The sequence below is a fragment of the Psychrobacillus sp. FJAT-21963 genome, assembly GCF_001420585.1.
In the GTDB taxonomy this organism is placed as follows: domain Bacteria; phylum Bacillota; class Bacilli; order Bacillales_A; family Planococcaceae; genus Psychrobacillus.
In genome coordinates this window covers 230,686-288,356 of sequence record NZ_LJIY01000006.1, presented here as the reverse complement: position 1 = coordinate 288,356, position 57,671 = coordinate 230,686, and the positions used below count along the sequence as shown (strand labels likewise).

General features: G+C 35.4%; 53 protein-coding genes, 1 pseudogene, 1 riboswitch and 1 other annotated feature (1 of these 56 running past the window's edge). Of the genes and pseudogenes, 10 read left to right on the top strand and 44 right to left on the bottom strand.

Going from position 1 to position 57,671, the window contains the following annotated elements; genetic code table 11:
- Positions 1–18: 18 nt before the first annotated feature.
- Together AN959_RS15000 and AN959_RS14995 are read right to left on the bottom strand one after the other, a co-directional pair.
- Positions 19–1,317, bottom strand: coding sequence for a serine hydrolase (locus AN959_RS15000; RefSeq protein WP_156350805.1), 1,299 nt, complete (start codon positions 1,315–1,317; stop codon positions 19–21).
- Between the two features lie 72 nt (positions 1,318–1,389).
- Positions 1,390–1,824: a hypothetical protein gene (locus AN959_RS14995; protein ID WP_053588964.1), complete on the bottom strand. Its 435-nt coding sequence runs from the start codon at positions 1,822–1,824 to the stop codon at positions 1,390–1,392.
- Positions 1,825–2,102: 278 nt separating this feature from the next.
- Between AN959_RS14995 and AN959_RS14990 the strand changes: the two genes are divergently transcribed.
- Positions 2,103–2,276, top strand: coding sequence for an aspartyl-phosphate phosphatase Spo0E family protein (locus tag AN959_RS14990; protein WP_156316846.1), 174 nt, complete (start codon positions 2,103–2,105; stop codon positions 2,274–2,276).
- Between the two features lie 56 nt (positions 2,277–2,332).
- Here AN959_RS14990 and AN959_RS14985 read toward each other — a convergent pair whose 3' ends face one another.
- From AN959_RS14985 to AN959_RS14975, 3 genes are read right to left on the bottom strand one after another with little or no spacing between them, the layout of a single operon-like run.
- Complete coding sequence (locus tag AN959_RS14985) at positions 2,333–3,115, bottom strand: GNAT family N-acetyltransferase (protein ID WP_056831809.1); 783 nt, start codon at positions 3,113–3,115, stop codon at positions 2,333–2,335.
- Between the two features lie 32 nt (positions 3,116–3,147).
- Positions 3,148–3,900 (bottom strand): SDR family oxidoreductase, encoded by a 753-nt coding sequence (locus AN959_RS14980; protein ID WP_056831807.1) that lies wholly within the window; start codon positions 3,898–3,900, stop codon positions 3,148–3,150.
- Positions 3,887–4,834, bottom strand: coding sequence for an MBL fold metallo-hydrolase (locus AN959_RS14975; protein WP_056831805.1), 948 nt, complete (start codon positions 4,832–4,834; stop codon positions 3,887–3,889). Before AN959_RS14975 ends, AN959_RS14980 begins: the two co-directional genes overlap by 14 nt.
- Positions 4,835–4,955: 121 nt before the next feature.
- Positions 4,956–5,164, top strand: a binding site (T-box leader).
- A 47-nt stretch (positions 5,165–5,211) separates the two neighbouring features.
- Here AN959_RS14975 and proC point away from each other — a divergent pair.
- Positions 5,212–6,024, top strand: coding sequence for a pyrroline-5-carboxylate reductase (proC, locus tag AN959_RS14970; protein WP_056831802.1), 813 nt, complete (start codon positions 5,212–5,214; stop codon positions 6,022–6,024).
- A gap of 31 nt (positions 6,025–6,055) precedes the next feature.
- Here the strand turns inward: proC and rnz are convergent, their stop codons facing one another.
- On the bottom strand, positions 6,056–7,006 hold the full coding sequence (rnz, locus tag AN959_RS14965) for a ribonuclease Z (RefSeq protein WP_056831801.1): 951 nt from the start codon (positions 7,004–7,006) through the stop codon (positions 6,056–6,058).
- A 281-nt stretch (positions 7,007–7,287) separates the two neighbouring features.
- Here rnz and AN959_RS14960 point away from each other — a divergent pair, with 281 nt between their 5' ends.
- Positions 7,288–8,733, top strand: a complete 1,446-nt coding sequence (locus AN959_RS14960) for a UDP-N-acetylmuramoyl-L-alanyl-D-glutamate--2,6-diaminopimelate ligase (protein WP_056831799.1) — start codon at positions 7,288–7,290, stop codon at positions 8,731–8,733.
- Between the two features lie 9 nt (positions 8,734–8,742).
- Here the strand turns inward: AN959_RS14960 and AN959_RS14955 are convergent, their stop codons facing one another.
- The 5 genes from AN959_RS14955 to mce form a co-directional block, all read right to left on the bottom strand.
- Positions 8,743–9,984, bottom strand: coding sequence for a DNA polymerase IV (locus AN959_RS14955; RefSeq protein ID WP_156350804.1), 1,242 nt, complete (start codon positions 9,982–9,984; stop codon positions 8,743–8,745).
- Between the two features lie 764 nt (positions 9,985–10,748).
- Positions 10,749–11,237 (bottom strand): chemotaxis protein CheW, encoded by a 489-nt coding sequence (locus AN959_RS14950; RefSeq protein ID WP_056831797.1) that lies wholly within the window; start codon positions 11,235–11,237, stop codon positions 10,749–10,751.
- A 22-nt stretch (positions 11,238–11,259) separates the two neighbouring features.
- Positions 11,260–12,372: a M20/M25/M40 family metallo-hydrolase gene (locus AN959_RS14945; RefSeq protein WP_056831795.1), complete on the bottom strand. Its 1,113-nt coding sequence runs from the start codon at positions 12,370–12,372 to the stop codon at positions 11,260–11,262.
- Between the two features lie 17 nt (positions 12,373–12,389).
- A complete protein-coding gene (locus tag AN959_RS14940; RefSeq protein WP_053592086.1) occupies positions 12,390–13,937 on the bottom strand; it encodes an acyl-CoA carboxylase subunit beta in 1,548 nt (515 codons plus the stop codon).
- Between the two features lie 4 nt (positions 13,938–13,941).
- On the bottom strand, positions 13,942–14,352 hold the full coding sequence (gene mce / locus AN959_RS14935) for a methylmalonyl-CoA epimerase (protein ID WP_053588954.1): 411 nt from the start codon (positions 14,350–14,352) through the stop codon (positions 13,942–13,944).
- 314 nt (positions 14,353–14,666) lie between these two features.
- Between mce and prli42 the strand changes: the two genes are divergently transcribed.
- Positions 14,667–14,762, top strand: a complete 96-nt coding sequence (gene prli42, locus AN959_RS21085) for a stressosome-associated protein Prli42 (protein WP_156316738.1) — start codon at positions 14,667–14,669, stop codon at positions 14,760–14,762.
- 55 nt (positions 14,763–14,817) lie between these two features.
- On the opposite strand, the gene AN959_RS14930 is transcribed toward prli42, so the two are convergent.
- From AN959_RS14930 to AN959_RS14900, 7 genes are all read right to left on the bottom strand, one after another.
- Positions 14,818–15,261, bottom strand: a complete 444-nt coding sequence (locus tag AN959_RS14930) for a BrxA/BrxB family bacilliredoxin (RefSeq protein ID WP_053588953.1) — start codon at positions 15,259–15,261, stop codon at positions 14,818–14,820.
- 39 nt (positions 15,262–15,300) lie between these two features.
- Positions 15,301–16,395, bottom strand: coding sequence for a methylmalonyl Co-A mutase-associated GTPase MeaB (meaB, locus tag AN959_RS14925; RefSeq protein WP_056831793.1), 1,095 nt, complete (start codon positions 16,393–16,395; stop codon positions 15,301–15,303).
- The gene (scpA, locus tag AN959_RS14920) at positions 16,395–18,554 is read right to left on the bottom strand and encodes a methylmalonyl-CoA mutase (RefSeq protein ID WP_056831790.1); all 2,160 of its coding nucleotides are present in this window, start codon (positions 18,552–18,554) and stop codon (positions 16,395–16,397) included. The genes meaB and scpA overlap by 1 nt, the downstream gene beginning before the upstream one ends.
- Complete coding sequence (locus tag AN959_RS14915) at positions 18,541–20,196, bottom strand: methylmalonyl-CoA mutase family protein (protein WP_056831788.1); 1,656 nt, start codon at positions 20,194–20,196, stop codon at positions 18,541–18,543. Before AN959_RS14915 ends, scpA begins: the two co-directional genes overlap by 14 nt.
- A gap of 133 nt (positions 20,197–20,329) precedes the next feature.
- Complete coding sequence (locus tag AN959_RS14910; RefSeq protein WP_056831786.1) at positions 20,330–21,433, bottom strand: Ger(x)C family spore germination protein; 1,104 nt, start codon at positions 21,431–21,433, stop codon at positions 20,330–20,332.
- On the bottom strand, positions 21,433–22,527 hold the full coding sequence (locus AN959_RS14905; protein WP_056831785.1) for a GerAB/ArcD/ProY family transporter: 1,095 nt from the start codon (positions 22,525–22,527) through the stop codon (positions 21,433–21,435). The genes AN959_RS14910 and AN959_RS14905 overlap by 1 nt, the downstream gene beginning before the upstream one ends.
- The gene (locus AN959_RS14900; RefSeq protein WP_253278919.1) at positions 22,524–23,888 is read right to left on the bottom strand and encodes a spore germination protein; all 1,365 of its coding nucleotides are present in this window, start codon (positions 23,886–23,888) and stop codon (positions 22,524–22,526) included. Before AN959_RS14900 ends, AN959_RS14905 begins: the two co-directional genes overlap by 4 nt.
- Before the next feature lie 350 nt (positions 23,889–24,238).
- Here AN959_RS14900 and AN959_RS14895 point away from each other — a divergent pair.
- Positions 24,239–24,500: pseudogene (locus tag AN959_RS14895) on the top strand (transposase); the annotation flags it as partial.
- A 166-nt stretch (positions 24,501–24,666) separates the two neighbouring features.
- On the opposite strand, the gene AN959_RS14890 reads toward AN959_RS14895, so the two are convergent.
- Positions 24,667–25,884, bottom strand: a complete 1,218-nt coding sequence (locus AN959_RS14890) for an MFS transporter (RefSeq protein ID WP_056831781.1) — start codon at positions 25,882–25,884, stop codon at positions 24,667–24,669.
- A 97-nt stretch (positions 25,885–25,981) separates the two neighbouring features.
- Here AN959_RS14890 and AN959_RS14885 point away from each other — a divergent pair, with 97 nt between their 5' ends.
- On the top strand, positions 25,982–27,625 hold the full coding sequence (locus tag AN959_RS14885; RefSeq protein ID WP_056831779.1) for an ABC transporter substrate-binding protein: 1,644 nt from the start codon (positions 25,982–25,984) through the stop codon (positions 27,623–27,625).
- A gap of 73 nt (positions 27,626–27,698) precedes the next feature.
- Here the strand turns inward: AN959_RS14885 and AN959_RS14880 are convergent, their stop codons facing one another.
- From AN959_RS14880 to AN959_RS14865, 4 genes are all read right to left on the bottom strand, one after another.
- Positions 27,699–28,349, bottom strand: coding sequence for an HAD hydrolase-like protein (locus AN959_RS14880; RefSeq protein ID WP_056831777.1), 651 nt, complete (start codon positions 28,347–28,349; stop codon positions 27,699–27,701).
- A 117-nt stretch (positions 28,350–28,466) separates the two neighbouring features.
- Positions 28,467–28,922, bottom strand: a complete 456-nt coding sequence (locus tag AN959_RS14875; RefSeq protein ID WP_056831775.1) for a GNAT family N-acetyltransferase — start codon at positions 28,920–28,922, stop codon at positions 28,467–28,469.
- Positions 28,923–29,132: 210 nt separating this feature from the next.
- Positions 29,133–30,599 carry an amidase family protein gene (locus tag AN959_RS14870; protein WP_056831773.1) on the bottom strand — a complete coding sequence of 489 codons (1,467 nt, stop codon included), beginning with the start codon at positions 30,597–30,599 and terminating at the stop codon, positions 29,133–29,135.
- Positions 30,600–30,716: 117 nt separating this feature from the next.
- Positions 30,717–31,199, bottom strand: coding sequence for a GyrI-like domain-containing protein (locus AN959_RS14865; RefSeq protein ID WP_056831771.1), 483 nt, complete (start codon positions 31,197–31,199; stop codon positions 30,717–30,719).
- 219 nt (positions 31,200–31,418) lie between these two features.
- Positions 31,419–31,563, top strand: a riboswitch (cyclic di-AMP (ydaO/yuaA leader).
- A 131-nt stretch (positions 31,564–31,694) separates the two neighbouring features.
- On the opposite strand from AN959_RS14865, the gene AN959_RS14860 reads away from it, so the two are divergent.
- The 3 genes from AN959_RS14860 to AN959_RS14850 all read left to right on the top strand — a co-directional run bounded on the left by AN959_RS14860 (position 31,695) and on the right by AN959_RS14850 (position 34,326).
- Entirely contained in the window at positions 31,695–33,038 is a 1,344-nt protein-coding gene (locus tag AN959_RS14860; protein WP_172794378.1) for a TrkH family potassium uptake protein, read from the top strand.
- Between the two features lie 106 nt (positions 33,039–33,144).
- Positions 33,145–33,810 (top strand): TrkA family potassium uptake protein, encoded by a 666-nt coding sequence (locus AN959_RS14855; RefSeq protein ID WP_056831767.1) that lies wholly within the window; start codon positions 33,145–33,147, stop codon positions 33,808–33,810.
- Positions 33,811–34,128: 318 nt separating this feature from the next.
- Positions 34,129–34,326, top strand: coding sequence for a hypothetical protein (locus tag AN959_RS14850; protein WP_056831765.1), 198 nt, complete (start codon positions 34,129–34,131; stop codon positions 34,324–34,326).
- Positions 34,327–34,559: 233 nt separating this feature from the next.
- Here the strand turns inward: AN959_RS14850 and AN959_RS14845 are convergent, their stop codons facing one another.
- The 6 genes from AN959_RS14845 to AN959_RS14820 all read right to left on the bottom strand — a co-directional run bounded on the left by AN959_RS14845 (position 34,560) and on the right by AN959_RS14820 (position 42,676).
- Positions 34,560–35,858: a dihydrolipoamide acetyltransferase family protein gene (locus AN959_RS14845; protein WP_056831764.1), complete on the bottom strand. Its 1,299-nt coding sequence runs from the start codon at positions 35,856–35,858 to the stop codon at positions 34,560–34,562.
- 18 nt (positions 35,859–35,876) lie between these two features.
- A complete protein-coding gene (locus tag AN959_RS14840) occupies positions 35,877–36,860 on the bottom strand; it encodes an alpha-ketoacid dehydrogenase subunit beta (protein WP_053588931.1) in 984 nt (327 codons plus the stop codon).
- Complete coding sequence (locus AN959_RS14835) at positions 36,860–37,870, bottom strand: thiamine pyrophosphate-dependent dehydrogenase E1 component subunit alpha (RefSeq protein ID WP_053588930.1); 1,011 nt, start codon at positions 37,868–37,870, stop codon at positions 36,860–36,862. The genes AN959_RS14840 and AN959_RS14835 overlap by 1 nt, the downstream gene beginning before the upstream one ends.
- A 14-nt stretch (positions 37,871–37,884) precedes the next feature.
- Positions 37,885–39,315, bottom strand: coding sequence for a dihydrolipoyl dehydrogenase (lpdA, locus tag AN959_RS14830; protein ID WP_056831762.1), 1,431 nt, complete (start codon positions 39,313–39,315; stop codon positions 37,885–37,887).
- 91 nt (positions 39,316–39,406) lie between these two features.
- On the bottom strand, positions 39,407–40,501 hold the full coding sequence (locus AN959_RS14825; RefSeq protein WP_053588928.1) for a Glu/Leu/Phe/Val dehydrogenase: 1,095 nt from the start codon (positions 40,499–40,501) through the stop codon (positions 39,407–39,409).
- Positions 40,502–40,654: 153 nt separating this feature from the next.
- Positions 40,655–42,676, bottom strand: coding sequence for a sigma-54-dependent Fis family transcriptional regulator (locus AN959_RS14820; protein WP_053588927.1), 2,022 nt, complete (start codon positions 42,674–42,676; stop codon positions 40,655–40,657).
- A 194-nt stretch (positions 42,677–42,870) separates the two neighbouring features.
- Between AN959_RS14820 and AN959_RS14815 the strand changes: the two genes are divergently transcribed.
- Positions 42,871–43,113, top strand: coding sequence for a DUF2627 domain-containing protein (locus tag AN959_RS14815; RefSeq protein WP_053588926.1), 243 nt, complete (start codon positions 42,871–42,873; stop codon positions 43,111–43,113).
- A 29-nt stretch (positions 43,114–43,142) separates the two neighbouring features.
- On the opposite strand, the gene AN959_RS14810 is transcribed toward AN959_RS14815, so the two are convergent.
- The 15 genes from AN959_RS14810 to accC all read right to left on the bottom strand — a co-directional run.
- Positions 43,143–43,862, bottom strand: coding sequence for a glycerophosphodiester phosphodiesterase family protein (locus AN959_RS14810; RefSeq protein ID WP_056831760.1), 720 nt, complete (start codon positions 43,860–43,862; stop codon positions 43,143–43,145).
- Positions 43,855–45,426 carry a DUF342 domain-containing protein gene (locus tag AN959_RS14805; protein ID WP_056831758.1) on the bottom strand — a complete coding sequence of 524 codons (1,572 nt, stop codon included), beginning with the start codon at positions 45,424–45,426 and terminating at the stop codon, positions 43,855–43,857. The genes AN959_RS14810 and AN959_RS14805 overlap by 8 nt, the downstream gene beginning before the upstream one ends.
- A 136-nt stretch (positions 45,427–45,562) precedes the next feature.
- On the bottom strand, positions 45,563–46,354 hold the full coding sequence (gene spo0A / locus AN959_RS14800; RefSeq protein ID WP_053588923.1) for a sporulation transcription factor Spo0A: 792 nt from the start codon (positions 46,352–46,354) through the stop codon (positions 45,563–45,565).
- 224 nt (positions 46,355–46,578) lie between these two features.
- Positions 46,579–47,541, bottom strand: a complete 963-nt coding sequence (locus tag AN959_RS14795; RefSeq protein ID WP_056831756.1) for a SpoIVB peptidase S55 domain-containing protein — start codon at positions 47,539–47,541, stop codon at positions 46,579–46,581.
- Between the two features lie 94 nt (positions 47,542–47,635).
- The gene (gene recN, locus AN959_RS14790; protein ID WP_056831754.1) at positions 47,636–49,339 is read right to left on the bottom strand and encodes a DNA repair protein RecN; all 1,704 of its coding nucleotides are present in this window, start codon (positions 49,337–49,339) and stop codon (positions 47,636–47,638) included.
- Between the two features lie 79 nt (positions 49,340–49,418).
- Positions 49,419–49,868 carry a transcriptional regulator AhrC/ArgR gene (gene ahrC / locus AN959_RS14785; RefSeq protein WP_053588920.1) on the bottom strand — a complete coding sequence of 150 codons (450 nt, stop codon included), beginning with the start codon at positions 49,866–49,868 and terminating at the stop codon, positions 49,419–49,421.
- Positions 49,869–49,971: 103 nt separating this feature from the next.
- The gene (locus AN959_RS14780; protein WP_056831752.1) at positions 49,972–50,787 is read right to left on the bottom strand and encodes a TlyA family RNA methyltransferase; all 816 of its coding nucleotides are present in this window, start codon (positions 50,785–50,787) and stop codon (positions 49,972–49,974) included.
- On the bottom strand, positions 50,784–52,679 hold the full coding sequence (gene dxs / locus AN959_RS14775) for a 1-deoxy-D-xylulose-5-phosphate synthase (RefSeq protein ID WP_056832104.1): 1,896 nt from the start codon (positions 52,677–52,679) through the stop codon (positions 50,784–50,786). Before dxs ends, AN959_RS14780 begins: the two co-directional genes overlap by 4 nt.
- Positions 52,680–52,768: 89 nt before the next feature.
- Complete coding sequence (locus tag AN959_RS14770) at positions 52,769–53,653, bottom strand: polyprenyl synthetase family protein (protein WP_056831750.1); 885 nt, start codon at positions 53,651–53,653, stop codon at positions 52,769–52,771.
- Positions 53,646–53,867, bottom strand: coding sequence for an exodeoxyribonuclease VII small subunit (gene xseB / locus AN959_RS14765; RefSeq protein WP_056831747.1), 222 nt, complete (start codon positions 53,865–53,867; stop codon positions 53,646–53,648). Before xseB ends, AN959_RS14770 begins: the two co-directional genes overlap by 8 nt.
- Before the next feature lie 5 nt (positions 53,868–53,872).
- Positions 53,873–55,231 carry an exodeoxyribonuclease VII large subunit gene (gene xseA, locus AN959_RS14760; RefSeq protein ID WP_056831745.1) on the bottom strand — a complete coding sequence of 453 codons (1,359 nt, stop codon included), beginning with the start codon at positions 55,229–55,231 and terminating at the stop codon, positions 53,873–53,875.
- Between the two features lie 162 nt (positions 55,232–55,393).
- A complete protein-coding gene (folD, locus tag AN959_RS14755) occupies positions 55,394–56,248 on the bottom strand; it encodes a bifunctional methylenetetrahydrofolate dehydrogenase/methenyltetrahydrofolate cyclohydrolase FolD (RefSeq protein WP_156316737.1) in 855 nt (284 codons plus the stop codon).
- Between the two features lie 26 nt (positions 56,249–56,274).
- The gene (gene nusB / locus AN959_RS14750; RefSeq protein ID WP_056831743.1) at positions 56,275–56,652 is read right to left on the bottom strand and encodes a transcription antitermination factor NusB; all 378 of its coding nucleotides are present in this window, start codon (positions 56,650–56,652) and stop codon (positions 56,275–56,277) included.
- A gap of 148 nt (positions 56,653–56,800) precedes the next feature.
- Positions 56,801–57,193, bottom strand: coding sequence for an Asp23/Gls24 family envelope stress response protein (locus AN959_RS14745; RefSeq protein WP_053588913.1), 393 nt, complete (start codon positions 57,191–57,193; stop codon positions 56,801–56,803).
- Positions 57,194–57,207: 14 nt separating this feature from the next.
- Positions 57,208–57,671, bottom strand: partial view of an acetyl-CoA carboxylase biotin carboxylase subunit gene (accC, locus tag AN959_RS14740; protein WP_056831741.1) — the 3' portion only. It continues 886 nt past the right edge of the window; the window shows 464 of its 1,350 coding nt (coding positions 887–1,350); its start codon lies beyond the right edge, outside the window — the gene reads right to left on this strand; the stop codon is at positions 57,208–57,210.

The window sequence follows — 57,671 nt, the reverse complement described above, 5'->3', positions numbered from 1 at the left end:
CTTCCTTTCATAACCTATTTACCCTTTTTTTAGAATGCTTTGTTTGCCATAGCAATCTGTATAACAAATGGAAAGCACATTCTTGGTAGAGTAACTCAATACTAATGTTTCATCTATTATTGTCGTTTTCATCGTTAATTTGTTATTTTCCTGCCTAATAGGAATAAGCCCAAACTTATAAACCACACCGTAATCTTTTGGAACTGAGAGTAATAAGCCTTTTTCTTGTGTGATGTGCAATGACAAATGGCCGTTATCACTTTGATAGGTACCGCATATGAAATCCATATTAAATATGTTTATTTGGTTTAATGGTTGAGGAAGTTCAATTGGTTGTTCAAAAATTTTCTTAGCAATATCTCTTGTCAGCTTTTTAACAGGAACAATATTCATATTGGATAAAAAAATAATCGTGAGGTCTTCTTCAAAACAGAGTATTTCATTTACATAACCACTTATATCACCAAAATGAAAGTAGCAATCTCTTTCTGCTACTTGTTTTCTAAACCAACCACAAGCATAGGAGTCCTGATAAGCAGTTAGCATGATTTTAGTGGCTTCCTCACTTATTAATGTGGAAGATCTAATAGCTCTATCCCATATTAGTAGATCACCTGTTGTTGAATAAAGACCATAAGCGCCTAAGGGAAAAGAAAGATCTGCATATGGGGCGTGAACTGGCTTACCATTGTATGAATATCCCGCTGCAAGGTTTGGTACGATTTCTATTCCATTATCACAGCCAGTATTATACATTCCAAGTGGATTCAATATGTTTTCCTTTAAATATTCAGCATACTTAACTCCAGTAACTTCTTCAATAATTGCGGTTAATAACAAATAGCCTGAATTGCTATAATCAAATTGTGAGCCAGGCTCGAATTCTAACGGCTCATTTTTAAAAGAATTAATTATCTCCTCTAAACTGGAAGAAAGGCGCATCGTATTACTCCAAAAATCAGGATAACTTGTGAAATTCGTTATCCCTGCTGTATGTGTTAAGCATTGATAAACAGTGATTTTGTCTCCATTTGGGAAATATGGCAAGTAATTATTTATTGTATTATGTATATTAATCCTGTTTTCCTCATGTAATTGGAAAATAGCCAATGCAGTAAAACTTTTAGTAATAGAACCAATTCTAAATTTGGTTTCAGATGTATTAACTATATCATGTTCAAAGTTTGCCATCCCATACCCATTGTTTAATAACATTTCTCCTTTATATGCAACCAACAATGATCCATGGAGATAATTATTCTGCATGTAAGCTTTTTCCCAATCCATCAAAAGCTGTTGTAAATAATCTGTCATCATCAGAATTCCTCCAAAAACCTTCTAGCATTATAAGGAATAATCATAAATTGATTGAAAGCATTTTTCAATACTTTATTTATTCTGACTTAAACTTTTTATTAGGTTTTCCATGATTTCTATATTGTTAAAATATAAAATTGTAATTGCGATCATCATGAAAATAGAAATAACACACATAATTATAAAAATCCCTTTAGATTTCTGCACATAGTTAAAAGCAAGAGAAAGTAGCAATAGTGGAAAAATGATTAATAATATTATGCATATTGTCTTAAATTCTTTCAAAACCGATTTTAACAACACGATTGTTAATTCATTTGCTTCCGTAACCTCTACAGTAAATTCATTACGCAAGATGCCGTTTTCTGAAATCGTAACCTTTCCGTTACCATCTTCTTGTAAAGAATAACCGAAAGGAAAAAACATAAAAAGGATGATAATTATAAATATACCTGATATAGCAGCTACAAGAGCCTTTTTTGGTACTAACCCATTTCGTTTAATCACCAGCTATCTCCTTTCCTTTTAGCAGTTGTTGTATACATCCACTCTATGAGTAAAATAGAATTCATATTAATTTTTCATTTGTTATATTTTTTAGAATTTTTACTTTTATTACAATTTTATTAAATAGAACCATTCCTACACAACTAGACAAATTTCGCAATTTATCTATCGTACAATTGGACAAGTNACTAGAAAAAATTACCCTCTTGGTGGAAGCTAAATATAAAATATTATTTGGAGGAAGAATAGTGAAAAGTAAATTGGATAAGAAGGCTTTAATGGTTCGAATCGATATTAAGCGTAAAGACATGTATAGAAAAGCAAAAAAATTAGGATTATCGCATCCCCTTGTTGTATCCGTTAGCCAAGAGCTAGATCAACTACTAAATAGATATCAAGAAAAATATAATAATCAGAATTTAAATTCACTAAAAAACCGATTAGTCTCCTAATAAGGGAACTAATCGGTTTCAATATGTACTTTAAAATTTTTTTCTTTCATTATAAATCATCCCTGGATCTCAGTTATACTTCTTCCACCTAAATAAGCATGTCCCGTTTTGAGCTTTTCTACTGTTTTAAATCCGTATCTTTGATATACTTTTTCAACTCTTTCGTTGATTGGAAATACCCATAGGTTTTCATAACATCTTTTTTCTATTTCAGTTTGAATAAAATGAATTAGCTCCCCAATCAATCCCCTACCTCTAAACTCTTCTAAAGTTGCTACACTCTCCATACGAGCTTGTTTATCATTTACAAAAATACAGGCAGTGGCACAGGCAATCCCATTATATCGAAGTATATAGTGTTCAAAACTTGGATGATTAAACTCTAGCTCAAATGCTTTTTCTCTCACTTCTTTACCTCCAAGCTCTTTTATACTACATTCAATTTGAAGGGCTTCAAAATAATTATGTTTATCGACACGTTCAATCACTATATTCTCGTTTTTCTCTTTTACTAAAAGCTTTTTATCCCATAATTGAACTGGACTAATTAACTCCTCATACCCAAAGCTATTCTCAAGTAAAATAGAAATTAGCTCTTTTTGTAGATCTAAATTGTATAGATAAAATCTTGGTATAATATTTTTACTATTATAAAATTTCACTACTTCTTCCATTATGAAGGATGGATTTTCACTTAATTCACTAATATGTGCATGATTTGCATCATAATATGATGGCTGATTCTCATTATAAAATAATGATCCCCATTTAGTATCCTTACGCATAGAAAAAGTTTCTAAATAAGCAAAATCCAAACTAATAATATCTTGTAAATTCATCTCGTTTTCCTCCAGGATTATAAACATAAAAGCTACTTTTTATTAAAAAACCCTTTTCCTAGAGTCTCCACGCTTTTTGGAAAAACTGCATATAGCTTACTAGTCAGGCCCATATACGAAGGCAAGTTAACTTCTCGCACAGGATAATCTATTGTTTTAATAATAGAAGTCACTACTTTTTCTGGTTGTAATAGATGTTTACTAAGTTTCCCTCTATAAGTGCCTGTCTGATCGGCTAAATCGAGGAATGGTGTATCAATTGGACCGGGATTGATCGTAGTTACGTGTATACCGAAATCTTTAAGCTCCATACGAATGGCATTGGCAAAACCGAGTATGGCATGTTTGGAAGCAGCATAAACAGAGGCTTTTGGTGTGGCAACCTTCCCAGCTTGAGATGCGATAAAAATAAAATGGCCGCTACCCTTTTCTTTCATTTTATCTGCAAAGTATTTTGTAAGTAACATCGGAGCAGTAACATTTACATTCATCATTTGTATCATGTTTTTCTCTTCTAAATCAGTTAAATATGCAAATGTTCCAACACCGGCACAATATATGATTGTATCAGGTGTCTCCATTTTCTGAAAAAGTTCCTTAAAAGATTGTTCTTTAGTTAAATCTGCATAGATGGAATGAACTCCAAGTTGATCTAATTCCTCAAGAACATCCATGTTTCGACCAGTTGCCCAAACGTCGTGACCATCAGCTTTCAGTTTTTTTGTGAGTAACAACCCAACCCCACTTGTTGCCCCAGTTATAAAAATTTTTTTAGGCTTGCTCATATAACAATATACCTTTCTCATTTTTTTGTTCCTTGATGTAACCCTCTTCCAATAAATAATCAATTTGACCAATTGTCTCTGACAAAGTCAAACCAAGTTCTTTTTCATATACTTTTGGAAACAGCTGTTGAGTAAGTTCAAAAATAGTTTTTTCTTCCTCTTTTATCATATCTAAAACTTTTAATGCTCTTTCTCTTTGTTTTTCAAGTCTATCCGTAATAAGTTGATGCACGTTAAATACCTCATTTCCGTGACCACTAAAAATCTTTTCAACAGGTAAATCTTGAATTCGTTTTAATGAAGCATTATATTGGATCATTGATTTGGATCGTTCCAAAACTTTATCAAGGGGTGGTTCAATCAATGGATTTGAAGAAATTTTTTCAAGAACTAAGTCCCCTCCGATTAATACTCTATATTTCTCCGACCAAAAAGAGAGATGGCTTTGGGCGTGCCCTAATGTCTCTAAAATTGTGAAATCAGGATGACCTGGAAGAGAATCACCTTCTCTTAAAATCTTTTGTAGAGGTCGATTTCCAATGAAGTGTATAGGTCTTTTCATCTTTTCAACCCAATGAAAGTAACTTTCTGGAACACCCTCTTCCTTTAAACATTGTAGATAAAAATCATCATGAAAGTGAAAGAATTCTTCATCTCTCGTTAGCCATGGTTCGTTATAAGCATGCCCCAATAATGTTGCTTGTTCAAATGCTTCTACCCAGCCCGAGTGATCTGGATGATGATGGGTTAGCAGTACTTGCTCGACATCTGAAAGCGAATATCCCGCTTCTTTAATTCCAGCCTTAATGGCTACTAATGCTTCTTCTGTTTTTGGACCCACATCTATTAAGGTGAGTGCATCGCCTTTTAATAAATATGCATTAACATCACCTACAGCAAATGGCGTAGGAATAATAATTTTATTTATAGTCATATGTAAACTCCCTCTAAATGAATGATGATTCATTATAATTGTACATTTTTTTAACGAAGACGTCACTAAATACAAGTTGACTTTTATTTGGAAGAGCCATATAATTTCATTAATTCAGAAAATAAAAGCTAAGATGAAGAATAGTACATATATGATGGAGTCAAGAGAGTGAAATGACCTGCTGCAATTTTCACCTCCCGCTCATATATCGAACCTACTTCGGAGCTACTATGCAAACATAGTCGTGACCTTCACGATATGAAGGATAAGCTGTGCCGCATTGCGGCAAATCTAGGTGGTACCGCGGAGACATGCGTTTTCGTCCTTATTTATTAGGGACGGGAACGCTTTTTTTTATTTTATAAGGAGGAGTTTTTATGACGAAAATTGTATTTGTCGGTGCTGGATCAATGGCAGAGGCTATCATTAATGGACTAACGAAGGAAGAAAAAGTTGCTCCAGAATTTATACATGTAATGAATAAATCAGATGTAGATCAGCTTCAGTTATTAAAAAAAACATACAATGTACAAATTGTATGTGAAGAGAAAAAAGCCCTTACAGATGCTAATATAATTTTTTTAGCAATGAAACCAAAAGATGCAAAAGTTGCGTTTACTGAAATAGCTCCTTTTATTAATAAAAATGCAACAATTATTTCAGTTATAGCTGGAGTAACCATCCAAACTATTACAAATTATTTAGGGAGACGTCCGATTGCACGTGTAATGCCAAATACATCTGCAGCTGTTGGCTTGAGTGCAACCGCCATATGTTGGAATGACTTAGTTACCGAGGAAGAAAAAATATCCATCATACATTTATTAGAATCTATAGGAACAGTAAAAGCTGTAGAGGAAGAGGATTTACATGTAGTTACCGCACTATCAGGTAGTGGTCCTGCCTACTTTTACTACTTTGCTGAACAATTTGAAGCTGCAGCAATAAAGCATGGTATGGATAAATCGGACGCGCGTCATTTATTTGTTCAAACGATGGAAGGTGCTGCTCAAATGCTTAAAACTGGTAACGCAGAACCTTTAGAATTACGGCGAAGAGTAACTAGCCCAGGCGGAACTACTGAAGCTGGTTTAGAACAATTGATACAGCATAATGTAAAAGATGCTATTTTTGCTTGTATCGATGCAGCTCAAAATAAATCCAGAGTGCTTGGTAAACAATATGAATAAGATGAAGAAAGATTCCGATTGATTATTATAATCACTCGGAATCTTTTATTTTTATTAAGGAACCATTTTGCCATTCATATTCAGAAAAATCATCTGCTATAAATACTGGAAAAGAAAAATGATCAACCTGTGCTAACATTTCTTTTATATCTGATGGCATAAATCGCGCACTAATATGATTGATGATTAAATGCTTAGCATTCGCTTCCTTACATACATTTGCAGCATCCAAGATAGTTGAGTGACCATATTCCCTTGCAAGATTAGCCGTTTCATGATCAAACGTTCCTTCATGAATGATAATATCAGAACCATTACTTAGCAAAATAGAATTATCACAAAACCTTGTATCCCCCAAAACAGTTACCTGAAAACCATTCTTTGGTGTACCTGTCACTTGTGCACTCTTCACTATTCGACCATCTTCAAGTTCAATATCTAATCCTGCTTTTAATAACTTTAATAATGGTCCTCTTGGTACACGAAGCGCATCCGTTTTACTGATAAGTAGCTCGGGTGGTAGAGGCTTTTGCGTAATTTTATAACCGAAGCATGGAATGACATGTTCTAGTAATTTTGCTTCCACAATGAATTGCTCGTCCTCAAATACAATCCCTTCCTCTATCTCTATTATCGTTAGTGGATATTTGATATATGTTTTGGAAGTGGTGAGTGTCAACTCTATCCATGCTTTGATACCTGATGGACCATAAATAGTGAGTTCCTCTTCTCCACCAAGGAAAGATCGAGACCCTAGCAACCCTGGGAGTCCATAAATATGGTCACCATGCAAGTGAGTAATAAAGAGTTTCTCTAGTTTTCTCGGTTTAAGAGTAGTTCGTAGAATTTGATGTTGAGTCGCTTCCCCACAATCAAACATCCAAAAAGTTCCTCTTTCTTCTAATAGTTTTAAAACAGTTGATGTTGTGTTGCGTTGTTTAGAGGGCATTCCTGCACCTGTTCCTAAAAATAATAATTTCATCTATCTCCACCTCAACTTCTATTCCATTCATCATAATGTTTGAATAAAATAACTGCAAACTTTTCCAGCTTTATTAAGTTTTCGTTACATTAAGCTATATCCATAACTTTTTAATCTTATTTCTGTATACTGTTTATTATTATACATATACAAATTATTCGAAAATTTGTACAAGCGACTTAGGAAAAATGAGAATAAGCTACATTATTACTATTGTTAATGCATGTATTTTTTATTTCAGCTAACAATAAATAGACACCTAGAAGGAGCGAACCACCCTTATGAATTTAGATTTATTGTTAAAACCATTAGGTATTACAGTAAGCGACAAGGATCAATCTTTAGTAATTAATGGATTGTCTTTTGATTCTTCCAAGATCGATAAAAATTTCATATTTATAGCAATTGCTGGCACGAATACGGATGGTCACCTATTTATAAATGATGCTATTAAAAACGGCGCGGCTGCAATAATAGGGGAAAAAGATATACAAGATTTAGCTGTACCATACTTTAAAGTCCCTAATGCAAGGAAAGCGTTAGCAGTTTTAGCTAGTACTTTTCACCATAATCCAACTCAAAATAAAATAATGATCGGCATAACTGGTACAAACGGAAAGACAACGACCTCTTATATGCTCAAGCATATTCTTGAATCACATGGTATATCCTGTGCGTTGTTTGGAAGTGTATCAACTGTAATAAATGGATTTGAAAACACGTCTACTCATACGACTTTAGATCCTTTAACTTTTCACCAACTATTATCCTTTAGCCATGATGAGGTTGTGATTATGGAAGTGTCATCCCATGGCTTAACACAATACAGAGTTGAAGGCATTGAATTTGACTATTGTATTTTTACAAACTTAGAACCTGAACACCTTGATTATCACCAAAACATGGAGTCTTACTATTTAGCAAAACAATCCCTATTTGATCATTTAAAATTAAATGGTGTCGCTATCGTAAATTCTGTTACTGAATGGGGCGAAAGATTAAGTTCCTATGTTTCATCTAAAAACAAAAACGTACTAAAAGTTAATGGTAAAGACTCTGCTTTTTTTATTTCTGGAGAAGAGCTATTAACAACTTCAAATTCGGAGACAATATCCTACCCTCTTACAACATGTATGAGAGGTCAGCATAATGTTGAAAATGCCTCTTTAGCTTTTTTAACTTCTATTTCATTAGGTCTTGAACCTTCCTCTATTGTCGAAGCGCTTACTAATTTTGAAGGTGTCCCTGGAAGATTTCAGTTATTCTCTCACCCTTCAGGTGCTAATTTTGTAATAGACTACGCACATACAAGCAATGCTTTTTATCATATTCTGGATACTGTTCATTCTTATAAGCCTCGAAAAATTATACATGTATTTGGATTCAGAGGTAATCGAGATGTCCAGAAGAGAAAAAATATGATTGACATTTCAACAAGCAATTGTGATGTAAGTATACTTACATTCGATGATCTAAATGGTTTAACTCCTGACCAAATGATAAATGAACTAACTCAACTCAATTTACAGAATAAATGCATCGTAATCCCTGATCGTACATTAGCTATTCAACATGCATGGGAACTAGCACATGACCAGGATTGGGTAGTGATTACAGGGAAAGGCATAGAAGATTACCAACAAACGTTCTCTTTACCAACTAAGTCTGATATGGACACACTACATTTTCTAAATCATTCTTTATCCTTCCAAAAGGAGCATTTATAGAATGCTCCTTTACAATTTATGATCATCTAAAAAGTCTTTGCTAAAGCTTGTTTTCGATTCCAAAGAAGGATTCTTTTTTAATTTAATTCCTCTCTTGATCGTGTCTTTTCCGAACTTTTCCTGTAGCTGTTCAACTAGCTTCAAGATTGGTTCTTCTTTAGCATGTTCTTCAAAGTTGAAAATCGATAATTGTTCTACATAATCACCTTTATCATGTACATTATTCACTGTCACACCTAAAAGTCGTATAGCCTCTCCATTCCAAGTAGAGTGAAATAAGGACTTTGCTAACTGATATATCTCACGTTCTTCGAATAGACGGTTCTGAACAGTTTTGCTTCTCGTCTTATTTTTCCAATCAGCATCGCGAATATGAATGTTAATAGACTGTCCAGCAAGATTTTTAGCCTCTAGACGGGAAGCCACTTTTTTGGAGAGTTTCAAAATTACCTTGTTTAGCTCGTCCGGATTGGTTTCATCGTAAGGTAGGGTAGTGGAATTGCCAACGCTTTTTGTATCAAAAACGGAAGTTGGATCTACATCGCGATTATCTACACCATTTGCTCTTTCCAATAGGCGCAAACCGACTTTACCTAATCTTTCTTTAATAACTCCAGTTTCGATAGACGCCAAATCACCAATGGTTTTAATGCCTAACTCTGCAAGTTTGTTTGACGTGCTTTCACCTACCCCATGCATTTCAATAACAGGTAGAGGCCATAGCTTTTCAGCAACTTCTCGTTTACGCAGAACGGTAATACCCATTGGCTTTTTCATATTAGAAGCAGTTTTAGCTAGAAATTTATTGGGAGCTATTCCGATTGAGCTAGGTAAATCCAATTCACTTACCAATCTATTTTGAATGGATTCTGCTAAACTTACTGCGTTTCCTGAAAGATTCAAATCACTTACATCCATATACCCTTCATCAATCGATACAGGTTCCACAAGAGGTGTATATGAACGTAATATATCAAACATAGCTTTAGAAGCAATACGATATCTTTCAAAGTTGGGAGGAAGTAAAATAATCTCCGGGCATTTACGTTTCGCTTCCCAAACGGACATCGTCGTGTAAACACCTTTAGCCCTTGCCTCATAAGAACAAGTTACAAGGATGCCTCTGCGTTCCTTTGGGTTTCCAGCAATTGCGATTGCTTTTCCTTTTAATGAGGGATCATACGCCTGTTCAACAGAAGCATAGAAACTATTCATATCTATATGAAAAATTATTCTATTTTTTCTCTTCAACTAAATACCCCCTTTAAGGAAAAAAAGGCAGCTATAATTAGCTACCTCAGACTGTAGACAAACTCGAATTTATATAAGATAGATCAGATTTTCCGAAGCTTTCTGCTCGCTTTTCGCTGGCGAGCGCCGAGCCGCTTGGTCGCTCTACTCTGAGGGCACTGAAAAAGTCCTCTATGAGATTTCATAACAGTATGTTGGACCCGTTAATTTCCGTTCCAGGCGGACGCTTTCCGCCGGCATGGCTTCAGCCGCTTCCCTTGCTCCTGCGCAAAGCTCGTCGCAAAAATTAATTTCGCTACGCTCAGTCCAGGGTCTTCAGCTCATGCACCTGCCGCTTCGCTTTCGGTGCAGAAAACATTTGCTATTCCGGCTGGAGTCGCCGCCTTCCACTCCAATCAACTATTTTCCGCTTTTGAATTAGAAAACCATTATGTCATTAATAGAGAAGTTTTAATCAATAAAATCTATTCAAATAGTATTAATAGAAAATCGTTGAAAAAGGCGACACTCCTGCGGGAATTGCGTTAGCCGAAGACCCCGCAGCGTAGCGAGGAGGCTAAGGCAACGCCCGCGGAAAGGGAGCCGTTTCAACGATTTTCTTATTTGTCGGACGATTTTATTTAGTGTAAAGTCAAATTCTATAGACTTCTCAGTGCCTTCGCTATGCTCCTGAAGGGTATCGTCTGTCTCGCTTTTCCCGCAGGAGTCGAGCGGAGGCTTTCTCCAAACTTATAGACAAAAATCAAAACTTCAATCTGAAGTAGCTATAATAAGCTACCTACTTCCTCTTTTTTTGCTAATTCTAAATAGGACTGAATATCTTTGATCCCGTCTAATGTTCGAACTAAAATGGATGGTTCAACAATTGTAATCATTCGATTTTCTAAATTTGCAACACCAGTAAAGTACTGTGTTTTTGTATAGTTTACTAAACCAATTTGCTTAATATCTACTGATGGAATATCTAGTATTTCTTTGGCTTCCTTCACTAGAAGTCCAATGGACATATCTTGTGTATACATCGTTATAACTCGTGAAGATTCAAAATCTGCACCATTACGATTATATAAAATTTGCTCAAAATCGATAATTGGCACAAGTTCGCCTCGGATTTTCATTAATCCAATTAAATAATTTGGTAAATGTGGTATTGGATTAATATGCTCTAATTTTTCAATAGAAATAACATGTTCAATAGGTACAGCATAATCTTCATTCCCACATTGAAAGACAACTACTTTCTCACTACTCAATAATAGACACCTCCTGTAAGAATTATTCTGCAGCTACTCTTACAATTTCGACAAGTAAATCTGCAAGCTTTTCTAGCTCTTCTACTGGCATACGCTCGTTAGTTGTATGAATTTCTTCATAACCAACCGACAGTATAACCGTTGGAATACCAAAACCAGCAATTACATTAGCGTCACTACCTCCGCCACTTCTCTTAATATCGGCAGTTCTTCCTATTCTTTCAACTGCTCGTTTCGCAACTTGAACTACATGATGATCTTCCTCAAAGTGGAATCCAGGATACATTAACTGGGTTTCAGTTTCAGCCGAACCACCGTTATTAGCTGCAATCTCAGCAAAAATTTGAACCATATGTGCTACTTGAACATCAAGTTTTTCTTTGTTGATGGAACGTGCCTCGGATAAAATGTGAACTTCATCACAAACGATATTAGTAGCTTGTCCACCTTCAAAACGCCCAATGTTAGCAGTGGTTTCTTCATCAATGCGACCTAGCTTCATTGCTGAAATTGCCTTGGAAGCTAGTGTGATTGCTGATATTCCTTTTTCTGGAGCTACTCCTGCATGTGCAGTTCTACCCTTTATAGTCGTCCAAAGTTTCGATTGGAACGGTGCTGCCGTTACGATACCACCGACAGTTCCATCGCTATCAATTGCATAGCCATATTTGGCTGTTATCATGGATGGATCCATTTCTTTTGCACCAACTAAACCGCTTTCTTCTCCAGCAGTAATAACTACTTGAATATCTCCGTGTGCGATGTTTTCCTCTTTTAATCGTTTGATTGCTTCAAATAGAGCAGCGATTCCTGCTTTGTCATCAGCCCCTAAAATCGTAGTTCCATCTGAATAGATATAGCCATCTTCTTTTAAAACTGGTTGAATTCCTTTACCAGGTACAACTGTATCCATATGAACGGTGAAATATATACTGTCTACTTCTGATTTTTGACCTTTTAAAGTTGCTATTAAATTTCCTGCACCATGTCCATTTCTAGTGTGGGCATCGTCTTGAACAACGGAAAATCCAAGTTTCTCTAATTTATCAATTAAAACAGGTGCTATAATTTCTTCGTGTTTTGTTTCTGAGTCAATTTTAACTAGTTCAAAAAATTCTTCTATTAAACGATTCATCTTGTATTTAGACTCCTTTATAGTGGTATATTTCCATGCTTTTTCTTCGGTCTAGTTTCTTTTTTATTTCGCATCATTTCTAATGCTTGAATAAGTTTAATACGAGTTTCTCGAGGATCAATTACATCATCTACCATTCCCATCGATGCCGCAACATATGGATTCGCAAATTTGGAACGATATTCCTCTATTTTCTCTGCACGAACTTGTTCTGGATCTTTGCTATTTGCAATTTCCCTAGCGAAAATAATATTTGCTGCTCCCTGTGGCCCCATAACTGCAATTTCAGCATTTGGCCACGCATACACTACATCTGCACCAATTGATTTGGAGTTTAACGCAACATAAGCACCACCATAAGCTTTACGTAGAATAACTGTCATTTTCGGGACAGTTGCTTCTGAATAAGCAAAGAGTATTTTAGCACCGTGACGTATTATCCCACCATGCTCTTGTTTAATGCCTGGGAAAAAACCTGTCACATCTTCGAAGGTAATAATAGGAATATTAAATGCATCACAGAAACGAATAAAGCGTGCTGCTTTATCAGATGAATCTATATCCAGACCACCAGCCATTACTTTTGGTTGGTTACAAACAAGACCAACTACTTCCCCTTTAATACGAGCTAAACCGACTACGATATTTTTAGCAAATTCTTTTTGAACCTCTAAAAAAGAGTCAGTATCTACTACTTGCTCAATCACTTTTCGAATATCATATGGACGAATTGCTTCAAATGGGACGATATCAGCTAAATCAGGTCTGTCATCATTTTCACTAGTTACTTCCACTATTGCTGGTTTCTCTTCAAAATTTTGCGGTAAATAACTTAGAAGTAAACGGACACTTTCTAATACTTCTTCTTCCGTTTTCCCACGGAAATGCGCATTACCACTAATTGTATTATGTACTTTAGAACCTCCAAGATTTTCTGCTGAAATCTTTTCACCGGTAACCGTTTCAATCACTTTTGGCCCTGTAATAAACATTTGACTTGTTTCATCCGTCATGAAAACAAAGTCTGTAATTGCTGGAGAGTAAACTGCTCCACCTGCACACGGGCCAAGAATAACGGAAATTTGAGGGATTACACCAGAATAAATAGCATTCCGATAAAAGATTTGTCCATATCCATCTAAGGAAACAACACCTTCTTGAATACGAGCTCCACCTGAATCGTTTAGACCAATAAACGGCGCACCATTTTTTGCAGCTAAATCCATTACATTCGCAATTTTTAATGCATGCATTTCTCCAAGTGCCCCACCGAAAACAGTAAAGTCTTGGGAGAATAAATAAACTGGTCGACCATTAACTTTTCCATAGCCAGTAACTACCCCATCACCTGGGCCTTCCAGCTTGTCCATACCAAAATCAACCGTTCTGTGCTGTATAAAAGGATTTAACTCCACAAAAGAATCTTTATCAACGAGTAAGTCTATTCGTTCTCTTGCAGTGAGTTTCCCTTTTTCGTGTTGCTTTTTAATGCGAGCGTCTCCGCCACCTAATTCAATTTTTCGTTTGCGATCATATAAATCATTAATTTTATCATAAATATCCATATCTTTATTTCGCTCCCCCTGTTTTATCACATAATTCATATAAAACGCCACTTGAAGCTTTCGGATGTATAAAAGCTACTTGTGCCCCATGAGCACCGGCTTTAGGTGTTTCTTGAATGAGCCTTACCCCTTTTTCTTTTAGCTCATTTAAACGTTCTTGAATATTGGATACACCGAAAGCAATGTGATGTATTCCTTCTCCTTTTTTCTCAATAAAGGAATGAATTGTGCTTGTTTCATCTAATGGTTGAAGTAATTCTAGATTTACATTACCACTATCAATGAAAGCAACACGAACCTTTTCAGTAGGAACTTCTTCAATATGTAATAGTTTTAACCCCAGTGTTTCTGTATAATATGGTAGAGTTGCTTCTATACTCTTAACAGCAATACCAATATGATCTACTTTTTCCATTGTCTCACACCCCATATTTTGACTATATAATCTATTGTACATATTTCAATAAGAAAAGCGCAAGCGCATATGTTGCCCCGATAAGCAACGTTCTTCTGCTACGAGCTTTGCACAGGAACAAATGGTGAATGGTAAGGAGGCAGCTTAACAACCACCATTGCCTATAAAGATTTTACCTCGAGGGGCAATGTGCTGAAGACTGGACATTTACTAAATAGAAAAGTTTTGCCTTCTCATCGGTAAATTAAACGCTACCTCTTGTGATTTTTTTCGAATTTGTTAAAATATAAGTAATTGTAAAAGGAGAGAAGTTCATGCGTAATCAAACATTTCGTAAAATCGTAATCTATTTAATGATCTTTGCAATGGTCGCTTCATCACTACTTTTTGGATTAAGCTTTATCTTATAATGTTCATAAAAAAGAGCGGAGGCAATCAATTGCTCCGCTCTTTTCGATGACATTATTAAATTTCTTCGCAGTGCTCTTCAAACAATGCTTGAATATGAGTGATAACTGACATTGGATCATGTCCTTCTATTTCATGGCGACCTACTTCAGCTACTGCCTGACCATCTTTTAATAAAACAAACGATGGAGAAGATGGTAAATGATCTTCACCAAATAGATTGCGGGCTTGTTGAGTTGCTAATTTATCTTGTCCTGCAAAAACTGTTACTAAATGATCCGGTCTTTTATCGTAATGAATTGCGTTTGCTGCTGCAGGACGAGCGATACCTCCAGCACATCCACAAACCGAATTCACCATAACTAGAGTTGTTCCTGGGCGCGCAAAAGCAGAATCAACTTCTTCTGGAGAAGTTAGTTGCTCATATCCACTAGCTTCCATTTCTCCACGAGCCTGCTGAACCATATCATTCATTAATAAATTAAAATCCATCATATTCATATCAAAACACTCCTTTTCAATTAATTTTATATTAGCAGATTATTGCTTAGAATTCGAGGAAAATAACTCTTCAACTGCTTGCGAAACTGTTACTTGCCCATCCCTTACTAAACCTTCTAATTTAGCCATATTTTGTTTTTTATCGGTAGAAGAAAAAAATTCATCATATAATCGATCCACAATCATTGTTTTAAACCAAGCGACTGTTTGTTCTTTTCTACGATTTTGCCAAACATTATTCGAAAGCATTTCTTTCTTAAACGTTTGGATGGTTTCCCATACTGTTTCTAAGCCTGTTTTGTACAACGAAGATACTGCTAAAGCTGGTGTCGTCCAGTTAGGTGTAGCTGGTGCTAAAAAATGCAGGATTTGTTTATATTCCGCAACAGTCTTTTTAGCTAGTTTTTCATTTGACCCATCTGCCTTATTTACTACAATGGCATCAGCCAGCTCCATTATTCCTTTTTTCATCCCTTGCAACTCATCACCAGCACCGGTTAATGCAAGTAGTAAAAAGAAATCTACCATCCCTCGAACGATTGTCTCGCTTTGACCAACACCTACTGTTTCTACTAAAATTACATCGTATCCTGCAGCCTCGCATATTAACATCGTTTCTCTAGATTTCTTATGAACCCCTCCCAATGTACCAGCAGATGGAGAAGGACGAATAAAGGCATTTGGATGTTTTGCAAGCTCTTCCATTCTAGTTTTATCTCCCAGTATACTACCTCCTGTCAAAGAGGAACTTGGATCAATAGCTAGCACGGCGACTTTATATCCTTGGTCACACAGCATTTTTCCAAAAGCTTCGATAAATGTACTTTTCCCTGCACCAGGCACACCTGTAATACCTATACGAATCGTATTTCCCGTATAGGGGAGTAGTTCTTTCAAAAGCTGTTGCCCTATTGTTTGTTGGTCAGCCACAGTGCTTTCTATGAGAGTAATCGTTTTTGCTAAATGTAATCTGGAGCCATTTAGAACTTCTTGAACATATTCTGCTTGATCTACGACAAATGGTTTCTTCTTTGAAAATTTTTTTACAGAAGCTTTTCCCATTCCATCGTGCTGTGACTTTATACCACCCATCACATGCATTGCCGATTGGTTTGTCTTATCCGTTTCAGCCATTAGCCCTCCACTTCCTCATAACCCAATCTTTTATAGATTTCTTCAATTACTTTTTGAGCAGCAACTGGAATTACAGTACCTGGTCCAAAAATAGCTGAAGCTCCGTTTTCACGTAAGAATGCATAGTCCTGTGCAGGTATTACGCCTCCTACTACGATCAATATATCTTCCCGACCAAGCTTAGCAAGTTCCTCTTTCAAAGCAGGAACTAACGTCATATGGCCAGCTGCCAATGAGCTAACGCCAACTACATGGACATCATTTTCAACTGCTTGTTGCGCAGTTTCAGCTGGAGTTTGAAATAAAGGACTAATATCTACATCAAATCCTAAATCTGCAAATGCAGTAGCTATAACTTTTGCACCTCGGTCATGTCCATCTTGACCCATTTTTGCGATTAAAATTCGAGGTCGTCTTCCTTCATTTTCTCGGAAATCTTCAGCCATTTGTTTAACAGCTTCAATTTCCTCGGCATCATTAAAGTTTGCACTATAAACACCACTCACGGAACGGATCACCGCCTTATGTCTTCCTGCTACAACTTCTATGGCATCTGAAATTTCTCCAATTGTTGCACGATATCTAGCAGCAATTACCGCGGCAGCTAGCAAGTTATCGTTTCCAGTTCGAGCAGCTTCGGTTAATGCCAAAAGTGCCTCTTTTACAGCATTTTCGTCACGTTTTTCTTTTAACTGAGCAAGTCGTTCCATTTGCTTTTGGCGTACGACTGTATTATCAATGTTTAATATGTCGATTGCATCTTCTTGTTCTAATCTATATTTGTTTACGCCAATAATTATTTCTTTGGAAGAATCTATTTGTGCTTGCTTTTTTGCTGCTGCTTCTTCTATTTTCATTTTAGGGAGGCCAGTTTCAATAGCTTTTGCCATTCCACCAAGCTCTTCTATTTCTTCAATTAGTGCCCAAGCTTTTTCCATCAGTTCATTTGTCAATGTTTCTACATAGTAAGAACCTCCCCAAGGATCTATAACTTTGGTCATATTCGTTTCTTCTTGTAAGAATAGCTGAGTATTACGCGCTATTCGTGCTGAGAAATCAGTCGGAAGTGCAATCGCTTCATCTAATGCATTCGTGTGTAGGGACTGTGTATGTCCCATTGCTGCAGCATTTGCTTCTACTAATGTTCTTGTTACATTATTAAATGGATCTTGTTCAGTTAAACTCCATCCAGAAGTCTGAGAATGTGTACGTAATGCTAAAGATTTCGGGTTTTTCGGATCAAAACTCGACATCATTTGTGCCCAAATTCTACGTGCTGCTCGCATTTTAGCCACTTCCATAAAATAATTCATCCCAATAGCCCAAAAGAATGAGAGTCTAGGTGCGAAAGCATCAATGTCTATTCCTGCATTCAGGCCCGTTCTTACATACTCCAAACCATCAGCTAAAGTATAGGCAAGTTCAATATCCGCAGTAGCTCCCGCCTCTTGCATATGATAACCAGAAATAGAAATGGAATTGAACTTTGGCATGTTTTTAGCAGTGTAAGAAAAGATATCTGCAATTATTTTCATCGACATTTCAGGTGTATAAATGTATGTGTTACGAACCATATATTCTTTTAAAATGTCATTTTGAATTGTGCCTGCAAGTTGTTCTGGTGTTACCCCTTGCTCCTCTGCTGTTACGATATAAAAAGCTAATATTGGCAGTACTGCACCATTCATTGTCATAGAAACAGACATCTGATCAAGCGGAATTCCGTCAAACAATATCTTCATATCTTCTACTGAATCTATAGCAACCCCAGCTTTCCCAACGTCACCTGTTACTCGTTCATGGTCAGAATCATAACCGCGATGCGTAGCCAAATCAAATGCAACTGATAATCCTTTTTGCCCCATTGCCAAGTTACGTCTATAAAAAGCGTTACTTTCTTCTGCTGTAGAAAACCCTGCATATTGGCGTACTGTCCATGGTTTCGCTACATACATCGTTGGATAAGGTCCACGTGTATTCGGAGCTATCCCCGGAAGATCTTTAATGTGCACTAAATTTTCTATATCTGATTCATTATAAGTTTGTTTTAATTCAATACCTTCGTTCGTCAAAAAGGATATTGATTCATTTTTAAATTGCTTCGTTGTTCTTTCTAGAACTTTTACAATGTTCACATCTGAGTATTTAGGCATTTTCATGTGAAACCTCCTGTTTAGCAAGTGCTAACAATTCATTACCTTTTTCCAGTAGTGATTGTCCAGCATAAATTCTTCCGAAGAGTCCTACTTCTAACCAATCTTCATATTCTTCAAATTTTCCTGCAACATCGATAGGAACAGATAACTTCTCGTTTAATAATGCTGGAACTATACCAGTAGTTTGCTCATCGTTTCCTACAAATACAACATAATCTATGTTCTGTTCATCAATCCACTGTTGCAAATCGAATGGTTTTAAGTTTTCCGGTGCTATCAAAGGTGAAATACCAATTGCTATTAAAAATCCACTTACAAAATCCATTCGAGCTTTGTATTCCTTGAGGATTCCGTATGGGATAATTGCTGTTTTCAAACTGTTTTGAAGGAAAGCTTTTCTCAATAATTCGAAAGGCTCTGCTAGGCGTAAATAATCCGTAGGTTTAATTGGATATTTCAATGAATCATCTGGATTAGCATACACGTTTGTTCCAATGAGAGATTTTTTGCGAGTAGATAAGTTTTCTATTTGCTGATCCCATTTAGCCTCCGCTCTTTCTTTTAACTTTTGATTTCTTTCATTTAATGTATTTTCAGACATTAGCTCTAGAAAGTATGCCCAACTTTTTTCTACTAGTTCATGCGTAAGCTTTTCTATATAGTAAGAGCCTCCTGAAGCATCTAATACTCGATTAATGTGAGTCTCTTCTTTTAGAACTAATTGCATATTACGTGCAATACGTTTTGACGTTGATTTTGCACCAGTCAAATAATCATGTGGATAAGTAGTAATACTGTCTGAACCTCCAAGAACTGCAGAAAGTGCACTATTTCCTACCCGAAGAATATTCACATTAGAATCTAATGCCGAAAATGAACGTAGAGAAGTTTCGGAATGAATAGGAATTGGATCGATATCTAAAATTCCATGTGCTTCTCCAAAGGCTTTCCAAAGAATACGAAATGCACGAAGTTTTGCAATTTCCATAAAGAAATTTGTATCCACAGAAAATTGGACAAAAGCTTTTTCGCTAAGTTTATCTATGTCGATTGAGGCTACAAATGTATCTGCTTGTACTAGAACACTCGCAAGCTCACTTATAGCATCTCCACCTTGTTTGTGAACAGTAGAGGCATCCAAAAAATAAGTTCGAGCATTTGGAAAATCTTTTTCTTTTCCATCTGCACCTTTAATCATTCCATTTAAATCAGTAAAGTTATGTAAAAAAGATGGATTGCTCGTAACATCGAGTAAAACAGTATGTTCCTTAAACAAGAGCTTTAGTTCCTCTAGTTCTGAACCTTCCCAACTATGTTGAGTATCTACTGTAAAAAAAATTATTTCATTACCCTTTGAGATCGACTCTTTCAGGTCCTCTAGTATCTCCTTACTCGTATTACCTGTAACTGCTTGTGCAATCCGCCAGTCAGAGGAACTCTTAGAATCTCTTATAATAGAAGTTTGATTTGAAGGAATATTAGTTAAATCAGCTAAAGTATAAAGCGGTTTCAAAATGATATCTTCCAACGTTTTAGTTGATAAAGATTCAAATGGTTTATTTTTTAATGTTTTAATTGCTGCTTGTTCCCAATCCGTAATTGTAGCAGGATTAAATGTAGTTTCTTTCATTTTTTGAATTGTCATATAATCGCTTACGCTTCCCCCTTTGCAATCTAAACATTGCTATATATATTTTAACTGACTGCCAGGGCATTATAAAGAAGAACTTCCTTAGTGATCACAAAACAGCTCTTCTCTATAGAAGAGCTGAAGTAAATCACTCGATTGTTCCTGTACTTTTTAATGCGACATCAACAGTAACATCAAAAGGTAATGTGGGATAAGCCTCTTCCCACTTTTTAAATGTATCTTTATGGTTTAGCTGCATGGTTCTATACCTCAGTCCAAATCCAAAAGGATCTAGCTTTTCTTTTTGAAGAGTAGTAAATAATTTCTCTAGTTCCTTTTTTATTTCTTTCGAAGCCAATTTATTATAGTTTTCCAAATTTTTTAAGGATAAATTTTTATTTGACTGGCTTATTACACCGGACATTTTAACATTAATCTTAATAGAAGTAGGTTGTCCATTTTCCTTCATTATTTTATATTTCATCTTAGTGGTACCCATATTTAATACTAAATTTAAACCGTCAGTAGTTATTTTAAAACTATAACCAGGTATACTGTTTGAAAGTGAATTGAAATCTCTTGTAAAGCTCGATGACAATTCTAATGGCTTTGTTTTTTCCTTTACTATCACTGATTTATTTACTATTAGTTGAGTACCTGTTTCGTTTGATTCTACTACTGGCAAAATTGAATCAACACCTTTTCCAAAAAAATCCCTTCTAAATTCATAGAGATAAGTGGAGACAATGTATGGACTTTCAGTGCCAGTATTACCGAAAAATTTAATAAGTGGAGATGCTACCGGAGATTCCCCTTTTGGCTCTGTTCGAAGAATTTCTTCTGCAGTAGGTTTAGCTGCCGCGATCCAAGCGATGAATTGTATATCACCTCTCCTAACTAAATAGTCCATAAAATCCTTTAATTCCTCTTCTAAAAGTGACTCATTTATTAATATTATTTTTGCGTGGCCAAAATCTAAAACTTTATCAGTATGTGTTTCTAATATTCGAATCGCTTCTTCTAGATTTTCACCTTCGTGAACTAAATATTGATAGCTTGCTTCTTTTTCTTGTTTAATTTGAGAAACAGGAATAGCTAATTTTAGTGTGATTCTATATTTACCATTTTCTTTCTCGGAAGGGTCAATTCCAATCCCAGTTACAAATATTCGATTATCAATATCTTTAAAGCCGCAGCCTGAAAGAAAGATTGTAACGACAAATATTATTGCTAGAAATTTTATATGTACCATTAAGAATTTGACCTCCGTTTAGCAAAAAGCAAAATACTGATTAAAATGACATAAAAGATTGGTAAAGTATTATAAAAATAACTGGAGTATTTAAATAATTGATATTCATTTATTTGCCGCGTGGAAATGATTCCCATCACACCAAACAAAAAAACAAATAAATAGGATGTAAGGTTCTTGCTTTTCCATTCTAACTTTTTAAAATGAAATATACTCTCAAACAATTTAAGAGAAACATGCCAGTGTATCAATAGGCTGATAAATGCAACGCCTAAAAATACAATAACAAACACGAAAATCACTCGTTCAATTATTCCATATCTCAAACGTATAGAATCACTAGTAGATACCCAAGGAAAGTTAAGATTTTCGATTTGTTCGAAGCCATTAAAACCAATTGGAATGAAATACGTTGTAAATAAACTAAAAATACCTACCAAGCCTAAAAATATTACTTGTTTTATGCCAATTCTTTGGGTGATATTCATAAACTTGTTAAAAATTATTATATTCACAGCCCCTATAAAAACATATGTAGATGCTGAAAAAGCAGTATAACTTGGTTCTTTATTGATGTACATGATAGCTACCTTTACAAAATCCCATTCTAACTGAGGATCTGCATACGCTTTTAATAACAAAATGAAAATGACAGGTAAAAATAAGACCAATACGAGCTCAGTTGTATAAAGAACGCTTTTTTCTTTCATTAACACACCAAAAGAGGCAATCAATATGAATGCAAGAGTGGTAATTGTGATTGAAGTTTCATATGACAAAAACGTATTGAACAAAAACACATAAGTAATAAGTGTTATGAGACCTGCTAAATACCAAGAAACAGCAAAATAAAATAATACTGGATAATAAACCCATTTGGAAGTGCTTTGCTTTAATATTTCAGGTAAAGTCATACTAGGAAAATAGCTAAACAAGTTAATTACTACAGTTGTTAGGATAACTCCAGCGATGACCGCAATAATCATGGAGATTATTACTCCATTTTTACTCTCACTCATTAAAATTTTAGGTACAGAGGCTATGATATTCGTAACCATTGTGACAATAATTAAGTAATAGAGATAGCGGCTCATCCTGTTGTTTTCACCTCTTTTTCCTTCTTCTCACTCTTCCAATTCATTTTTAAGTAAGGTTCTCCAAAACTTTTTTTGTTTGTCAAGAACATTAATATCCCAAGAGAGCCTAACATTAACCCTATAGTTCCAAAAAACGTTGTAAAAATAAGCAACATATATCTGCAGATTCTAATAGAAAAACTCATTTCACTTATTGGAATTACAAAGCTCGTAATAGCAACAGCAGACACAATAATAATCATTATGTTAGAGGTTAATGCAGCTTCTGTAGCAGCAGTACCTAAGATTAATCCACCAACCGTTGTAGCAGTTGCACTAATAGCTTTAGGCAACCGTATACTTGCCTCAACAAGAAACTCCATAAATATAAGCATTAATAATACCTCAATAAAAGACGGATAAGGTATCCCAATTCTACTCCCTGCAACTGTCAGTGCTAATTCGGTCCTCAAAATGTCAGGAGTATAAGACGTCACTGCTACATACATGGCAGGCAAAATTAGGCAAGCAATCAAACCAATATATCGGAGAATAGAAGTAAACGTAGTTATCCAAAAAGTATGATAATTATCTTCCATGGAAAGCATAAAATCGAAAAATACCACTGGTGCTATTAAAGCATGAGGACTCCCATTTACCATAAGAACAACTTTACCCGCAGCAAGATTATAGGATATCCGATCAGGCCGCTCCGTTAAAATGAGTGTTGGAAAAAGGGAAATCTTTGAACCATTTAAGTGTAGCTGTAAATCTCCTGCGGATTGAATAAGAGATACATCTATGCCTTTTAATCTTTTTTGGATATTTTGTAGGACCGATTGATTTACTGTCTTTTCATCATAAATAATTGCTACCGGTTGATGAGATTTATCCTTTAATTGATGTAATTCAAACTTTAAGGAAGGCTCGTGATAACGATGTCTGATAATGTTCAGATTCGTTTCTATATCTTCACTTAGAGCTAATTGTGGACCATAAACCGTTGGCTCCATTAATGTTTGTTGTACAACATTCGAATTAACAAATTTAATATCTAAAAGATAAAAATTATCTTCAATTGCAACTAAAACATGTCCTTTCGTTATTTCAATCATTAGTTCTTCCCCTGATTTCATTTCAATTAAGTCAGGTAGAGATTTAATATACGAATTATAATTTGTACATGATTTAATCTCAAAAAAAGGTTTAATGATCATTTCATGTAATTTAACGCCATTGACTACTGTTTTTAAATAGAAAATGTATACTATATTTCCTTCCATTTGCAAAGGAATTAACATAATATCAATGGAAGGACTAAACTTATCTGATAACTGCTTCATTAACTCTGGAGGATTCGTTTTCTCATTTGTATTCAATTTATACACCTCAATTAATGAGAATCTGTAATACGTATAGGATATCCGAAAGAACAAAATCCTATCCAAGTTATTAAATTTATTAAAGCAATAAATAGTAAGAAATCGTCGATTTCCGTTTCAGGCCCTACGCTTTCCACGGGCACGGCCTCAGCCTTCTCCCTCACTACGCTAAGTCCGGGTGCTTCGGCTCGTGCTGTTCCCGTAGGAGTCTTCGCGCCTTCCACTCCAATCGACAAGTGTTGACTAATTTAAAAAGTGTTGAGTTTCTAAATCTTCTAAGACGTTGAGGTGTTGAATATCATTCTGACTAAAAACCAAATTAATGAACGTGAACAACTTGAAAAACGAAGCTGATTCAACGACACATTTAGGAAGGGTATGTGGAGGAAGCGGAACATCTACGTATTATGTGGAAGTAAAAGAGATATATGCTAAACGCAAAGAAACAATTGAACGCGTCTTTGCTGATGTGAAAGAAAAGCATGGTATGCGTTGGACAACCTTTCGGTCCCTTAAAAAATTGTCTATGCAAGCGATAATCACTACTTTTGTGCGATGAATTTGAAAAAGCTCACCACTTGGACATGGAAGCTGCCTAATGCGAGTTGAAAACGTCTCGTAGAGATGACTCACACATAAAATTCAGGGGAAATTTGAACTTAAACCTTTAAAATTGACAAAGTACCCCGAAAGAACTCTCGGGGTACTTTTTATACAGTCTGAACTCACTTCGATTAAAACGGGTTAGTAATTTATAGTTCTCAACAAATCTAATTTAAGTTTTTCTCATAAATAATCCTGCGTATACTAACAGAGTTCCAAACATAATTAAAATACCAATATATACAGACATCATGGTAGGTATTAAAAACGCCCCTATGATTATTGTGGAACGGGCAATCAGATCTGCACCACTAAAAGAAAAGTTCGTGAACGCAGAATAAGAACCTCTTTTGTCTGATGGAATCATATTCGCTTGCTCAGCGTTTCTAACTGGAGAATAGATTAATTCTCCCATAGTTGCTATCAAATTAAACAAGATTAGCACATAAAAAGTATTAGCTGAAGTAACTGTTACATAACCGATACCATATATGATCAAGCCAATCAATAAAACGTTTTTATTACTAAATTTATCCGTTAGTTTATTGATCAGAAACGTAAAACATACGACAAGAAGCATATTCTCAATATTAAGTATGCTTAACATTCGAACACCAGCAATCTCAAAGTTTCCTATATGTACAGATTCAAACGTCTCTGCTAATCGAACACCTATATAACTGTTTAACGAAAACTCCGCTGCAAAAATGAACATGGATCCTATAACTACTTTCACAAAGGGTCTGTCTTGAAAAGCAACTTTGTAGTTTTGAATTAAATCCAAAAACACATTTTGATGCTGCTTTTCTCTTCTAATGGTATGTTCATCAATTAACCAAATTTGATAAGCAATTGGTAATATCGTGGAAGTAATCGTTAGCAATACAAATAATTCTATTTGATGATGCAAATATAACAAACCGCCTAATGCAGCACCTATAGCCATTGATAAATTTACGAGCCAGTAATCGAGTGCATACACCTCTTTTCTGTTTTCAGGAGTGGTCGAATCGATAATTATAGCGTGCATCGCTGGACGTCCAAGGCTACTTGTCACTATGTATAATGTGTAAGCAAAGGCAAAAATGGAAATGATGTTGTCTCTAGGATACAAACTAATTGTCATCAACAAAAAAAGGAATGCACTAATAGATGAAGTTAGTACTAATACTCTTTTTCGTTGGAAACGATCCGAAATATAGCCCCCTATAAGATTCACAAAAAAACTAATGATTACAGTAAAAACTAGAAAGAGTCCTGCCCATACCTTATTCATTTCTTGTGCAAAAAATAGTGCCATAAAAGGCATTACTGCGGAGGATACCGCGCGATTAAAAAATGAAGTAATGAGACGAACCTTAATATTTTGTGGATAGTTTTTCCAATTCATGTTGTTCCCCTCCTCTGTCTTTAGTATATTAAACTAGACTAAGTAAAATAAAAACGGACAAATAATTAATCTATGTCCACTTTAATAGGAGGATAGAATGGATAAGAATTTATTAAAGCTTTGGCATTCAGTGTCTTCAGGACCAATAAAACAAGAAGAATTAGCAGATGTCCTCCAATTAAGCACAAAACAAACCACACGTAATATACAGAAATGGTCTAAAGAAGGCTGGCTCACTTATACTTCTGGACGTGGACGTGGCAAGGTATCAAACCTACAATGGCTAAAAGATGTGGAAAGTATTTTTGAAGAACGTGCTATGAAGATCATTGATGAGGAAGCAGTTGATATAAGTAGCAAATATTTGTTATTCGAATGGTCATTGGAAAGTAAACTGCGGTTAATGAATAAATTTCGTTCAAAATTCGGTTATGTTCAAAATACAAATGACAAACTTGTCGTTCCAAGAAAATTTCCATTTTTAACAAAGCATCCTCTTGAAGCTGCTGATGTACATAGCGCAAATATTGTCGCAACGATTTATAACCGATTAGTTTTTGTGGATGAAGAAGGAATTGTATACCCGGAACTAGCTCATAGCTGGGACATAGGAGAAACTAAGCTTCGAATATATTTAAAAAAAGATATTAAATTCCATGATGGTTCCATATTAATTGCAGAAGATGTTACAGACTGTTTGGAAAGGATACGAAATCATGATTGCTATAAAGATATATGGGAGCCAGTAAAAAAAATTGTTGTAGCTGCACCATTAGTAGTAGATATACATTTTCCGAGAGGTTGTACCTATTGTTTACAAATGCTCGGTACAATGAATGCTAGTATTTATAAAGAAATCAAAGGAAACTTAATAGGGACTGGTTGCTTTTATCTCGAGGAGAACAATGATTACAAAACAAAATTAGTCGCGTTTAAAGAGTTTTACGGAGAAAGACCTTTATTAGACATAATTGAGTTTGTCCAATTACCAGTCGGATTTGAGATAGTGTATCGTTCTTCAACAGAAAATCAGCCTACATTTCAAGTGGAAAGTGATTCTGGCTTTGGGTTGGTTGTCATGAATGTAAATCGTAACTCTGCTATTCAAAGAAAAGAAGTACGTGATTACTTACATTTTATAATCGCAAAGTATAGACATACAATTGGTAAAGTGGATCAGAGAATTTTACCTAATCCTCATGGCTGCCTTATTGGTCATAGTAAGAAATACATGTTGTCAGAAGTGGAACGCCCATCATTTTCAGAACCACTTATAATAAAGTTAGTAAATTACACGGAAAATACTACTAATTGGTTGAAAGGTATATTTGAAAGAGAAGGAGTTCCAGTTCATATAAAATGGGTCTCTTTTAAAGATACGATAGCAAATAATATGAAGAACGAAGAAGTAGATCTCTTTATTCATGGTGAAGTTTTTGAAATGAATCAAAACTTTTCATTCTTTTATTTCTTAAGAAATGGTTTTTCTCCATTAGCAACCGTTTTAAAAGAAAATAATAAATGGATGGACTATTTAGAGGAATACGTAAACACTCCATTTGAAGATTGGACATCATTAAATTTAAAGGTAGAGAAAGCATTGATTGACGAATCTATTTTTGTTCCACTTTATTATGCGAAACGTCAAATTCCTTTCTCCGCAGATTTAATGAATATTAATATAAAACATTTTGGGTACGTAGACTTTTCAAAGCTTTGGGTTAGACCTACTTGTAATTAAATTTATAGCACCGAATTTTCGGTGCTATATACAATATTCTTGGGGAAGTTACTTTTTAAAGTGTCTGACACATTTAAATTCTTAACTCGAATTTTATAAGCTCCCTTAAATCATCAATGACTATATCTGCTTTTTCTAATTCAATCGATTGAGCAAAATCAAAATTCACTCCTATAGAAACTAACCCGTTGTCCTTGGCTGCGTTAATATCCGATAAACGGTCACCAACAACTGATCCAGTACTAATATTATTTTCCTGTAGTACCTTCTTTACTAAATCAGATTTATGTCCTGAAGGTATTGACTGAATACTGTATATCTTTTTAATATACTTGTCTAATGTATATGTATGAACAATTGCTTGTAAGTAATCTTCTTGTCCATTGCTAGCTATGTAGAGATTATAGTTCTTACTTAACAATTCCAGTACCATTTCCGAATAAGGATATAATGAACCCTTTCCTTTTTTAATTAATTCAATTAACTTTTCTTGGAAGAACTCATTGCTTTTTTCTCTTATCTCAATAGAGTGGTTTGGACATAATGTTTTCCAAACCTCTGGTAACGGCACACCCATAATTTCACGATACTTATTAATAGGTGTTTCTCCAGTCCATAAATTTTCCTTTCTTAGCATATTAAACGTTTTTTCTAATGCAGGCTCTAAAATTAAATTAGTTCGAAATAATGTACCATCCATATCAAATATAATTGATTGTTCCATACACACCCACCTTTTTAATATAAGACGATTAGCAAAAGATTAAGTTCTTAGAAAAAATATTTTTCATAAAAAAAGGACCAATAAATGATCCTTTTTCTTCACTCATCCATGTATATATTACTCAATTATATGTTTAATAACTGCCCTTTCTTTTCCAAATCTATCACCATGATCAATAAATCCCAAACTGGCATACAAATTATGTGCCCCCAAATTTTCTGGATGATAACCAACTACGATTTTCTTTACATTTGGTAATTTAGCCATCTCATTAATCATTAGCTTAGTTGCAGCTTTACCAATACCTTGACCCTGGAATTGCTTATCCACCATTATTCTATATACCCAATGTCCCTCAAGTTCTTCTGGAACAGAGTTATACATTAAAAAACCAACAACTTTTTCTTCTAAGTAAATACCATATAGCACTAATGTAGGTTCGAACTTAGACTGAGCTATAGATATAGCATTTGGTTCAATATAATTGCTTTGTTCTTCTGAAATCTCTAATTGACAACATTCATACCAGTTATCTTCATTTAATTCTACCAATCTTACATTATTTGTTCTCATAAAACTTCCCCTTTTTGTTTTGGGGAAACGCGTGTATTTTAAAAAAGCGTAATCCCCTTAATGTCATTTACAATATAGAGTCTTTTGTTTACCATAATGACCCCCCCCCTAGCAATAATACCTATCAACAAAATATAAGAATAATTGAATTTTTAGTCAAAATAAATTATACCCTACTATTCCAAAATTAATTTCTCCCTAACAGTTATATTATGTAAATTCAGGACAAACTCGTTGTTTTGTTGCTTGTTCAAAAGCATAAGCAAGCTTTATTAATACGCCTTCACTAAATGCGGTACCTGCAAAAGTTACACCAAATGGTCTTCCACTATCTATGTAGCCAGCAGGAACTGCTATAGATGGATAGCCAGCTTTAGCACTTATTGTAGATCCTATATAAGATGGAAAAAGAATTGCGTCAAGGTTATATTTTTTTAAAGTATAGTCGATTCCCATCTCCTGTGAAAAATACAAATCTTCTAATTTTGCATTTAAATATTCAGGGTTTCTTAATGTGTTTGGAAGGCTTTCTCTAAATTCCAACTTATTTTGCCCATACTTTAATGTTTTCTGCTCATTTTGTTTATTGAATTGAATTAATTCGGTATCTGAATGGACTGGTATGTAGTGTGGAAGCTGTGATAAATAATTTCCTAAACTATGCTTCAGTTCATATATAGGAACTCCCCAACTCCAATCCCTTTTAAAAGAAGGAATTTCGATATTTTCAACAATTTCTGCTCTTTCTTCGTTTAATGTCTGAATAACTTTTAAAAACAGTTTTTCATCGTATTCCCCTGATGTATAAAAATCTTCAGATGCATTGTTAAATACTCCGATTCTAGCTCCTTTTAATCCTTTAGAATCTAGGAATACAGTATAATCATGCTTTGAAATATCTTCACTTTTAAGAGTAGCTGCATCCAATTTATCGACTCCTGTCATGGCACCCAATAAAATTGCTGCATCCGTAACTGTTCTTGCAAAAGGTCCTGCAGTGTCTTGTGAATATGTAAATGGTACGATGCCTGTTCGACTAATTAATCCAACTGTAGGTTTAATTCCAACTACTGAATTTTGAATGGCAGGACTGAGTATAGAAGCATCTGTCTCAGTACCAACAGATACTACCGTAAAATTGGAAGCAACCGCCACAGCAGAACCCGAGCTAGAACCACCGACAAATAGATTACTCCCATATGGATTTAATACTTGTCCACCTCTAGAACTATAACCTGCCCACATAGTAGAGGACATTCCATTAGCCAATTCAGTCATATTTGATTTACCTAAAATAATTGCACCTGATAATCGTAGTTTTTCAACAAGAAATGCGTCATGCTTACTAAGATGATTTTCTAAAGCGAGTGTTCCGGCACTTGTATGCATGAAATCATTTGTTTCAATATTGTCTTTAAGCAATACAGGAATTCCATGTAAAAGCCCTCTAGCTCCTTTTGTCTTTCTTTCATGATCAAGTGCTTCGGCTATAAAAATAGCATCTGGATTTATTTCAAGGACAGAATTTATCATCGGACCTTCTTGGTCAAACTTCGCTATTCTATCAAGGTAATACATTACTAACTCTTTTGAGGTTATTTCCCCATCTTCTAATGCATCCTGTAATTCATGTATCGTTAATTCTTCTTTAAAAAAATGTTTGAACTTGATCTTCATTTAGATCCCCTTAAATTTCTCTATATTTTTACCCTATATTTTTTTATGCTTTGCAATCTTTAAAAACTGCCACAACTAAAAAGCTTCATAAAATACGAATATGTGAGTTCAACAGGTTTACTCATTTTTAACCGTGTCCAATAGCTCTACATCCACATTTTCTGTATCATTCCAACTATGAAACCTCTCTAAATGCCATTTATCCATTTGTCTTTCATACCCGTTTGCTTCCATCCAAGAATGTAAACGTTCGTAAGCATCTCTGATTTTAAGGTTTGGTCCCTTATGTCTCCACACAATATATTTTTGAGGTGGAACAGTTAAAGTAACCATCCCTTCTGGAATCTCCTCATACTCTTTAACTTGCATGCATACCCAGTAGCCATCTTGATTTTCGGAATGACTATCAACAACAAATGCTCCAAATTGTACAAATGGATTTAGAACATTTTTAATCTCACTTAATCGTTCATTTAGCTGGTTAGCAACTTTGGGTATTTCGTTTACATATTGAGTACCATCACATAATATACGAAAGCCAACTAACTTAATTTCATCAAGGCATTCAATAGATGGATTCTGTAAGAATTGTTTTGTCATAAATTTTCCCCCTTATCTATTAACACTCTTTATAAACTTCTACAAACACTAGAAATATTCCTGTTCATGAAGTAAAACTAAAATTTTTAGCGCTATTTCTTCGCGGAAATACCATCGTAATCAGAGCTTAGAAAAGGGTATATATCGAGAACAATTTACACGCTTAAAAATTCTATTTACAAGTTAAATTTATAGGAGTATTATTACTTGCAGTTTCATATTTCTAAATCGCTTAATTCATTAGAAACGGGGGAACCATTTGTGGCATTTATGCCGCGTGGGGTGAATCCTATGAATGTAGGTAGGGCTACTCTATTGGCCCAAATCCGACAGCTAACCTCGTAAGCGTTCTGAGAGAGGAATTGGAGCTAGTGAGAATGAAATAATGTCCACTAGGCTATTACCTATGCCTTGTGGACTTTTTTTGTACTTATTTTTCATTTTGTGATGTTATGTAATGAAAAGATTTTCGAGTTTTGTTTCTAAATTTACATTATGGGGAGTGTTCGCATGCGTGGAATTAAAAAGAAAAGAATTGTAGTTTCACCTCCTGTTATTATTGCTGGAAGTTTCTTATTTTTAATAATGATTGGGACACTCTGTTTAAAGCTCCCCTTTGCTACAACGACGTATATATCATGGACGGATGCGTTATTTGTAGCAACGTCAGCAACTACAGTTACTGGGCTCAGTGTTTTTGACCCTGGTACTACGCTCACTCTGTTTGGGGAAATTGTATTAATGATTTTAATACAATGTGGTGGTATCGGCTTGATGACATTTGCAGTAGCTATACTTATTCTTCTTAAAAAGAAAATAGGGCTACAAAATCGTATATATATGCAAGAATCATTTAATCAAGAGTCAATAGGTGGCATTATCAAATTAGTTAAGCTGATTTTATCATTTGTTTTATCGGTTCAACTTTTTGCAATTATCATTTTGGCCATACACTGGATTCCTACTTTTGGCTTTAAGGATGCGTTGTATATAAGTATTTTCCATGTTATTTCTGCCTTTAATAATGCTGGTTTTTCCTTATTTCCAGATAACTTAATCGGATTTGCAAACGATCCTATTGTGAATATTGTGATAACAGCTCTTTTTATAATTGGTGGAATCGGTTTCACCGTTTTATATGATATTCATCAGAAAAAATCATTCAAGGAATGGTCGCTTCATACGAAAATGATGATTATCGGCACAATTATCATTAATGTTGTAGCTGTCTGCATAGTTTTCATACTCGAATATGATAATCCAGCAACTCTCGGCAATATGCCTTTATATGAGAAAGTGATGGTTTCCTACTTTCAAGGCGTATCCCCTCGTACTGCAGGGTTTAATACGTTAAATTATGGTGATATGGAAGATCCTACAATTCTTTTGACGATGGTCTTAATGTTTATTGGTGCTGGAAGTGCATCAACAGCTTCGGGGATAAAGCTAACAACTTTTATCGTTATTATTCTTGCTACACTGGCATTCTTGCGTCAACGTGAAGAACCAGAATTATTTGGACGATCTATTCGTCTCGATATAGTAATACGATCTTTAGCGATTGCCACAATTGGGTTATTCATCGTCCTTTCATTTATCTTTTTGTTAACCATTACCGAAAATATTCCCTTCCTTCCACTTGCGTTTGAAGTGGTGTCAGCTTTCGGCACTGTTGGATTGTCAATGGGGATAACAGCTCAACTAAGCGACATAGGTGAAGTCCTTTTATGTATGGTTATGTTCGTAGGAAGAATTGGTCCATTAACTTTATTTTTCTTGCTGATGAAACCCAAAAAGGTTCATTATCGCTATCCATATGACCAAGTATTTACTGGATAAATCATCTTTTCGGTTACTATATATATCATTTTAGTTCCTAATTAACTTTGTGATTGCCAATAAATAGAATAACATTTTTTTAGATATGAAAAGAGGAGGTAACAAAATGCCAAAACAAGAGAAACTATTTGCTGTTATTGGGTTGGGAAGATTTGGAGGAAGTGTGTGTAGAGAGTTATATACGCTTGGTCATGAAGTGTTGGCAATAGATCGTGACCTAGACAGAGTTGAAAACTTTATACAGTATTCAACCCATGCAATTCATGGAAACTCCACAGACGAGGCTTTTCTTAAGTCGATCGGGATACGGAATTTTGACCATGTTGTAGTAGCAATCGGAGAGAATATTCAAGATAGTGTACTCACGACGCTCAATTTAAAGGAATTTGGGGTCCATACCGTATGGGTCAAAGCCCAAAATACGTACCATCAAAAGGTTTTAGAGAAAATTGGAGCAGATCGTGTTATACATCCTGAAGTGGAAATGGGGATTCGAACTGCTCAATCTATGTCCTCGGATCGATTGTTAGATTATATTAACTTGTCCAATGAATATAGTGTAGTAGAACTTCGAGCTACAAATCTAATACATAATCGATCATTGCTTGATTTAGATGTACGGGCAAAATTCGGCATTACAATTCTAGCAATTATTAGAAATGAACAAATTAACGTTTCTCCATTACCTACTGATATTATTCGAGAAAACGATGTACTAGTGGCAATGGGTAATAATAATGACTTAAAACGCTTTGAAGAAAAGATGTTGTAAACTATAGTAATCGAAATATTTAATGAGATGATGAGCTTTGTTCTTAAGAAAAAATTCAGCAGCTCCCTTAAATTTTTATGTACTTTCTTCTTCAACTAAAACATTCTTTAGTTGAAGAAGAAAGTGCTGTTCTGTCAAAAGCTGAATGCTATCAACTAAACTATATTCTTCATTACTGAGGGACTATTAGTTTTTTATTATTTTATACTTTAAAAATNTTATTAATCTATTTATTCTTAAATTACACTCAATATAAGTTTATAAAATTATAAATGAGGTAGATAAATAGAAAGAACCTAATAAAAGGTGGGATAAGCAATGAAAAAAAGAACGATTGCATTACCATTAGCACTGTCTTCTATTTTCTTACTCGGAGCATGTGGAGAGGATGACAAAGATGTAGAAGAAATTGAAGTAAACGATCCTTTATTAGAAGATGATGGCCAAAATGACAGTGGTGTTCCTGATGAGAACAAAAAAAATGATGATTCTGATACGGAAGACTCTGGATCATAATATATATTCAGCAGAATCATCTCCCCGGTCTGTTACACTAACAAAGGAGTAGCAAACGGGGATTTTTTTCTTTCTTTTTATTTTCAATATACCATTTAGAATGAACTAATTTGCATTAAATTTAACTTTGCAATTAGTTTTTTGGACGATCAAATTTTATGTTTTATAATTTTTTCCATCCATTATGTAAAAATGACTCAAAATCGTATCTTACCGATTTTGAGCCTCTTTTGTTAATAAACAGATGTATTTTCTTTAGAAATATTTTCTAAAATTTCTTTTACTCTAGCTAGGAAGCGACCACAAACTAGACCGTCAAGTACACGATGATCTAAAGAAAGGCAAAGGTTTACCATATCACGCGCTGCAATCATACCGCCATCCATTATTACTGGACGCTTCACGATAGATTCTACTTGAAGAATGGCTGCTTGCGGGTAGTTGATGATTCCCATCGACTGAACAGAACCAAATGACCCTGTGTTGTTTACAGTGAATGTACCACCTTGCATTTCCTCTGATTTTAATTTGCCAGAACGAACTTTTGAAGCAAGCTCGTTTACTTCACGAGCTATACCTTTAATCGTTTTTTCATCTGCATTTTTAATAACAGGAACGAAAAGAGCATCTTCAGTTGCTACGGCAATTGATATGTTGATATCTTTTTTCTGTACGATTTTATCTCCTGCCCACATTGAATTCATCATAGGGAATTCTTTTAGCGCTTGTGCAACTGCTTTTACGAAGAACGCAAAATAGGTAACGTTAAAGCCTTCTTTTTGCTTGAACTCATTTTTAATGGAGTCACGGTAGTTAACTAAACTTGTCACATCCACTTCAATCATTGTCCAAGCATGTGGGGCTTCGTGTTTACTACGAAGCATATTTGCAGCGATAGCTTTACGAACGCCTGTCACAGGAATCTCTATATCACCAACTGCTACAGGAATATTAGCTGGAGCTGATTTTGGGGCTGAAGTAGTTTGCACTGTTTCATGTACCTTTTCTTCTTTAGAGATTTCAGGAGTTGCAACTGGGATATCTCCACTCTCAATAATTTTCAGTAAATCTTTACGAGTTATACGACCTTCATTACCAGTACCATTTACTAGTGAGAGATCAATACCATGTTCTTGTGATAGTTTTAAAACAGCAGGTGAATAGCGTGCTTTTGCACCTTTTTCACGTTGAACTGGTGCAGGAGTATCAAGCTTTTGTAATTCAGCCGGTTTAACTGTTTCAGCAGTAGGCTGTTCAGGAGCTGCTTCATTTACTTCTTCTGAAGAGCCACCTTCTGTTTCAATTGTACAGACTACTTCTCCAACAGCAAGTGTATCTCCCTCGTTGGCGATAAGCTCTTTAATAACACCTGTAAAGGAAGAAGGTACTTCAGCTGTTACTTTGTCTGTATTTACTTCTGCAAGTGCATCGTATTTGTTTACGTGATCCCCTGGCTTTACTAACCACTTTTCAATCGTTCCCTCGGTCACACTCTCACCAAGCTGGGGCATTTTAATTTGTTCTAGAGCCATATGAATTACTCCTTCCTGTTAATATTCCGCTAGCTCGCGCATTGCTTTTTCGACTTTGTCTGGATTGATCATGAAGAATTTTTCCATCGTTGGTGCATATGGCATAGCAGGAACATCAGGACCAGCAAGACGCATAATCGGAGCATCTAAATCAAATAAGCAGTTTTCTGCAATGATTGCAGCAACCTCACTGATGATACTACCTTCTTTGTTATCTTCTGTAACAAGTAATACTTTTCCTGTTTTAGATGCGGCTTCTATAATCGCTTCTTTATCTAAAGGATAAATCGTACGTAAATCTAGTATATGGGCAGAAATTCCGTCTTTTTCTAATCGTTCAGCTGCTTGGAGTGCAAAGTGAACAGCTAGACCATACGTAATAACCGTAATATCTTCCCCTTCACGTTTTACATCTGCTTTACCAATTTCAATTGTATAATCGTCTTCTGGCACTTCACCTTTAATTAGACGATATGCACGCTTATGCTCAAAGAACATAACTGGGTCCTCATCACGAATAGCTGCTTTTAGTAATCCCTTTGCATCATATGGAGTAGAAGGAATTACAATTTTTAAACCAGGTTGGTTTGCAAAAACTGCCTCTACTGATTGGGAATGATAGAGTGCACCATGAATACCGCCACCAAAAGGAGCACGAATAACAATTGGACAGGTCCAATCATTATTAGAACGGTAACGAATACGGGATGCTTCGGAAATAATTTGGTTTACTGCTGGCATGATAAAGTCAGCAAATTGCATTTCTGCAATCGGACGTAAACCATACATAGCTGCTCCAATTCCTACTCCAGCAATCGCAGATTCAGCAAGTGGTGTATCGAGGACACGGTATTCCCCAAACTCATCATATAGGCCATTTGTCGCTTTAAATACGCCACCTTTACGACCTACGTCTTCACCTAAGATGAAGACGCGCTCATCACGAGTCATTTCTTCTTTCATTGCAAGTGTGATTGCATCGATATAAGACATAACTGCCATTATGCATTCCCCCCATCTTTTTCAGCATATACATGCTTCAATGCATCTTCGGGAGCAGCATAAGGCGCATTTTCTGCATAGTCAGTAGCTTCATTTACTTCTTTCATCACACGGTCGTTTATTTCTTTTTCTAAATCCGTGGATAAAATATCAAGATCTCTTAAATATTTAGCAAATGTAATAAGTGGGTCTAGGGCTTTACCTTCTGCTATATCTTCTGCTGTACGATATTGGCGATCATCATCATCTGAAGAATGGGCTGTCAAACGGTATGTTACCGCTTCAATTAAGCTAGGTCCTCCACCATTACGAGCACGATCCGCTGCTTCTTTTACTACTTTATACACTTCAATAGGATCTTTACCATCTACTGTAACACCAGGCATTCCATAACTAATTGCACGGTCTGCTACATTTTTACTTGCCACTTGGCGTTCAAATGGGACAGAAATTGCATATTTGTTGTTCTCAACCATAGTTATACAAGGTAATTGGTGTACTCCTGCAAAGTTCAAGCCTTCGTGAAAGTCTCCTTGGTTCGAAGAGCCTTCTCCAAGAGTTACGAATGTAATAAAATCTTTTTTCTCAATTTTAGCAGCTAATGCGACGCCTACCGCATGTGGTAATTGAGTAGTAACCGGTGATGAGCCAGTTAAAATTCTATTTTTCTTTTGACCAAAATGCCCTGGCATCTGACGACCACCAGAGTTTGGATCCTCTGCTTTAGCAAAAGCAGATAACATTAAATCTCTAGGTGTCATACCAAAGTGTAATACTACACCCATATCACGATAATATGGTGCGATATAGTCTTTTGTATTATCAAGCGCATACGCAGCGCCTACTTGTGCAGCTTCTTGACCTTGGCAAGAAATAACGAATGGAATTTTCCCTGCTCGGTTTAATAACCACATACGTTCATCAATACGACGAGCCATTAACATCGTTTCAAACATTTTTAGCACATCTTCATTTGTTAAACCTAATTCTTCATGACGATTTGTTGTCATCAGAACTCCTCCTTTTACATATGAATAGCTTTTCCGTCAACAGCTAATGCCGCTTCACCAATTACTTCGCTAAGCGTTGGGTGTGGATGAATAGTATGTGCTATTTCCCATGGTGTTGCATCAAGAACCATAGCAAGACCAGCTTCAGATATCATATCCGTCACGTGTGGACCAATCATATGAACTCCTAAAATATCATTTGTTTCTTTATCCGCAACAATTTTAACGAAACCATCTGATTCCCCATAAACTAGTGCTTTTCCAATTGCTTTAAATGAGAATTTTCCTATTTTAACATCAAAGCCTTGTTCCTTTGCTTGTTGTTCTGTAATACCAACACTTGAAGCCTCTGGACTAGAATAGATACAACGCGAAACTAATTTATAGTCGATAGGTAATGTGTGGTTACCGGCAATATGTTCAATTGCATTAATACCTTCATGACTTGCAACATGAGCCAGCTGAAGCCCACCAATTACATCACCAATCGCATAAATATGAGATTCTTTCGTTTGAAAAGTTTCAGATACTTGAATAAATCCATTTTCAACAATTATATCCGTATTCTCAATTCCGATGCCCTCAACATTTGCTTGACGTCCGACTGAGACGAGCATTTTTTCAGCAGTAAAAGTTTTAGTTTCTCCATTTAGCTCAGCAGAAATAGTCACCTGATTATCCGCTGTTTGAAGTGTCTCTGGAAGAACCTTAGCACTTGTGGCAAAGGTTACCCCTTTTTTAGATAGAAGTTTTTGCATTTCTTTTGAAATATCTTTATCTTCTGTAGGAATAATACGATCGGCATATTCGATAACCGTCACTTCTACACCAAAATCATTTAACATAGAAGCCCACTCGATTCCAATTACTCCTCCACCAACTATTAAAATTGACTTCGGCAATTCTGTCATAGCTAATGCTTCATCAGAGCTCATAACATATTCCCCATCAATTGTTAATCCTTGTAATGTACGCGGTCTAGAGCCAGTAGCGATTACTACATTTTTAGGGATAAGCATCTCATTTTCATCGCCGCTATTCATCTCCACTGAGATAGTTCCGCCTGGAGAAGGTGAGAAAATAGATGGCCCTAGCATTCTTCCTGTACCCTCATAGACATCAATTTTCCCTTTTTTCATCAAGCCTCGCACACCTTGATGTAATTGGCTAACAATCGATTCTTTTCTAGATTGAACTCGATTAAAATCAAGCGTAACTTCTGAGGTATTTACACCAAATTCTGCAGCATGATTTTTCGTTGTAGCGTATACTTCAGCACTTCGGAGTAAAGCTTTACTTGGTATACATCCTTTGTGCAAGCAAGTACCACCTAAATTTCCTTTTTCTACAATTGCTGTTTTCAAACCTAATTGAGCTGAACGAATAGCGGCTACATAACCACCTGTACCGCCACCAATAATGACTACATCATATTCTTTTGCCAACTTTTACATCCCCTTATTAATCCATCTTGAAGGCCGCTTCACTGTTAAGAAAAACGGCCATTCTGTTATTGGATGAATTTAGTTGTTCGACTTATCTTCCTGTGATGATATGTTTTCCGTTTTGTAAGAATTGGCTACGTGATTTGCTTACGCGTGCAATACGCTCTTCTGCTAAACGGTCAGCCGCAACGTAAGTTGGAATACCATCACGTTTAGAAATTTCAAAAATTCGTTCGATTTTATCATAAATACCTGCAACTCGGTTCATTGCACGGTCATGATTATAACCATATAATTCATCTGCAACATTAATCACTCCACCAGAGTTGATAACATAATCAGGTGCATATGCAATTCCCATTTCGTGGATCAAATCACCGTGCTTTGTATCTTTTAATTGGTTATTTGCAGAACCTGCAATAACTTTAGCTTTTAGCTGTGGAATTGTAGAATCGTTAATAATTGCTCCAAGTGCACATGGTGCAAAAATATCTGCTTCTTGTGAATATATCTCATCCACGCCAACTTGAACTGCTCCAAATGCATTTACAGCACGATCAACCGAAGCTTGGTTGATGTCCGCTATAATTAGTTTAGCACCTTCATTGTGTAAATACTCACATAAAGTGTATGCTACGTTTCCTACACCTTGTACCGCAACTGTTTTTCCTGCCAATGAATCTGAACCAAATGCTTCTTTTGCTGCAGCTTTCATTCCAACATACACACCATAAGCTGTAACTGGAGAAGGATTACCTGACGAACCAAACGCTTCAGAAATTCCAGTCACATAGTTTGTTTCTTCATGAATTAAATCCATATCTGCTACTGTTGTACCAACATCTTCCGCAGTAATATATCGTCCGTTTAAACCTTGAATGAATCGACCAAATGCACGGAACATTTCTTCATTTTTATCTTTCAATGGATCTCCAATAATAACAGTTTTTCCGCCACCTAAGTTTAAGCCCGCAGCTGCATTTTTATAAGTCATTCCCTTTGCCAAACGTAGTGCATCTTCAATCGCTTCTTCTTCTGTTGCGTAGTTCCACATGCGAGTACCTCCAAGTGCAGGTCCTAATGTAGTATCATGAATAGCGATAATCGCTTTTAATCCGGATGTTTTGTCTTGGCAAAATACCAATTGCTCATAATCGTAAGTCTCCATATATTTGAAAATTTCCATCTGTAGTTCCTCCTAGTAGTTAAGTTATTATTTATTTTTTCGAAAATATTATTTTCGTAAAATACATCCCCATGTAATTTTATGTTTGAAACCCCTTTGAAAAAATATCAATGGACATTCCTGTGATTTTACATCCCCATGTAAAATACCTCATTAATCTAAATTATATTTTTCTAATTTGTAATATAAAGTACGCAATGAAATATTCAGCTTTTTTGCAGTTTGTGATTTATTTCCTCCACAAACTCGGAGAGCATTCAGTAGTACTTTTTTCTCCATAACATCCATTTGCTCTGCAAGTGTACCTATCTGTACTTCATCTTGTGCGTCATCTGAAATAGACAATATCGATTTAGGTAAATGATGTTCTTCTATTATTCGATCTTGCGCTTCCAGAAAAATCATTGCTCGACTAATAACATTTTCAAGCTCACGTATATTTCCTGGCCAATCATATAACAACAAACTTTCCATTGCGGATTTTGTAAATCCTTCGATATTTCGACCGAATTCCTTATTTAATTTCACAAGTAAATGATCCGCAATATCTGGTAGGTCTTGTTTTCTCTCTCTTAAAGATGGCACATGGATCGGCATGCGGCTTAACTGAAAATAAAAGTCCTCTCGAAATGTACTTTCACGCATTAACTTTTCCAGATTAAAATAACTCGCTGCTATTATTCGGACATCGACTGGAATAGGTGTGGTACCACCTACTCTTACAATTGCATTTTCTCTAAGTACACGGAGTAACTTCGCTTGTGTTCTAATAGTTAACTCACCGACTTCGTCTAAGAAAATGGTACCCATATTTGCTTCGTCAAAAAGGCCAGGATAGCTAACTTCACCATCATCATAACCAAATAATTCACGCTCTAATAAGTGTTCTTCCTGAGAGCTACAATTTACTCGGATGAATTGCTTAAATTTTCTATTACTGGCACTATGAATTGCATGTGCGAACAATTCTTTACCCGAACCGACTTCTCCCCTTAAAAGCACGGTTACCGGAACGCTTGCAGCAAGCTTTGCTTGATTGACTGCAAATTGAATGATTTCAGATTTACCGACAATATCTTCAAATGAAAAGCTAAACTCCAAGTTTCGAATGAGAGTACGTGCTTGATCGAGCTCTTTCATGAGAGATCTCATTTCGGTCATATCGTGTATAACACCTACACTACCTTTAAGTCGGTCATTGACAACAATTGGAGCAACGTTCACAATAACATCTTTTTTCTCCTTACCTACTCTTATATTAACTCCTCGAATAGGCTTGCGTGTTTGGAGAACTTTTAAATGTATACTCTCTCCTTCAGAAATATCCGCTGTCGCAGGTTTCCCTATTACTTCTTCTTCCTTCAATCCAGTAATCCGCGAATATGCAGGATTAATAAGTATCCCTTTTCCATCCTCATCTACTACGGAAATAGCATCATCGCTAGACTGGATAATTGCTTCCAGCATCGTTTGTATTTCTGTTAAATTGGTGATTTCTTCTGCAAGTTGGACAACTTCTGTTATATCTTTAAAAACAGCAAATGCACCAATCTTTTGACCTTCCTCATTAATCATCGGATATCTTGAGGTGACTATTTTGGTACCGCTTTCAAGAATTAGTTCTTTATTTAACTCAGTCTGTCCTGTATCGAATACTCTTGGTAATTCACTTTGAGAAATAACATTATAAATATGCTCTCCTATGGCATCCTCTATAGAGACATTAGTCATTTTTGAGGCGCTTTTATTAAAAAAGTTCACGATGCCATTTTCATCAATACCAATCATACCTTCTTCAACTGAATTAAAAATTAGTTCTTGTATTGTATTTTTGTTATCTAAAATTTGAATAAATTTATTTTTCTCTTCTAATAATGTGACAATTAAATTTGCAATTTCACCTGGAATTAAAACTGCCGTTGCCGGTCTATCTGCTAGAAGTTCTAAAAAAACTTCTTTTTTTCCAGTGACGTCAATAATTATTTGGATATCACCTTTTATAAGATCCTTCCAATCGGTATATGTAGGAATTTGCTGTTTTTTTGCATATTGCATGCCAAGAGCATTTTCGTCAATATCAACTACTGCTTTCACTTGAAGGTAGTCTGCCTCTTCAAATAACTTCAAAAGTGCATATCCGCCTTTACCTGCTCCAACGATTAATATGTTTTGCAAAAATATGCACACCCCCATTTAAACTCTGCAAGTAATTGCACTTCTTCATAATCATAACGTAAGTTCCATGAGTTGACAATAATTTTCTCACATGTAATATTAAATTATAAGTAGAAATGCGGAAGGCGTCTGTCTTAAGGCGACTTTAAATTTTGGACGGCGCATGAAGCTTATAAGATACAGGAGTGATAATGTTGGCTCGTTTAGCTGCTTTGATCGTATTATTGATTCCTGGAATTTTAGCTGCATTTGGGATTAAATTAATGAGAGATACCTTTTTCGGAATACATATTCTCCCTTTTGGTGCTTTATGGTTTCAATTTATTTGCGGAATAGTTTTTACTGTTTTAGGTCTTGGTTTCTTCGCAGGCTTTTTGTTGAACAGAGATCGAAAAAATGGAAAAGTAGCTCCTCGCTTTGAGAAGAAGAAGGACTAGCAATACAAAAAAGACGATGATTAAACAGATCATCGTCTTTTTTGTATGTTTAATACTTTTTCTGGATAGTCAGTAATCCAACCAATAACACATTCATGTGGATCTTGTAGGTATTTTTCATTTCCTTTTATATTGTAAAACCGCATAGGATAACCTTCATTCCAAATGGTGTTCATCAACTTAGTTCCATAGAACTTTTTGTTCAAATGAATTGCGTTGAACTTTTTTATAGAAAGGACATAATCCCAATCAGAATTTTTTTTCCCAATAAAAGCAGTTTGCACATCTAAATTCATAGCGTGTATCGTTTCTAAAATACTAAATTCAAAAGATGAAAAATGAACATCATTTACTGCCATGCTCTTTTCGACAACTTCACGAATCTTTTCACTTTTTCCTAGAAAGGATTCTTTCAATTCAATATTAAGCTTCATGCCTGTCGGAATGATAAATTGTAGGAATTGATCAAACGTTAAGACTCTACTTCCGAAAAACTTTCGAAAAAAACTACTTCCTAGTTTCAGTTGTAAAACCTCTTCTGCAAGCATGTCCGTAATTCTTCGTTTATTGCCAGCTAAACGGAAAAAATCGATATCATGCGTAACAAATGCAACGCCGTCAGCAGATAATTGCAAATCTAACTCAATGCCATCTACACGAACATCTACAGCTTTTTTAAAAGCATTCAAAGAATTTTCTACTGATTTATTGGAAACACCTCTATGCGCATAAACCGGTATGTTATACATTTAATTCCCCATTTTCAAGCTTAAATTTACCTTTTGTTGATTTTGTTAATAACGATGACTTATTGCTAATTTGAATAATAGTACCTGGACTTGCTTCTTTTGTAATATTAATAAAATAGTCAGTTGTTTGACGAAGCATCTTCAATATACGCTGAATCTCTATATCCAAATCCTTCATATTTGCTTGCAACACATTGTACTTTTGTTTTGTCTGTTCATAGACAGCAATTTGCTCTTTAGACATTGTATCTTTAAATTGGTGTAGCTGACTAACGGTAGCATTTAATTTTGTGGACTCATTTTGTAGCTTCATTAACTCTTCTGCTTTTATCTTTGCATTTTCTGTTAATATTTTTCGATCTATCCCTTGCACAATAAGTTCCGTTTTTCTCTCCAAATTGTTTCCTGAGTATGCAGTAGTGATGGAATTAATAGCAATTGCTTTTCCACCAATAATTTTGCCTTTTCTCTCGTCTAAAATAATTTCATTCCCGAAAACAGTGGAACCTAAACTATAAAGTCCAATATGAACGTTTTCTTTTGCTTCTAAAGAACATTCATTTGCATGTTTGATGAATATATTTCTAAATGCCTCTACTTTCGTGACATCTTTTCCAAAAATACCACCTTTGATAAAGACATCACCTTCAGTAGACTTAATAAGCTCTGCGGCATTTACCCCATCTTTTGCTTCAATAGAAATGTCTCCGGAAGCGACAATCGAATAACCCGGCATCACAGTTCCTTTCACCTGAATCGAACCATCAAATTTTAAGTTTCCGGTTTCTAAACCGACATCTCCATCAATAACTAGATGCTTCTGAACGGTGAGTGCTCCATTTACTTCTCCAATTACTCCATTTGTTTTGGAACGCAAAACGGTCTTCCCAACTTCTTCGACTTCATATGCAGTTTGCGGATCATATTTTAATGGTAGATCTTCACCCATACTCGCAGCTATTTCTTGTCCAAATATATTTATACCATCTATACCTTTACGTGGTGGAATTTTTTCTCCTAGCCATGATCCTTCTTTTATTTCGACTAAAAAGTTCATATCAAAGTAATCTGCTTTTCCGTCTTCCTTTATTTCAGGTTTCTTTTCTGCCTGTTGTAAGTATGTTATTTGCGCATCTGCACCTTTTTTTGGGTGCAAGCCTGTTGCAACTATGTAAGGTTTTCCTGTCATAACTTTTTGAAAATCAATTGGTACTTGTCCATAAATAATTTGATGATCAGCTAGAAGTTTACGAATTATCGTTTGAATTTCTTGTGTATGCTCTTGAATATAACTTTGGGATTCATAAATTGTTACCAATGCTTGCATTTTATCAGGACTTATTTCCAGTTCAACACTATCAATCCAACTACCAATTTCTATCTGTTCGAGTGACTTTTTATCAACTGCTTTTTTTAAGGCCATAAAATTTGAAATTCTTAATCGAGCATATTTACGAGTCATTTGATCAAACTTTTTCAAATTAAAACTATTATTTTTTATCTCGATGAAAACCCTTCCATTTTCTTCTGAAAGAATAATTTCATCCGTTTCTTCTATTATCATAAATGCTTCACATCCTTCCTCTTTCTATTATACTCACTTTTCAAAATATAAGGGCAACAATATAAAAAGTATCTTCATTTATTATAGCAAAGGAAGATACTTTGTAATGTATAACTTTTCAGTTAATTTATGAATTTCAGCTAGCCATATTCTCCATACGAATCTTATCTGCTATCATTGCGATGAATTCGCTATTAGTTGGCTTGCTTTTCAGATGATGTACCGTATAACCAAACATTTTAGAAATAGTTTCGTAATTTCCGCGGTTCCATGCTACTTCGATGGCATGACGAATCGCTCTTTCTACACGAGATGGCGTTGTTTGGAACTTTTTCGCGATTTCTGGATAAAGAACTTTTGTAATAGAACCAAGTAACTCAATATCCGTGTAAACCATTTGAATTGCCTCTCTTAAATAAGAGTAACCTTTTATATGTGCAGGAACACCAATTTCTTTTATAACATTTGTGATGATGTTGTCAATAACTCGTTTATTTTGCATTGCTTCTCTTTCCGGATTTGCTTTTGCTGGTACTTCTTGTATGCTTTCTTTTCTACCAGCCACTTGTTTGATCTGTGTAACTAAACGGTCAAATTCAAAAGGCTTCAGCATAAAATAAGATGCTCCAAGTTCAGCTGCCTGTTTCATCACATCCTCTTGACCAAAAGCAGTTAACATAATGACTTGAAGATTATTGATTTTGTCATTTTTTTGCAAACTATCCAATACAGCAATACCATCTAAATGAGGCATTATTATATCTAATAGCAGTACGTCAGGTTCAACTGTTTCGAGTAATTCTAAACAAAGTTTCCCATTGACAGCTGTACCAACTACTTCTATTTCCGAATGTTTGTCAAAATATGAATCCATTGTCCGAATTAAATCTTTATTGTCATCCACTATTACAATTTTTATTTTTTCCATTTTGCCTCATCCACCTTTTGTAATTTTTCACTTAGATAGTATTCGCTCTTTTTTGACTTCTTCCTTTATTTTTGTTAAAAATAAGTCTTTACTAATACAATTTCTTTGAATTACGACAATATGGTAATGGTTTCTACCCTTTTGTCGAATTTTCTTTATTTCATTGTATATGTTGTCATCAAAAAAGGCTACACCTAATTACGGTGTAGCCTTTTACATTTTTATCATGGATTTTTTTTCATCATTTCTTTTATGGACAAAGCTGCACCGTTTTTTGGTTTATCTACATACATATGCGTGACAACACCGATTAGCTTATCTTGCTGTATAATAGGACTTCCACTCATGCCTTGGAGAATTCCTCCTGTTTTTTCTATGAGCGTTTTATCAATTACTGTAAACTGAAAAAGATAGTCCTCAACAGTTGTAATTTCTATTGAAAAGTCCTGTACTTTTTCGCCATCGATTGAAGTTCGCATAATTGCTTTACCTGTCGTTATTGCTTCCTTGTCAGCTACTTCTACTTCTTGCATCGGAATATTTTCAATCGCATTTTTTTCAAGTTTTCCAAAAATACCGTACACATTGTTTTCATTTACTCCTCCGATGGGAGAAGTGTTATTTTGATGTGAGGTAATTTTGTATCCTGGCTTACCTGGAATACTTTTCTTTATTTGAAGTATGGAAGACAAGTATATCGATCCTTCCGAAAAACTAGGTGTTAAACCGGATGGATGATCCACAATTTGATGTCCTAAGGCACCAAATTCATTCGTTTCCAAATCAAAATACGTTAATGTACCGATTCCTTCTGTAGCATCTTTCAAAAATGGAAGAAGTTTCAGTATTTGGTCAGAAGTGATTTCTCTTGTATACATTTTTTTATTTCGCTCATAATGAATAGTGATTTGTTCTTTATCTTTTATATGGGTTTTAACGTCTTCCATCGTTCGAACATTTTCGGAATTGACCTGTTTAATTGCGTCACCTGTTCGCAACCAATAATCATCGGTTAGTAAGACATCATTGCCAAGTACCACAGCTCCGTACTGTAGGTCAATTTGAATGGATTGTCCTAATGGGACAACTGAGGAAGTAGTATTTTGTGCAAAAGTGGAGTTGACTGCAAAGAATAAAGTAAAGAAAAGTATTGTAATTAGCGACCATATACGATAGCTTGGCTTCATATTTCACCTCCTATACAAATACTATATCCTGTTGAATAAAGTCTATGTGAGGTAAATAATTGATAAAAAAAGAAGACCTCTTTTAGAAAGGTCTTCACGCATGTCTTAACATTTTTTTTCTTTCATTTGCCAATTTCAGCAGTTCTTTTGAATGCTGCAATGTAGTGCTTGTAATTTCAGCTCCTGACATCATGCGACTTAATTCCTCCGCTCGCTGATCATCAACTACTTCTTCCAGATTCGTGTATGTTCTGTTTCTTGAAACAATCTTTTTTATCATTAAATGCTGATCGGCCATTGCTGCAACTTGTGGTAAGTGCGAAATGCATAATACTTGTGAATCTGTTGCAATTCCTGCAATCTTTTCTGCAATCGCTTGGGCTACTCGTCCACTTACACCAGTATCTACCTCATCAAATATAATGGACGTTATTCCTTGGTGCTTGGAGAAAATGCTTTTTAATGCTAGCATCATCCTCGATAATTCTCCACCAGATGCGATTTTAGTTAACGCTTTAAGTGGTTCACCTACATTTGTTGATATATAAAATGATAAATCGTCTATACCATTTTCGTTATACGTTGTATTGGCATGCTCATGAAACATAACAGAAAAAGTCGCTTTTTCCATATAGAGTTCTTTTAATTGTTCCATAATAGCTTTACTTAGTTGCTTTGCAGCTATTTTTCGTTTATCCGTTAAATCTTTAGCTTCTAATTCTAAATCTTTTTCTATTTGTTTTATCTTTTCTGCAGTTTTTTGAATTTGCTCATCTCTGTTGACTAACTGCTCGAGACTATTTGATATTTTATTTTTATATTCTAAAATATCTTCAATCGATTGGCCATACTTCCTTTTTAAGGATTGAATAAATGCTAGTCGGTCTTCTACAATTTGAAGTTGATTGCTGTCGTACTCCATTTCGTCTAATTCACTTTTTAGTTGGTATGCAGCATCTTGTAAAATGTAAAATGCGGATGATACATTTTCACTTAACTCGAGCATCTTTTTATCAATTTCGGAAATATCCTGTAAGTCTGCCATAGCAGTTCCGATATAATCTAACCCTTTAGATTCGGATAGTATCGCTTCATAAGCGCTACTCATTTTGTCAAATACCTTATGAAAATTTTGGAGCTTCTTTTTTTCTTCTTGAAGTTGTTCCTCTTCCCCAACAATTAAATTGGCATCATTTATTTCATCTACTTGAAATGTAAACAGGTCTATTTTATGCGCGATTTGCTGTTCATTCTCAGTTAAAGTCGCTAAATCTTTTTTCAACTTTTTATATTTTGTAAAAAGTTCTTTATATGACTCTTTTACAAGTCTTATTTTTTCCCCTGCAAACTGATCTAATAAATAAATATGTGCTTTTTCATCCATTAATTCTTGGCTCTCGTGCTGACCATGTATATCAATGAGAGAGGCTCCAATCTCACGTAATATACCAATGGTTACTAGCTTACCGTTTATTCGACAAACACTTTTTCCAGAGTCATTAATATCTCTTCTTAAAATGATGGTTTCTTCATCTAAATCTATACCTACATCCGCCATTTTGTTAAAAACTACATGTTTTGGATTCGTGATTATGAATAACCCTTCTAATTCTGCTTTCTTTGTTCCATGTCTTATAAATTCTTGCGAACCTCTTCCACCACACAATAAATGTACAGCATCAATTATTATCGATTTTCCTGCACCTGTCTCTCCAGTTAACACTGTAAGTCCTTCTTCAAAGCTAACTGTTAATTCGTCTATAATTGCAAAATTTTTAATCGATAATTCTTTTAACACTAGCTTTCACCTCATTATAAAATTAACTTTAGGATACTCCCTCATATTAAAAAATACGAGCTACGCTAAAGACATTATATTATAGCATTTCAAGTAATCGGTTTTTTACTTCTTCTGTCTCCGATTCTTGTCTACATAAGATTAAACACGTGTCATCCCCACAAATCGTTCCTAATATTTCAGACCAATCTAAATAATCGATCAAAGATCCGATAGCATGTGCATTACCTGGTAACGTTTTCATGACTAAAAAATGACTTGCTCCATCAATACTGACAAATGCATCCGTTAATGCACGGCGTAATTTTTGAGTTGGATTGAATCTTTGATCAGCTGGTAAACTGTATTTATAACTTCCATTAGGAAGAGGTACTTTCACTAAATGCAATTCTTTTATATCTCTTGAGACAGTTGCTTGTGTGACATTGTATCCAGCATTTTTTAAAGAATCTACTAAATCATCTTGCGTTTCTATTTCATTATTAGCAATAATATCGCGTATTCTAATATGTCTTTGTCCTTTATTCATTTCTTTCACCTCTTCGTATAATTATACCGGTTAATTAATACATTAGCATTTCATTCCAAAAGGCACAAGAAAAAACGCGACTCTAATTATGAGTCGCGCTCACCTATAATAAAGAATGCGCTTCGTTCACTAGCTGTTTAAAATCTATTTGATGTGGAATTACTTCACCTTCATTAATATTTACTAAATGAAACAGGAATTCAATATTTCCTTCTCCACCGGTTATAGGAGAATAGGAAGCGTCTTTCAGTTGGTAATGTTGACTTTCTGCAAAATCTGCAATATCGTTCAACACATCAATATGAACTGATTTGTCACGAACAACCCCTTTTTTACCAACTCGATCTTTTCCAGCTTCAAACTGAGGCTTGACTAGCGCAATAACATCACCATTTGGAACAAGAATAGTTTTTAAAGTAGGAAAGATTAGTTTAAGAGAGATAAAAGAAACATCAATTGATGCAAAGGAAGGTAATCCTTCATGAAAATCAGCTGGAGTTGAGTACCGGAAATTTGTCTTTTCCATCACAGTAACTCGTGAATCTTGACGAATTTTCCATGCAAGTTGGTTACTACCAACATCAAGTGCATATGCATGTTTAACGCCATTTTGTAATCCACAATCAGTAAAACCACCTGTAGAAGAGCCAATATCTAACATGATTTTGTCTTCAATTGTCAGTTCAAATTGTTCTAATGCCTTTTCAAGCTTCAGACCGCCTCTACTGACATATTTCAATACTTGACCCTTCACAGATAAAATAGAGTTAGCATCTATTTTTTCGCCTGGTTTATCTATACGTTCTTCTTTAAGATAAATTTGCCCGGCCATTATGGCGCGCTTTGCTTTTTCTCGAGTTTCAAATAAGCCTTGTTCAACTAATAATATATCTACTCGTTCTTTTGAAGACTTCGTCATGATGATATATACCTGTTATTTGACGCGACTGATTTTTCTACTAATTCAACTATATCATCACTCGTGATATTAATTTCTTCTAATAATTGATTGACGTCACCGTGTTCGATAAACATATCAGGAATACCAATACGATTAACATTTGCTTGTAAATTGTTGTCATTGAAGAATTCAAGAACTGCACTTCCGAAACCACCTTCGAGCATGCTTTCTTCTACAGTAATAATTGGTATATTACGTTGTTGTAAAGAACGAAGCATCTCTTCATCTAAAGGCTTAATGAAACGAGCATTGATCACTTCTACTGAAATATTTGCTTGTTCAAGTCGTTCTGCAGCTTGAAGCGCCATTGGAATTGTTGTACCAAAAGTTAAAATCGAAGCTTGAGTGCCTTCTTTCAATACTTCCCAAGTACCTATAGGAATAGACTTTAAATCCTCATCCATTGGTACTCCTAGTCCATTTCCTCGAGGATATCGAAGCGCTATTGGTCCATCTGCATATTCAAATGCAGTTTTAACCATATGCTGCCCTTCATTTTCGTCTTTTGGCATCATTAATACCATATTAGGCATATGACGTAAAAATGGAATATCAAATACACCTTGATGGGTCTCTCCATCTGCACCGACTAATCCCGCCCGATCAATACCAATGACCACATTTAAGTTTTGGCGACAAATATCGTGCAGTACTTGATCGTAAGCACGTTGTAGAAACGTGGAATAAATGACTAAGAACGGTTTCATACCGTCTACTGCAAGACCCGCAGCCATTGTAGTTGCATGTTGTTCTGCAATACCTACATCAATCATACGATCAGGAAATTCCGAAGCAAATCCCTCGAGTTTAGATCCAACTGGCATCGCAGGTGTAATAGCAACGATACGCTTATCATCCCTTGCCAATTTACGTGCGGTCTCAGCGATTAAACCACTCCAAGATGGTGCTTTTGATGAGGATTTGATAAGGTCACCTGTTTCCATTTTATATGGACCAGTTCCATGCCAAGTTCCTATTTTATCATTTTCAGCAGGTTTGTAGCCTTTACCTTTTTTCGTTATCACATGAAGAAGGACAGGGCCTTTCATCTTTTTGGCATTTTTAAGATTTTCTTCTAATGCTTCAAAGTTATGCCCGTCTATTGGACCTAGATACGTAAATCCTAGTTCTTCAAAAAAGACACCAGATACAAGTAAATATTTTAAACTATCTTTTACACGTTCTGCTGTTCCTGCTAGCTTTCCACCTACTGCAGGTATTTTCTTTAATAAATATTCTAAATCATCTTTAGCTCTGTTATACGTACCATGGGTGCGTAATTTTCCAAGTATATTATGAAGCGCCCCAACGTTTGGAGCTATAGACATTTCATTATCATTTAAAATAACAATCATATCTGTTTTTTCATGCCCAATGTGGTTTAACGCCTCAAGAGCCATGCCGCCAGTAAGTGCTCCGTCCCCAATAATCGGAATAACGAAATTAGATTTTTTTTGTAGATCACGAGACTTTGCCATTCCCATTGCAGCAGAAAGAGACGTAGAACTATGACCTGCTTCCCACACGTCATGTTCGCTTTCTATACGCTTTGGAAATCCACACAATCCTTTAAATTGGCGTAGTGTATCAAACTGATCTGCTCTGCCAGTTAAAATTTTGTGCACATACGCTTGATGTCCTACATCCCACAATAGTTTATCAACCGGACTGTTAAATGCACGATGAAGTGCAATAGTGAGCTCTACTACTCCAAGATTTGGGCCGATATGTCCACCTGTTACAGATAACTTTTCTATTAAAAACGATCGGATGTCTTCACTTAATTCCTTTAATTGTTCGTTATTTAAACTTTTCAAAAAGGATGGGCTAGAAATTGAAGTTAAATCCATTGCCATCACACACCTTCTTTTAGATTTCCTTCGTAATACGTTAGGTAATATCATACCAATAAACTGTTATAAAACAAAATTATTCGCTATCAATTGGCCCTTTTCGTTATATAATTTGCAAGTTCCACTAATAGACCTTGATGTAAATTAATTTCCTGAAGAGCTTGAATAGCCATATTATATTGGTTTTGCAACTCTTCTTTTGCCCCTTCTAGTGTTAAGATAGATGGGTATGTATTTTTCTCACTCAAAATATCTTTTCCAGCAGTTTTGCCTAATTGTTCAGAAGTTCCTTCTATATCCAGAATATCGTCTTGTATTTGAAATGCTAATCCTATATGGTATGCATATTTCATTAATGCTTCCATTATTTCATCGCTTGCATTAGCTATGATCCCTCCTGCTAAAATACTTATTGTAAGGAGTGCACCAGTTTTATTTACATGAACTTTTTCTAATTCCGCTAGTGTTAAAGATCTTCCTTCTCCTAGCATATCTAGCACCTGCCCACCGACCATTCCTTCTGCACCAGCTGAAAAACTTAACTTGTCAATCAATTTTACTTTTTGTTCTGCAGTAAGATTCGGTAGTCGTGCAATTATCCCGAAAGAAAATGTCACAAGTGCGTCACCTGCTAATATTGCAAGTGCTTCTCCAAAGACTACATGATTCGTCGGTTTACCACGGCGAAGATCATCGTTGTCCATTGCCGGTAGATCATCGTGTATCAGTGAATAAGTATGAATCATTTCAATCGCACTGGCAACAACAAGGGCATCCTCATTATTTGTTTGCAGTTCTTTTAAAACTGCTAATGTGAATAACGGTCTTATTCTTTTACCCCCTGCTTGTAAAGAATAATCCATTGCATCTTTCAGTTCCTGGGGTGCTTTAAGGTCATTTATTAATATAGACATCTTTTGCTCAATAGTTGGTAAATTTGAATCGATAAAAGAATGCAATAAATTATTCATTACTATTACCTTCTTTATCCGTATTATCCCCTATATAAGAGACTAGCTGTTTTTCAGCACTTTGTAATTTTTCACTACATAACTTTGATAACTCCATCCCTTTTTGATAGAGTTCGATTGCATTTTCAAGTGGTACGTCGCCTTGCTCCAATTGACGAACGATATTTTCTAATTGCAACATCGCCTCATCAAACGGGATTTCTTTTTTAGCCATGAAAATTAGTCCCCTTTCCCTCTCTTCTCAGCATCTTTTACAATCGCTTCAACTTGGCCATCCGGAAGTGTAACAAAGATGGAATCTCCTTTAGCTACTTCTTCCACCGATTTAACCACTTTTCCATTTTTATACGTAATACTATAACCTCGATCTATTATTTTCAATGGGTTCAAAGCTTCTAACGTACGAATCGACCCATGAAAATGCTGTCGATGTTTTTCGTAGGTAGAAACAGTTGCTTGATTTAGTTGATTCGTTAAGACTTGGACTGACTTATACTGCAAATCAATCAATTTTTTTGGTGAAAGTTGGAGCATTCTTTTTTCTACTTGCATAAAGTTTCGTTCTTTTTCACGATACAAACGATTAGTTTCTCTTTGTAATTGCTGCTCCACACGTACGTATCTTTCTATAAAAGGACGATACAGTTTCTCAGGAGTTGCAAGTACAGGAGATTGTATAGCTCGGTTATATCTATTTTTTTCATCCTGTAGCTTCTTAGAAACAAAATTCAAGCAAGCAGATTGGAAGGAAAAAATATTTTTTAATAAATTTTCTTTACTAGGAACAGCCATTTCAGCAGCTGCAGTTGGTGTTGGTGCTCGTAAATCGGCAACAAAATCGGCGATTGTTGTATCCGTCTCATGCCCAACAGCACTTATAATAGGAATAGCACTATTGGAAATAGCCCTTGCTACCGCTTCCTCATTAAATGCCCATAAATCTTCGATAGATCCTCCACCTCGACCAACAATTAATACATCAATGTTTTGCATATTATTTGCTTGCTCAATTGACTTTACAATGGATGGGGCAGCTTGAGGTCCTTGGACAATAGTTGGAAAAACGACTACCTCACTTATTGGATATCTACGTTCTAACGTTGTCAAAACATCACGAATAGCTGCACCGGTTTTAGAAGTAACTACACCTATCATTTTAGGGAATATAGGAATCTGTTTTTTACGACTAGGATGGAATAATCCTTCCTGCTCCAATTTCTTTTTTAATTGTTCAAATGCTAAAAAAAGCTCCCCAATACCATCCGGTTGAATAGTGGAAGCGTATAATTGGTATTGCCCAGCAGCTTCAAAAACGTTAATATCACCACGAACGAGTACATTCATCCCGCTTTCAGGTTTAAACTTTAACGATCTTGCGTGCATGGCAAACATAACGGATGTTAAACGTGCAGTATCGTCTTTTAAAGTGAAGTAAATATGTCCACTACTGTGAACCTTCACATTTGATAGTTCACCTTTTACGTATACGTCTCGTAAGTGAGTATCTGCGTCAAATTTACGTTTTATGTATTTAGTTAAAGCTTTTACCGTTAAGTATGTATGTGTTTGTGCAGTCACAAGAACAACTCCATTATGATCACAAGGTAAAAGCTGCCTTTCTAAACAGATTACAAAGTAGTTATACTTTACTTTTTACCTGTCTAGGCTTCGGCGCCTATGTCCTCTCAAGAAGAAGACATAAGTCACTTTCGCTTTTCTAGAAAAACAGCTTATAGCTTATTAATTTTTAGATGTATTTTCGGCTGCTAAGCATGTGTTTTCCATTAGCATAGCAATCGTCATTGGACCTACTCCACCTGGTACTGGGGTAATTTTAGATGCGACTTCTTTTACAGAAGCAAAATTTACATCCCCACATAATTTGTTATTTTCATCTCGGTTAATTCCTACATCAATTACAACTGCACCTTCTTTTACATAGCTAGCATCGATCATTTTAGCACGACCAGTTGCCACTACTAAAATATCCGCTTGTTTTGTAAATGCATGCAGGTCTTTTGTTCTGGAATGACAATATGTAACAGTTGCATCTTTTTGGAGTAAAAGTTGTCCCATTGGCTTACCCACAATATTACTTCTACCAATAATTACAGCATGTTTTCCTGCAACATCAATATTACTGTATTCTAATAATTTTAAAATACCAAATGGGGTACATGGAAGGAAGGTTTGTTGTCCGATCATCATTTTACCAACACTTTCGGGGTGAAAACCATCAACATCTTTAAGTGGTGAGATTTTTGCGATCACTCGATCTTCATCAATTTGTTTTGGTAAAGGTAGTTGAACTAGGATTCCATGGATTTTTTCATCGTTGTTTAATAGCTCCACTTGTTTCAATAATTCAGCTTCTGAAACATCCTCGTCCAATTGGATAAGGATTGAATACATCCCTAATCTCTCACAAGTTTTAGTTTTGTTATTTACATATGTTTGAGAAGCGGGATTATTTCCAACTAACACAACAGCCAATCCAGGTGTAATACCTTTTGCTTTTAAAGCTTCTACTCTTTTTTGGACTTTTTCTGTAACTTGTCCAGCAATTTGTTTACCATCAATTAAATTGTCTAACACCATTAACTCTCCTTCACTCCGGACCATTATTGATCTGTATATTTAGATAATACACCATTTACAAATCGGCTAGATTTCTCATCTCCGAAAACCTTACAAATTTCTAAAGCCTCGTTAATAGCTACTTTTGCAGGGGTTTCTTCTGTAAACATTAGTTCAAAAACAGCAATACGTAGAACTGTGCGTTCAATTTTTGGTAGTCGAGAAAGCGACCAATTTTCTAGCTTTTCTGTTAATGAAGCATCAATCTGCTCTTTATGCTCAATCACACCTCTAACTAACATTGTTAGAAAAGTATCTTGTTCATCTGTAACATGACCAATTGCTTCCTCTATAGAAATTTCATGGTTATCTAACTGAAATAGCGTTTGTAATGCTAGCTCTCTTGCTTTTCTTCGTTTCATTATTTAGTTCTCCTTTAAATGTAACTATCTAAACAATCATAGCATATTTCTCTTTAGATTGCGTACTAGAAAGCAGAAAATATAAAGAAAATGCATGGAGAATACATACTAAATATAAAAAGAGCCATCCATGGATGACTCTTTCTTTTTATTCGGCTGAATCGAATTGTACACCTGTAATATGAACATTCACTTCTTTTGGCACTAAACTAGTCATATTTTCAATTGCTTGTCGGATTTGAGATTGCACTTCTCTAGCAACCGTGGGAACGGAAGCACCGTATTTTACAAGGCAATATACATCGATAAACAAACCATCAGCTGTTATTTCTGTCTTAATACCTTTGCCATGCACTTTTTTACCCAGACGCTCTACAACTCCCGAAGCAAGGTTTCCGCGTGTTCCAGCGATACCATCTACTTCATTTGTTGCAATGCCTGCGATTACAGTAATAACTTCAGGTGCAATTTCAATTGTCCCTAAGTCATCTTTTCCTTCAGGAGTCATTTGAACAAATTTTTGTTCGTTTGTTTCTGACATTTTTTTCACTCCTTTTATGAATTGATTACATCGTACTTCTCTAAAAATTTTGTGTCAAAATCTCCAGAAACAAACACTTCGTGATTCATCAATTTTTCGTGGAATAAAATAGTCGTTTCCACACCATCTATGACAAATTCACCTAATGCGCGTTTCATTTTTGCAATTGCTTCTTCACGAGTATCTCCAAACGTAATCAGTTTAGCTACCATCGAATCATAAAATGGTGGAATACTATAACCTGGATACATTGCAGAATCAACACGAACACCATACCCACCTGGAGCAAGATACATGTCAATTTTCCCTGGAGATGGCATGAAGTTTTTAGCTGGATTTTCTGCATTGATACGACATTCAATTGCCCATCCCTTAATTTGAATATCTTTTTGTTCAAAAGCTAATTTTTCTCCAGAAGCAATTTTTAACTGTTGTTGAATCAAATCAATACCAGTAACCATTTCAGTAACTGGATGCT

Coding starts and splice junctions, on each gene's coding strand:
- AN959_RS15000 (WP_156350805.1), bottom strand. CDS start 1,317: ATGATGACAGATTATTTACAACAGCTTTTGATGGATTGGGAAAAAGCT.
- AN959_RS14990 (WP_156316846.1), top strand. CDS start 2,103: ATGGTTCGAATCGATATTAAGCGTAAAGACATGTATAGAAAAGCAAAA.
- AN959_RS14985 (WP_056831809.1), bottom strand. CDS start 3,115: ATGAATTTACAAGATATTATTAGTTTGGATTTTGCTTATTTAGAAACT.
- AN959_RS14980 (WP_056831807.1), bottom strand. CDS start 3,900: ATGAGCAAGCCTAAAAAAATTTTTATAACTGGGGCAACAAGTGGGGTT.
- AN959_RS14975 (WP_056831805.1), bottom strand. CDS start 4,834: ATGACTATAAATAAAATTATTATTCCTACGCCATTTGCTGTAGGTGAT.
- proC (WP_056831802.1), top strand. CDS start 5,212: ATGACGAAAATTGTATTTGTCGGTGCTGGATCAATGGCAGAGGCTATC.
- rnz (WP_056831801.1), bottom strand. CDS start 7,006: ATGAAATTATTATTTTTAGGAACAGGTGCAGGAATGCCCTCTAAACAA.
- AN959_RS14960 (WP_056831799.1), top strand. CDS start 7,288: ATGAATTTAGATTTATTGTTAAAACCATTAGGTATTACAGTAAGCGAC.
- AN959_RS14945 (WP_056831795.1), bottom strand. CDS start 12,372: ATGAATCGTTTAATAGAAGAATTTTTTGAACTAGTTAAAATTGACTCA.
- AN959_RS14940 (WP_053592086.1), bottom strand. CDS start 13,937: ATGGATATTTATGATAAAATTAATGATTTATATGATCGCAAACGAAAA.
- mce (WP_053588954.1), bottom strand. CDS start 14,352: ATGGAAAAAGTAGATCATATTGGTATTGCTGTTAAGAGTATAGAAGCA.
- prli42 (WP_156316738.1), top strand. CDS start 14,667: ATGCGTAATCAAACATTTCGTAAAATCGTAATCTATTTAATGATCTTT.
- AN959_RS14930 (WP_053588953.1), bottom strand. CDS start 15,261: ATGAATATGATGGATTTTAATTTATTAATGAATGATATGGTTCAGCAG.
- meaB (WP_056831793.1), bottom strand. CDS start 16,395: ATGGCTGAAACGGATAAGACAAACCAATCGGCAATGCATGTGATGGGT.
- scpA (WP_056831790.1), bottom strand. CDS start 18,554: ATGAAAATGCCTAAATACTCAGATGTGAACATTGTAAAAGTTCTAGAA.
- AN959_RS14915 (WP_056831788.1), bottom strand. CDS start 20,196: ATGACAATTCAAAAAATGAAAGAAACTACATTTAATCCTGCTACAATT.
- AN959_RS14910 (WP_056831786.1), bottom strand. CDS start 21,433: ATGGTACATATAAAATTTCTAGCAATAATATTTGTCGTTACAATCTTT.
- AN959_RS14905 (WP_056831785.1), bottom strand. CDS start 22,527: ATGAGCCGCTATCTCTATTACTTAATTATTGTCACAATGGTTACGAAT.
- AN959_RS14890 (WP_056831781.1), bottom strand. CDS start 25,884: ATGAATTGGAAAAACTATCCACAAAATATTAAGGTTCGTCTCATTACT.
- AN959_RS14885 (WP_056831779.1), top strand. CDS start 25,982: ATGGATAAGAATTTATTAAAGCTTTGGCATTCAGTGTCTTCAGGACCA.
- AN959_RS14880 (WP_056831777.1), bottom strand. CDS start 28,349: ATGGAACAATCAATTATATTTGATATGGATGGTACATTATTTCGAACT.
- AN959_RS14875 (WP_056831775.1), bottom strand. CDS start 28,922: ATGAGAACAAATAATGTAAGATTGGTAGAATTAAATGAAGATAACTGG.
- AN959_RS14870 (WP_056831773.1), bottom strand. CDS start 30,599: ATGAAGATCAAGTTCAAACATTTTTTTAAAGAAGAATTAACGATACAT.
- AN959_RS14865 (WP_056831771.1), bottom strand. CDS start 31,199: ATGACAAAACAATTCTTACAGAATCCATCTATTGAATGCCTTGATGAA.
- AN959_RS14860 (WP_172794378.1), top strand. CDS start 31,695: ATGGGGAGTGTTCGCATGCGTGGAATTAAAAAGAAAAGAATTGTAGTT.
- AN959_RS14855 (WP_056831767.1), top strand. CDS start 33,145: ATGCCAAAACAAGAGAAACTATTTGCTGTTATTGGGTTGGGAAGATTT.
- AN959_RS14850 (WP_056831765.1), top strand. CDS start 34,129: ATGAAAAAAAGAACGATTGCATTACCATTAGCACTGTCTTCTATTTTC.
- AN959_RS14845 (WP_056831764.1), bottom strand. CDS start 35,858: ATGGCTCTAGAACAAATTAAAATGCCCCAGCTTGGTGAGAGTGTGACC.
- AN959_RS14840 (WP_053588931.1), bottom strand. CDS start 36,860: ATGGCAGTTATGTCTTATATCGATGCAATCACACTTGCAATGAAAGAA.
- AN959_RS14835 (WP_053588930.1), bottom strand. CDS start 37,870: ATGACAACAAATCGTCATGAAGAATTAGGTTTAACAAATGAAGATGTG.
- AN959_RS14825 (WP_053588928.1), bottom strand. CDS start 40,501: ATGGAAATTTTCAAATATATGGAGACTTACGATTATGAGCAATTGGTA.
- AN959_RS14810 (WP_056831760.1), bottom strand. CDS start 43,862: ATGTATAACATACCGGTTTATGCGCATAGAGGTGTTTCCAATAAATCA.
- AN959_RS14805 (WP_056831758.1), bottom strand. CDS start 45,426: ATGATAATAGAAGAAACGGATGAAATTATTCTTTCAGAAGAAAATGGA.
- spo0A (WP_053588923.1), bottom strand. CDS start 46,354: ATGGAAAAAATAAAAATTGTAATAGTGGATGACAATAAAGATTTAATT.
- AN959_RS14795 (WP_056831756.1), bottom strand. CDS start 47,541: ATGAAGCCAAGCTATCGTATATGGTCGCTAATTACAATACTTTTCTTT.
- ahrC (WP_053588920.1), bottom strand. CDS start 49,868: ATGAATAAAGGACAAAGACATATTAGAATACGCGATATTATTGCTAAT.
- AN959_RS14780 (WP_056831752.1), bottom strand. CDS start 50,787: ATGACGAAGTCTTCAAAAGAACGAGTAGATATATTATTAGTTGAACAA.
- dxs (WP_056832104.1), bottom strand. CDS start 52,679: ATGGATTTAACTTCAATTTCTAGCCCATCCTTTTTGAAAAGTTTAAAT.
- AN959_RS14770 (WP_056831750.1), bottom strand. CDS start 53,653: ATGAATAATTTATTGCATTCTTTTATCGATTCAAATTTACCAACTATT.
- xseB (WP_056831747.1), bottom strand. CDS start 53,867: ATGGCTAAAAAAGAAATCCCGTTTGATGAGGCGATGTTGCAATTAGAA.
- nusB (WP_056831743.1), bottom strand. CDS start 56,652: ATGAAACGAAGAAAAGCAAGAGAGCTAGCATTACAAACGCTATTTCAG.
- AN959_RS14745 (WP_053588913.1), bottom strand. CDS start 57,193: ATGTCAGAAACAAACGAACAAAAATTTGTTCAAATGACTCCTGAAGGA.